This window comes from Buttiauxella cochleicola, from assembly GCF_021282435.1.
GTDB lineage: Bacteria > Pseudomonadota > Gammaproteobacteria > Enterobacterales > Enterobacteriaceae > Buttiauxella > Buttiauxella massiliensis.
The window spans coordinates 346,030-402,585 of sequence record NZ_JAJSOT010000003.1 but is presented as its reverse complement, the minus strand read 5'-3'; the positions used below and the strand labels follow the sequence as shown (position 1 = coordinate 402,585).

At 51.1% G+C, this 56,556-nt stretch carries 56 protein-coding genes (2 of these 56 cut by a window edge); 45 read left to right on the top strand and 11 right to left on the bottom strand.

What is annotated here, in order from left to right; translation table 11 throughout:
- Positions 1-468, top strand: the 3' portion of a protein-coding gene (gene sixA / locus LVQ77_RS10775) for a phosphohistidine phosphatase SixA (RefSeq protein ID WP_064512773.1). Its footprint begins 21 nt before the window's first position; 468 of the gene's 489 nt are visible here — the last part of the coding sequence; the start codon falls outside the window, past its left edge; it ends in the stop codon at positions 466-468.
- A 77-nt stretch (positions 469-545) separates the two neighbouring features.
- Here sixA and smrB read toward each other — a convergent pair whose 3' ends face one another.
- On the bottom strand, positions 546-1,097 hold the full coding sequence (gene smrB / locus LVQ77_RS10770; protein ID WP_232865946.1) for an endonuclease SmrB: 552 nt from the start codon (positions 1,095-1,097) through the stop codon (positions 546-548).
- Between the two features lie 171 nt (positions 1,098-1,268).
- Here smrB and prmB point away from each other — a divergent pair, with 171 nt between their 5' ends.
- From prmB to LVQ77_RS10740, 6 genes are all read left to right on the top strand, one after another.
- The gene (gene prmB / locus LVQ77_RS10765; RefSeq protein WP_232904421.1) at positions 1,269-2,201 is read left to right on the top strand and encodes a 50S ribosomal protein L3 N(5)-glutamine methyltransferase; all 933 of its coding nucleotides are present in this window, start codon (positions 1,269-1,271) and stop codon (positions 2,199-2,201) included.
- A 78-nt stretch (positions 2,202-2,279) separates the two neighbouring features.
- Entirely contained in the window at positions 2,280-3,365 is a 1,086-nt protein-coding gene (gene aroC / locus LVQ77_RS10760) for a chorismate synthase (RefSeq protein ID WP_232904420.1), read from the top strand.
- 4 nt (positions 3,366-3,369) lie between these two features.
- Positions 3,370-4,194 (top strand): penicillin-insensitive murein endopeptidase, encoded by an 825-nt coding sequence (gene mepA / locus LVQ77_RS10755; protein ID WP_232865948.1) that lies wholly within the window; start codon positions 3,370-3,372, stop codon positions 4,192-4,194.
- Positions 4,195-4,205: 11 nt separating this feature from the next.
- Positions 4,206-5,003 carry a sulfite exporter TauE/SafE family protein gene (locus tag LVQ77_RS10750; RefSeq protein ID WP_172893554.1) on the top strand — a complete coding sequence of 266 codons (798 nt, stop codon included), beginning with the start codon at positions 4,206-4,208 and terminating at the stop codon, positions 5,001-5,003.
- 22 nt (positions 5,004-5,025) lie between these two features.
- A complete protein-coding gene (locus LVQ77_RS10745; RefSeq protein ID WP_232865971.1) occupies positions 5,026-5,571 on the top strand; it encodes an elongation factor P hydroxylase in 546 nt (181 codons plus the stop codon).
- 90 nt (positions 5,572-5,661) lie between these two features.
- The gene (locus tag LVQ77_RS10740; RefSeq protein ID WP_064512761.1) at positions 5,662-5,937 is read left to right on the top strand and encodes a YfcL family protein; all 276 of its coding nucleotides are present in this window, start codon (positions 5,662-5,664) and stop codon (positions 5,935-5,937) included.
- Between the two features lie 41 nt (positions 5,938-5,978).
- On the opposite strand, the gene mnmC is transcribed toward LVQ77_RS10740, so the two are convergent.
- Positions 5,979-7,979 (bottom strand): bifunctional tRNA (5-methylaminomethyl-2-thiouridine)(34)-methyltransferase MnmC2/FAD-dependent 5-carboxymethylaminomethyl-2-thiouridine(34) oxidoreductase MnmC1, encoded by a 2,001-nt coding sequence (gene mnmC, locus LVQ77_RS10735; RefSeq protein ID WP_232904419.1) that lies wholly within the window; start codon positions 7,977-7,979, stop codon positions 5,979-5,981.
- Positions 7,980-8,135: 156 nt separating this feature from the next.
- Between mnmC and fabB the strand changes: the two genes are divergently transcribed.
- On the top strand, positions 8,136-9,353 hold the full coding sequence (fabB, locus tag LVQ77_RS10730) for a beta-ketoacyl-ACP synthase I (protein WP_232904418.1): 1,218 nt from the start codon (positions 8,136-8,138) through the stop codon (positions 9,351-9,353).
- 80 nt (positions 9,354-9,433) lie between these two features.
- A complete protein-coding gene (locus LVQ77_RS10725; protein WP_232904417.1) occupies positions 9,434-10,612 on the top strand; it encodes an MFS transporter in 1,179 nt (392 codons plus the stop codon).
- A 31-nt stretch (positions 10,613-10,643) separates the two neighbouring features.
- Here LVQ77_RS10725 and flk read toward each other — a convergent pair whose 3' ends face one another.
- Positions 10,644-11,648, bottom strand: a complete 1,005-nt coding sequence (flk, locus tag LVQ77_RS10720; protein WP_232904416.1) for a flagella biosynthesis regulator Flk — start codon at positions 11,646-11,648, stop codon at positions 10,644-10,646.
- Positions 11,649-11,751: 103 nt separating this feature from the next.
- On the opposite strand from flk, the gene pdxB reads away from it, so the two are divergent.
- The 15 genes from pdxB (at position 11,752) to hisP (ending at position 25,940) form a co-directional block, all read left to right on the top strand.
- Positions 11,752-12,888: a 4-phosphoerythronate dehydrogenase PdxB gene (gene pdxB, locus LVQ77_RS10715; RefSeq protein ID WP_232865972.1), complete on the top strand. Its 1,137-nt coding sequence runs from the start codon at positions 11,752-11,754 to the stop codon at positions 12,886-12,888.
- Between the two features lie 68 nt (positions 12,889-12,956).
- The gene (locus LVQ77_RS10710) at positions 12,957-13,970 is read left to right on the top strand and encodes an aspartate-semialdehyde dehydrogenase (RefSeq protein ID WP_232904415.1); all 1,014 of its coding nucleotides are present in this window, start codon (positions 12,957-12,959) and stop codon (positions 13,968-13,970) included.
- Positions 13,970-14,785 carry a tRNA pseudouridine(38-40) synthase TruA gene (truA, locus tag LVQ77_RS10705; RefSeq protein WP_232904414.1) on the top strand — a complete coding sequence of 272 codons (816 nt, stop codon included), beginning with the start codon at positions 13,970-13,972 and terminating at the stop codon, positions 14,783-14,785. Before LVQ77_RS10710 ends, truA begins: the two co-directional genes overlap by 1 nt.
- Before the next feature lie 25 nt (positions 14,786-14,810).
- Complete coding sequence (locus LVQ77_RS10700) at positions 14,811-15,470, top strand: DedA family protein (RefSeq protein ID WP_034458864.1); 660 nt, start codon at positions 14,811-14,813, stop codon at positions 15,468-15,470.
- A 138-nt stretch (positions 15,471-15,608) separates the two neighbouring features.
- The gene (gene accD / locus LVQ77_RS10695) at positions 15,609-16,529 is read left to right on the top strand and encodes an acetyl-CoA carboxylase, carboxyltransferase subunit beta (protein ID WP_064512747.1); all 921 of its coding nucleotides are present in this window, start codon (positions 15,609-15,611) and stop codon (positions 16,527-16,529) included.
- Between the two features lie 65 nt (positions 16,530-16,594).
- Positions 16,595-17,863, top strand: a complete 1,269-nt coding sequence (folC, locus tag LVQ77_RS10690) for a bifunctional tetrahydrofolate synthase/dihydrofolate synthase (RefSeq protein ID WP_232904413.1) — start codon at positions 16,595-16,597, stop codon at positions 17,861-17,863.
- Positions 17,853-18,581: a cell division protein DedD gene (dedD, locus tag LVQ77_RS10685; protein WP_151995297.1), complete on the top strand. Its 729-nt coding sequence runs from the start codon at positions 17,853-17,855 to the stop codon at positions 18,579-18,581. The genes folC and dedD overlap by 11 nt, the downstream gene beginning before the upstream one ends.
- Before the next feature lie 165 nt (positions 18,582-18,746).
- Positions 18,747-19,235 (top strand): colicin V production protein, encoded by a 489-nt coding sequence (gene cvpA / locus LVQ77_RS10680; protein ID WP_034458856.1) that lies wholly within the window; start codon positions 18,747-18,749, stop codon positions 19,233-19,235.
- Between the two features lie 91 nt (positions 19,236-19,326).
- Positions 19,327-20,844: an amidophosphoribosyltransferase gene (gene purF, locus LVQ77_RS10675; RefSeq protein WP_064512741.1), complete on the top strand. Its 1,518-nt coding sequence runs from the start codon at positions 19,327-19,329 to the stop codon at positions 20,842-20,844.
- A 110-nt stretch (positions 20,845-20,954) separates the two neighbouring features.
- Positions 20,955-21,524, top strand: a complete 570-nt coding sequence (locus tag LVQ77_RS10670; protein WP_034458851.1) for a UbiX family flavin prenyltransferase — start codon at positions 20,955-20,957, stop codon at positions 21,522-21,524.
- A gap of 295 nt (positions 21,525-21,819) precedes the next feature.
- Complete coding sequence (argT, locus tag LVQ77_RS10665; protein WP_232865955.1) at positions 21,820-22,602, top strand: lysine/arginine/ornithine ABC transporter substrate-binding protein ArgT; 783 nt, start codon at positions 21,820-21,822, stop codon at positions 22,600-22,602.
- Between the two features lie 297 nt (positions 22,603-22,899).
- Positions 22,900-23,682 (top strand): histidine ABC transporter substrate-binding protein HisJ, encoded by a 783-nt coding sequence (gene hisJ / locus LVQ77_RS10660; protein WP_034458847.1) that lies wholly within the window; start codon positions 22,900-22,902, stop codon positions 23,680-23,682.
- Positions 23,683-23,756: 74 nt separating this feature from the next.
- Positions 23,757-24,443, top strand: coding sequence for a histidine ABC transporter permease HisQ (locus LVQ77_RS10655; protein WP_134185133.1), 687 nt, complete (start codon positions 23,757-23,759; stop codon positions 24,441-24,443).
- Positions 24,440-25,156, top strand: coding sequence for an ABC transporter permease (locus tag LVQ77_RS10650; RefSeq protein WP_151995300.1), 717 nt, complete (start codon positions 24,440-24,442; stop codon positions 25,154-25,156). Before LVQ77_RS10655 ends, LVQ77_RS10650 begins: the two co-directional genes overlap by 4 nt.
- A gap of 10 nt (positions 25,157-25,166) precedes the next feature.
- Positions 25,167-25,940 (top strand): histidine ABC transporter ATP-binding protein HisP, encoded by a 774-nt coding sequence (hisP, locus tag LVQ77_RS10645; protein ID WP_151995301.1) that lies wholly within the window; start codon positions 25,167-25,169, stop codon positions 25,938-25,940.
- A 476-nt stretch (positions 25,941-26,416) separates the two neighbouring features.
- On the opposite strand, the gene LVQ77_RS10640 is transcribed toward hisP, so the two are convergent.
- Positions 26,417-26,701, bottom strand: coding sequence for a helix-turn-helix domain-containing protein (locus LVQ77_RS10640; RefSeq protein WP_232865956.1), 285 nt, complete (start codon positions 26,699-26,701; stop codon positions 26,417-26,419).
- A 105-nt stretch (positions 26,702-26,806) separates the two neighbouring features.
- Here LVQ77_RS10640 and LVQ77_RS10635 point away from each other — a divergent pair, with 105 nt between their 5' ends.
- Positions 26,807-27,073, top strand: a complete 267-nt coding sequence (locus LVQ77_RS10635; protein ID WP_232865957.1) for a helix-turn-helix domain-containing protein — start codon at positions 26,807-26,809, stop codon at positions 27,071-27,073.
- Positions 27,074-27,165: 92 nt separating this feature from the next.
- Here the strand turns inward: LVQ77_RS10635 and LVQ77_RS10630 are convergent, their stop codons facing one another.
- The 3 genes from LVQ77_RS10630 to yfcG form a co-directional block, all read right to left on the bottom strand.
- The gene (locus LVQ77_RS10630) at positions 27,166-28,059 is read right to left on the bottom strand and encodes a TIGR01777 family oxidoreductase (protein ID WP_232904412.1); all 894 of its coding nucleotides are present in this window, start codon (positions 28,057-28,059) and stop codon (positions 27,166-27,168) included.
- Between the two features lie 22 nt (positions 28,060-28,081).
- The gene (folX, locus tag LVQ77_RS10625) at positions 28,082-28,447 is read right to left on the bottom strand and encodes a dihydroneopterin triphosphate 2'-epimerase (RefSeq protein ID WP_151995303.1); all 366 of its coding nucleotides are present in this window, start codon (positions 28,445-28,447) and stop codon (positions 28,082-28,084) included.
- A gap of 92 nt (positions 28,448-28,539) precedes the next feature.
- Positions 28,540-29,169: a GSH-dependent disulfide bond oxidoreductase gene (gene yfcG, locus LVQ77_RS10620; protein WP_151995304.1), complete on the bottom strand. Its 630-nt coding sequence runs from the start codon at positions 29,167-29,169 to the stop codon at positions 28,540-28,542.
- 151 nt (positions 29,170-29,320) lie between these two features.
- Here yfcG and yfcF point away from each other — a divergent pair, with 151 nt between their 5' ends.
- From yfcF to yfcD, 3 genes are read left to right on the top strand one after another with little or no spacing between them, the layout of a single operon-like run.
- Entirely contained in the window at positions 29,321-29,965 is a 645-nt protein-coding gene (yfcF, locus tag LVQ77_RS10615; RefSeq protein WP_232904411.1) for a glutathione transferase, read from the top strand.
- Between the two features lie 56 nt (positions 29,966-30,021).
- Positions 30,022-30,573 (top strand): phosphodiesterase, encoded by a 552-nt coding sequence (gene yfcE, locus LVQ77_RS10610; RefSeq protein WP_232865961.1) that lies wholly within the window; start codon positions 30,022-30,024, stop codon positions 30,571-30,573.
- Positions 30,574-30,628: 55 nt separating this feature from the next.
- Complete coding sequence (gene yfcD, locus LVQ77_RS10605; RefSeq protein ID WP_255666872.1) at positions 30,629-31,174, top strand: NUDIX hydrolase YfcD; 546 nt, start codon at positions 30,629-30,631, stop codon at positions 31,172-31,174.
- Between the two features lie 75 nt (positions 31,175-31,249).
- Here the strand turns inward: yfcD and pta are convergent, their stop codons facing one another.
- Positions 31,250-33,391 (bottom strand): phosphate acetyltransferase, encoded by a 2,142-nt coding sequence (pta, locus tag LVQ77_RS10600; protein WP_151995307.1) that lies wholly within the window; start codon positions 33,389-33,391, stop codon positions 31,250-31,252.
- A gap of 132 nt (positions 33,392-33,523) precedes the next feature.
- On the bottom strand, positions 33,524-34,726 hold the full coding sequence (gene ackA, locus LVQ77_RS10595; protein ID WP_064512697.1) for an acetate kinase: 1,203 nt from the start codon (positions 34,724-34,726) through the stop codon (positions 33,524-33,526).
- Between the two features lie 336 nt (positions 34,727-35,062).
- Between ackA and yfbV the strand changes: the two genes are divergently transcribed.
- The 4 genes from yfbV (at position 35,063) to LVQ77_RS10575 (ending at position 38,794) form a co-directional block, all read left to right on the top strand.
- Positions 35,063-35,518, top strand: a complete 456-nt coding sequence (gene yfbV / locus LVQ77_RS10590; RefSeq protein WP_151995308.1) for a terminus macrodomain insulation protein YfbV — start codon at positions 35,063-35,065, stop codon at positions 35,516-35,518.
- Between the two features lie 72 nt (positions 35,519-35,590).
- A complete protein-coding gene (locus LVQ77_RS10585; protein WP_034458818.1) occupies positions 35,591-36,085 on the top strand; it encodes a YfbU family protein in 495 nt (164 codons plus the stop codon).
- Positions 36,078-36,758 carry a sugar phosphatase gene (locus LVQ77_RS10580; protein WP_232904410.1) on the top strand — a complete coding sequence of 227 codons (681 nt, stop codon included), beginning with the start codon at positions 36,078-36,080 and terminating at the stop codon, positions 36,756-36,758. Before LVQ77_RS10585 ends, LVQ77_RS10580 begins: the two co-directional genes overlap by 8 nt.
- A gap of 203 nt (positions 36,759-36,961) precedes the next feature.
- Positions 36,962-38,794, top strand: a complete 1,833-nt coding sequence (locus LVQ77_RS10575; protein ID WP_232904409.1) for an SLC13 family permease — start codon at positions 36,962-36,964, stop codon at positions 38,792-38,794.
- A 127-nt stretch (positions 38,795-38,921) separates the two neighbouring features.
- Here LVQ77_RS10575 and yfbR read toward each other — a convergent pair whose 3' ends face one another.
- Together yfbR and alaA are read right to left on the bottom strand one after the other, a co-directional pair.
- Positions 38,922-39,521, bottom strand: a complete 600-nt coding sequence (yfbR, locus tag LVQ77_RS10570) for a 5'-deoxynucleotidase (protein WP_232904408.1) — start codon at positions 39,519-39,521, stop codon at positions 38,922-38,924.
- Between the two features lie 80 nt (positions 39,522-39,601).
- A complete protein-coding gene (gene alaA, locus LVQ77_RS10565) occupies positions 39,602-40,816 on the bottom strand; it encodes an alanine transaminase AlaA (protein ID WP_064554960.1) in 1,215 nt (404 codons plus the stop codon).
- A gap of 1,013 nt (positions 40,817-41,829) precedes the next feature.
- Here alaA and lrhA point away from each other — a divergent pair.
- The 13 genes from lrhA to nuoM all read left to right on the top strand — a co-directional run.
- Entirely contained in the window at positions 41,830-42,765 is a 936-nt protein-coding gene (lrhA, locus tag LVQ77_RS10560; protein ID WP_232904407.1) for a transcriptional regulator LrhA, read from the top strand.
- A 628-nt stretch (positions 42,766-43,393) separates the two neighbouring features.
- A complete protein-coding gene (gene nuoA / locus LVQ77_RS10555) occupies positions 43,394-43,882 on the top strand; it encodes an NADH-quinone oxidoreductase subunit NuoA (RefSeq protein WP_064559903.1) in 489 nt (162 codons plus the stop codon).
- 96 nt (positions 43,883-43,978) lie between these two features.
- Positions 43,979-44,653, top strand: coding sequence for a NuoB/complex I 20 kDa subunit family protein (locus LVQ77_RS10550; RefSeq protein WP_064512680.1), 675 nt, complete (start codon positions 43,979-43,981; stop codon positions 44,651-44,653).
- A 90-nt stretch (positions 44,654-44,743) separates the two neighbouring features.
- The gene (nuoC, locus tag LVQ77_RS10545; protein ID WP_232904406.1) at positions 44,744-46,555 is read left to right on the top strand and encodes an NADH-quinone oxidoreductase subunit C/D; all 1,812 of its coding nucleotides are present in this window, start codon (positions 44,744-44,746) and stop codon (positions 46,553-46,555) included.
- Positions 46,556-46,557: 2 nt separating this feature from the next.
- Positions 46,558-47,058: an NADH-quinone oxidoreductase subunit NuoE gene (gene nuoE, locus LVQ77_RS10540; RefSeq protein WP_232904405.1), complete on the top strand. Its 501-nt coding sequence runs from the start codon at positions 46,558-46,560 to the stop codon at positions 47,056-47,058.
- Positions 47,055-48,395, top strand: coding sequence for an NADH-quinone oxidoreductase subunit NuoF (gene nuoF, locus LVQ77_RS10535; protein ID WP_232904404.1), 1,341 nt, complete (start codon positions 47,055-47,057; stop codon positions 48,393-48,395). The genes nuoE and nuoF overlap by 4 nt, the downstream gene beginning before the upstream one ends.
- A gap of 59 nt (positions 48,396-48,454) precedes the next feature.
- The gene (gene nuoG / locus LVQ77_RS10530) at positions 48,455-51,178 is read left to right on the top strand and encodes an NADH-quinone oxidoreductase subunit NuoG (protein ID WP_232904403.1); all 2,724 of its coding nucleotides are present in this window, start codon (positions 48,455-48,457) and stop codon (positions 51,176-51,178) included.
- Complete coding sequence (nuoH, locus tag LVQ77_RS10525) at positions 51,175-52,152, top strand: NADH-quinone oxidoreductase subunit NuoH (protein WP_183270005.1); 978 nt, start codon at positions 51,175-51,177, stop codon at positions 52,150-52,152. The genes nuoG and nuoH overlap by 4 nt, the downstream gene beginning before the upstream one ends.
- Positions 52,153-52,166: 14 nt before the next feature.
- Positions 52,167-52,709, top strand: coding sequence for an NADH-quinone oxidoreductase subunit NuoI (nuoI, locus tag LVQ77_RS10520; protein WP_034458795.1), 543 nt, complete (start codon positions 52,167-52,169; stop codon positions 52,707-52,709).
- Positions 52,710-52,721: 12 nt separating this feature from the next.
- Positions 52,722-53,279, top strand: coding sequence for an NADH-quinone oxidoreductase subunit J (gene nuoJ, locus LVQ77_RS10515; protein ID WP_232865968.1), 558 nt, complete (start codon positions 52,722-52,724; stop codon positions 53,277-53,279).
- Positions 53,276-53,578 carry an NADH-quinone oxidoreductase subunit NuoK gene (gene nuoK / locus LVQ77_RS10510; RefSeq protein ID WP_034458791.1) on the top strand — a complete coding sequence of 101 codons (303 nt, stop codon included), beginning with the start codon at positions 53,276-53,278 and terminating at the stop codon, positions 53,576-53,578. Before nuoJ ends, nuoK begins: the two co-directional genes overlap by 4 nt.
- Positions 53,575-55,416 carry an NADH-quinone oxidoreductase subunit L gene (gene nuoL / locus LVQ77_RS10505; protein ID WP_232904402.1) on the top strand — a complete coding sequence of 614 codons (1,842 nt, stop codon included), beginning with the start codon at positions 53,575-53,577 and terminating at the stop codon, positions 55,414-55,416. The genes nuoK and nuoL overlap by 4 nt, the downstream gene beginning before the upstream one ends.
- A gap of 217 nt (positions 55,417-55,633) precedes the next feature.
- On the top strand, positions 55,634-56,556 hold the 5' portion of the coding sequence (gene nuoM, locus LVQ77_RS10500) for an NADH-quinone oxidoreductase subunit M (protein ID WP_064512657.1). 607 nt of this gene lie beyond the right edge of the window; only the first 923 of its 1,530 coding nucleotides appear in the window; its start codon is at positions 55,634-55,636; its stop codon lies beyond the right edge, outside the window.

Sequence of the window (56,556 nt, the reverse complement as noted above, 5' to 3'; positions counted from 1 at the left end):
CACGGCGACGCAGCTCTCGATGCCGCCAGTGACTCGGTACGTCCTCTCACCCAGTGTGGTTGTGATGAATCCCGAGTAATGGCGACCTGGTTGAAAGGTCAGGTTGTGGATATCGAACGTGTTCTGGTGAGCCCTTATCTGCGAGCCGAACAAACCCTGGATGTTGTGCGGGAAGCACTGACTCTTCCAGGTAAAGAAGACATTCTGCCGGAATTGACACCGTGCGGCGATGTAGGTCTGGTGAGCTGCTATTTGCAAGCCCTGGCCAATGAAGGGGTTGAGTCGGCGCTGGTGATTTCTCACCTACCGTTAGTCGGTTATTTGGTCTCTGAGCTGTGCCCAGAGGAAACACCACCGATGTTCAGTACCTCGGCCATTGCTAATGTCACTCTTGATCCAGAAACAGGGAAAGGGGTGTTCAACTGGCAGATGAGTCCGTGTAATTTGAAGGTAGCTAAAGCTATCTGATAGCCGTAAGCATGAAAAAAGAGCCGCTATAATAGCGGCTCTTTGTATTTCTGGGGCCGCGGGGTGCGGACTCAGGATTACGGCAACTCCGGCGGTAGCCACTCTTCGATTTCAATCAACACCAGCAATGCGGCATCACCACCGTACTCTTTTGGTGCCTGATGAAATGCCATTATGTGTGGGTGTTGAGCCAGCCACAGTGGCGTTTGCTGCTTCAACACATGCTTACCATGGCCATGCATCACACAGGCACAAAAAACATGCTCACGCCGACAGGCCGCAATCAACGCGCCTAATTCCTGCTTTGCCTGCATCTGTGTCAGGCCATGCAAATCCAGGAACAACTCTGGCGAATAATCACCCCGGCGAATTTTTTTCAGCTCAAAATGGCTGACGTCTTCGCGCACGTAACGGGTGGGGCCTTCTGTTGCCAGACGCGGCTGGAATTCATCAGAAAAATAGTGGCTGGCATCAACCTGCTCCTGCAACAGTCGCTTCACCGGAACTTCCTGCACTTTTTTGCGTATTGGGCGATGAACAATCGTGTCCTGAGTTAATTTTTTTGTGCCGCTCATCAGATCACGGAAAAGGTTCTGATCGTCAGCGCTGAGCGGAGTTTTCTTCTTCATTGGTATCTCGTCTCGCATCTGCTATTGCGTCAGTTTACCTGGTTTGCCGTTCATCGCTAAATAAAACGTCATTTTCCCCACGCTGAGCGCGATTGAAATGCTGATTTGTCGCGGCCTTCATGGCAAACTAATCGATTATTGAATTAACGCGAACGGCCTGCGGAGGGCAACGTGGATAAAATTTTCGTCGATGAGGCAGTTAATGAGCTGCACACCATTCAGGATATGCTGCGCTGGGCAGTCAGTCGTTTTAGCGCCGCCAATGTCTGGTATGGCCACGGCACGGATAATCCGTGGGACGAAGCCGTTCAGTTAGTGCTGCCAAGTCTCTATCTGCCGCTGGATATTCCTGAAGATATGCGCACCGCACGTCTGACACCAAGCGAGCGTCATCGCATCGTTGAGCGTGTAATTCGTCGCGTTAATGAGCGTATTCCGGTGGCCTATCTGACAAACAAAGCCTGGTTCTGCGGCCATGAGTTTTATGTTGATGAGCGTGTGCTGGTGCCGCGTTCCCCGATTGGTGAACTGATCACCAACCGTTTCGCGGGTCTTTTCGACCAGGAACCACACCATATTCTTGATATGTGTACTGGCAGCGGCTGTATCGCTATCGCCTGTGCTTACGAATTCCAGAATGCGGAAGTGGATGCGGTCGATATTTCTCTTGATGCGCTGGCAGTTGCTGAGCAAAACATCGCTGAGCACGGCCTGGAAAGCCAGGTAACGCCAATGCGTTCCGACCTGTTCCGTGACCTGCCAAAAGTGCAGTACGACATTATCGTCACTAATCCACCATATGTGGATGCGGAAGATATGTCTGACCTGCCGGGTGAGTTCAAATTCGAGCCGGAATTAGGTCTGGCTGCGGGGACAGATGGCCTGAAACTGGCGCGTCGTATTCTGGCATGTGCACCGGACTACCTCACCGATGGCGGTATCCTGATTTGTGAAGTCGGGAACAGCATGGTGCATTTGATGGATCAGTATCCTGATGTGCCGTTCACCTGGCTTGAGTTCGATAACGGCGGTGATGGCGTATTTATGCTGACTAAATCGCAGCTTATCGATGCGCGTGAACATTTCAGTATCTACAAAGACTAATCGTGTAGACGGGCCTTATGGCCCGTCTTCTTTTGCTGACAACACAACAAAAATGACAACGGTAAGGAGCCGTGAAAAATGGCAGGAAACTCTATCGGACAAGTATTTCGCGTAACGACATTTGGTGAATCCCATGGTGTCGCGCTGGGTTGTATCGTTGATGGTGTGCCGCCAGGCATCCCGCTTACCGAAGCCGATTTACAACACGATCTCGACCGTCGCCGCCCGGGGACTTCACGCTACACCACGCAACGCCGCGAACCCGATCAGGTGAAGATCCTTTCCGGTGTATTTGAAGGCGTCACCACTGGCACCAGCATCGGCCTATTGATTGAAAATACCGATCAGCGCTCGCAAGATTACAGCGCTATCAAAGACGTGTTCCGTCCGGGCCACGCAGATTACACCTACGAACAAAAATACGGCCTGCGCGATTATCGTGGCGGTGGCCGTTCTTCAGCACGTGAAACCGCGATGCGTGTGGCGGCTGGGGCGATTGCTAAAAAATATCTGGCGCATAAATACGGCATCATTATTCGTGGTTGCCTGACGCAAATGGGCGACGTGCCGTTAGAAATCAAAGACTGGGATCAGGTTGAACAGAACCCGTTCTTCTGCCCGGATCCGGACAAAATCGAAACGCTCGACGAACTGATGCGCGCGTTGAAAAAAGAGGGTGACTCCATCGGCGCGAAAGTCACTGTCGTTGCCGACAACGTGCCGCCAGGCCTTGGCGAACCTGTATTTGACCGCTTAGATGCTGATATCGCCCATGCGCTGATGAGCATTAACGCCGTGAAAGGCGTGGAAATTGGCGAAGGTTTTGGCGTGGTAAGTATGCGTGGAAGCCAGAACCGTGACGAAATCACCAAAGAAGGTTTCCAGAGCAACCACGCTGGCGGCATTCTGGGTGGCATCAGCAGCGGCCAGCAGATTGTGGCCAATATGGCGCTGAAACCGACTTCCAGCATTATGGTCCCAGGGCGCACTATTAACCGCGAAGGCGAAGAAGTGGAAATGGTCACTCGTGGCCGTCACGATCCTTGCGTGGGTATTCGTGCGGTTCCGATTGCCGAAGCCATGGTAGCGATTGTATTGATGGATCATATGCTGCGTCAGCGTGCTCAAAACGGTGACGTGACTTTCCCTTTGCCGCGCTGGTAATGCGATGAAAAAAACACTCGTGGGGCTGCTGGCATTGCTTGCCAGTACCGCTACTTTCGCTGCGACGCCGTGGCAGAAAATTAGTCATCCGATTGCGGGAAGCCCGCAATCTATTGGTGCATTCTCTAACGGCTGCATTGTGGGTGCCCACGAGTTGCCGCTTAACGATCCTCGCTATCAGGTGATGAGACAGGACCAACGTCGCTATTTCGGTCATCCCGATTTAGTGATGTTTATTCAACGTCTCAGTAACCAGTCGACGCAACTTGGCCTTGGCACGTTATTGATTGGTGATATGGGAATGGCTGCTGGCGGGCGTTTTAGCTCTGGCCATGCCAGCCACCAAAGCGGCCTGGATGTTGATATTTTTTTGCAACTCCCGAAAGCACGCTGGACGTCAGCTCAACTCCTCAAGCCGCAAGCGCTGGACTTAGTCGCCAGTGATAATCAGCATGTGGTGCCGCGTTTGTGGCAGCCAGAGATCAGCAGCCTGATTAAGCTTGCGGCGAAAGATAATGACGTCACGCGGATCTTTGTCAATCCGGCTATCAAGCAGCAACTTTGTCTGGATGCGGGTGCCGATCGCGACTGGCTGCGTAAAGTGCGCCCGTGGTTTGCTCACCGTGCGCATATGCATGTTCGCCTGCGTTGCCCGGCAGATAGCCTCGAGTGTGAAGATCAGCCATTACCGCCGCCAGGTGACGGTTGTGGTGCCGAGCTGCAAAGCTGGTTTGCGCCGCCGCCTCCGGGCAGCATACCGCCGAAAAAGAAAACTCCGCCCCCTTTACCCGCCTCTTGTCAGGCCTTGCTGGATGAGCACGTTCTCTAACGGATAAGTTCATGGAATGGTTTATGGTTTCCCCCCTGATGCTGGTGATGTTGTTTTTTGTCGCCATGCTTGCAGGGTTTATTGATTCACTGGCAGGCGGCGGCGGTTTGATTACCGTCCCTGTGTTGTTGGCAACGGGAATGTCACCTGCACATGCTTTGGCGACCAACAAACTCCAGGCCTGTGGGGGTTCGGTTTCTTCCTCGCTCTATTTTATTCGCCGCAAAGTGGTCGATCTTAAAGAGCAGAAACTGAATATTCTGATGACGTTTATCGGCTCAACAACTGGGGCATTGCTGGTTCAATACGTAAAATCAGACGTGTTGCGTCAAATCTTGCCGCTGCTGGTGATCTGTATTGGTCTGTACTTTTTACTGATGCCAAAACTTGGTGAAGAAGACCGACAGCGCCGTTTATACGGCCTGCCATTTGCGCTGGTTGCAGGTGGTTGCGTCGGTTTCTATGATGGTTTCTTTGGCCCAGGTGCTGGCTCTTTTTACGCACTAGCGTTCGTCACGCTGTGCGGTTTTAACCTCGCAAAATCTACGGCTCACGCCAAAGTATTAAACGCTACATCAAACCTCGGCGGCCTGCTTTTGTTTATCATTGGCGGGAAAGTGATTTGGGGAACCGGTTTTGTAATGATGGCCGGGCAGTTCTTAGGGGCGCGAATGGGATCACGCCTCGTGTTGAGTAAAGGGCAAAAACTGATCCGTCCGATGATAGTTATCGTGTCAGCGGTGATGAGCGCCAAACTCTTATTTGATAGCCACGGACCGGAGATTCTCCATTGGTTGGGGATAGTTTGAGATGACAACAGCAAATATGACAATAACGACAGAACACCATTATCAGGAACTTATCGACATTTTCGATAACTGCTTTAAAGACGAATTTAATACACGTCTGATTAAAGGCGACGACGAACCAATATATCTTCCTGCTGATGAGGAAATTCCTTATCACCGCGTGGTGTTTGCCCACGGCTATTACGCCAGCGGAATGCATGAAATTTCTCACTGGCTTATTGCGGGCAAAGCGCGCCGTGAACTGGTGGATTTCGGTTATTGGTATTGCCCGGATGGGCGTGATGCCGAAACACAAAGCAAATTCGAAGACGTGGAAGTGAAGCCGCAAGCGCAAGAATGGTTGCTGTGTGTGGCAGCAAACTTCCCGTTCAATGTGAGCTGCGACAACCTGAGCGGGGATGTTGACCCGGACAGAATCGCGTTCCAGCGTCGTGTGCATGCGCAGGTGATGATTTACCTGCAAGAAGGCATCCCGGCTCGTACGGCAAAACTGATTGAAGCGCTGCGGGACTATTACAAAACCCCGCCGCTGGCAGCGGAGCATTTTCCGTGGCCGGAAGACCTTTAGACATACCCTAAATAATTCGAGTTGCAGTCAACGCGCCTGCGGCTTGAAGTATGACGGGGATAAAAACCTGCAAAATGATGAGGAAGTACGATGATCGCTGAATTTGAAACACGCATTCTGGCGCTAATTGATGAAATGGTTGAGACGGCCAGTGATGATGAACTGTTTGCCAGCGGTTATCTGCGTGGCCATCTGACTCTGGCGGTAGCTGATCTGGAGCATGGTGAAGACCACAGCCCTGAAGCGCTTAATACTGCGGTATCAGGTAGCCTGGAAAAAGCGATTCAGGCAGGCGAACTGTCGCCGCGCGATCAGTCTTTAGTGCTGAGTATGTGGGACAATTTGTACCAGAAGGCTAAGTTCTAAGTCATTTGCCCTCTCCTTTGGGAGAGGGCTTAATCTCAAATCTATTTAACTTCTCTTCCTTTCAGTAACTTCCGCACCCAAAATCGATTTGGATTGAGCGCCGCAAGCGTTTCAGCATCCATCGGAACCGGTTCATCGCTCATTTGAGCCGCCAGAATTTCTGCCGCCAGTGGCGCACTGCATAATCCCCTTGAACCCAGAGCCGCCAACATAAAAAGATTCTCATAAACCGGAGCGGTTTCGGCGTTGTCATGGTTTTCAACAAGTGTTGCGTAGGTTTCAAGCGTGTCATCGTAGCGAGGGACACTTCCTACAAGCGGCATATGGTCGCGCGTCGCACAGCGCACGCCACAGCGTGCTTCAGTGGCGCTAACATCCACTTCGCACGGCCAGTCCACATCCGGCAAACAGTTCAGTAAACGCTGGCGATTATGCTGCTGATCTTCTTCGTTGTACTGCATCTCTTCTACGCCACGGTGGTAGCTGGCACCGATACAATGCTGCTGATTGTTCGGATTTTGCGGCGTTAAATAGCCGTCGTAGCACAACACCTGGCGCAATTCTGAAAGTGCCGGGGTCGTTGGGATGTGGCTGACCTGGCCGCCTACCGCTGAGAACGGCAGTTTTTCAGTTTGCGCGAATTTACTGACCCTGAAGCCGTTTGCCAGCACTACAGCCGCATGTTGTTTTGCGTCCTGTTCGGCTAAAGATAATTGCCATCCATCTGATGTTTGAGTCAGTTCCTCAACCTGATGTTGATAATGGGTTTTTAGCCCCAGGGTTTCTGCCAGCGCCAGCGCACCGGCTGTCAGTTGTGCCGGGCATAACCAACCACCAAGAGGGTAGGTTGCACCACCATGGCCGGTTTCTAAGCCGCAAAGTTTTGTCGCCGTTTCTGCATCGACGGCATGAACGAGGGCATCGGGAAATTCGAGGCTCAGCATCTGGTCGATTTTATGCTGACTTTTTTCGTCCCAGCCCAGTTGCGTGACCCCACACCAGTCGTGATCAAATTCGACGGGCAGTGAGTCGTACACGCGACGAGCAAAAGTAAATGCGGCACTGAAAAAGTTTGTCAGCGTGGCGCTATGGGTATTGAGCAATGGGTAAAGCGCACCCTGGCGGTTGCCGGAAGCACCCAGCGCTGGCGCAGCATCTTCACAGTAGAGCGTGACCTGCCATCCACGACGCAGCAAAGCGAGTGAAAGCAGGGCGCTGGCAATGCCGCCGCCCACAATCGCGACTTCTTTTCCTTGCGCGGCAGGGTGCGCATACCACGGCGTGCGTGCTGGCGTTTCAATTGCACGTTCCATTACGCCAACCAGCATTTCGCGTTTGCGGCCAAAACCCTTAGTTTTGGTCATCGCGAAACCGGCATCAATTAAGCCACGGCGTACAAACCCGGCGCAGGTAAATGTCGCCAGCGTGCTGCCCGTGCGTGCCAATTTCGCCATCGCATTGAACAACTGTGGTGTCCACATATCCGGATTTTTTGATGGTGCGAAACCGTCAAGGAACCAGGCATCTACCTGATTATTTAAAGTGTCATCTAATTGCGGTATCAGTTCGTTGATATCACCGAACCAAAGGTCGAGAGTAATGCGGCCTTCCGCCAACAAAATACGGTGGCAGCCTGCAATTGGCAGCGGCCATTGTTGCTGTAATTGCTGCGCGAACTCGGCAAGTTCAGGCCAATGGGCATGAGCGGCATGTAAATCTTTTACGGTCAGCGGGAATTTTTCAAAACTAATAAAGTGCAGACGTTTGAGGGTGGCTTGAGGCTGATTTTTGCAAAAATCTTCAAAAGCTTGCCATAAAGTCAAAAAGTTAAGACCGGTGCCGAAACCACTTTCACCGACTACAAACAGCGAACGTTCATGGGCAGCAAAACGCTCATTTAGACGGTTTCCTCCCAGAAATACATAACGAGTTTCCTCCAGTCCATTATCATTAGAGAAGTACACGTCGTCGAACTCTCGGGATACAGGTGTACCCTCTTCATTAAAGTCCAGGTTGGCAGATTGTATTGGGGAGTGTTTCACGTAAGTTACTCGTCTGGCAGGCAGTGTAACGATCATAACGATGTGTGCGAAGCGGCGCAAATTTCAGACTGATTTGGCTGATCGGACTTGTTCGGCGTACAAGTGTACGCTATTGTGCCTGTCGAAATCCTAATAGTGCAGTAGAAGAGGTATTGAATGAAACGTGCAGTGATTACTGGTCTGGGCATTGTTTCCAGCATCGGTAACAACCAGCAGGAAGTCCTGGCATCTCTGCGTGAAGGTCGCCCGGGGATCACTTTCTCTCAAGAATTCAAAGATTCTGGAATGCGCAGCCACGTGTGGGGTAACGTTAAACTGGACACCACCGGCCTGATTGACCGTAAAGTCGTCCGTTTCATGAACGATGCCTCTGTCTATGCTTACCTTTCAATGCAGCAAGCTATTGAAGATGCTGGTTTGAAAGAAGAAGTTTATCAAAGCAACCCTCGTGTGGGCCTGATTGCAGGTTCCGGTGGTTCTTCTAAATCTCAGGTGTTCGGTGCAGACGCAATGCGTAGCCCGCGCGGCCTGAAAGCGGTTGGTCCTTATGTTGTGACCAAAGCGATGGGCTCTGCGGTTTCCGCATGTCTCGCTACTCCGTTCAAAATTCACGGTGTGAACTACTCAATCAGCTCCGCATGTGCGACTTCTGCGCACTGTATCGGTAATGCTGTTGAGCAAATTCAACTGGGCAAACAGGACATCGTATTTGCTGGTGGCGGCGAAGAGCTGTGCTGGGAAATGGCCTGTGAGTTCGATGCAATGGGCGCACTGTCTACCAAATATAACGAAACGCCGGAAAAAGCATCCCGTACCTATGATGCGAGCCGTGACGGTTTCGTTATCGCAGGCGGCGGCGGTATGGTTGTGGTTGAAGAACTGGAGCACGCTCTGGCTCGTGGTGCACACATCTACGCTGAAATCGTTGGCTACGGCGCAACGTCTGATGGCGCGGATATGGTTGCTCCATCTGGTGAAGGTGCGGTGCGTTGCATGAAGATGGCAATGCACGGTGTTGATACCCCGATTGACTATCTGAACACCCACGGGACTTCTACGCCGGTTGGCGATGTGAAAGAACTGGGCGCAATCAAAGAAGTCTTCGGTAACAACTCGCCGGCAATGTCTGCGACCAAAGCGATGACCGGTCACTCTCTGGGTGCCGCAGGCGTTCAGGAAGCTATCTACTCTCTGCTGATGCTGGAGCACGGTTTCATCGCGCCAAGCATCAACATTGAACAGCTCGATGAGCAGGCTGCTGGCCTGAACATCGTGACCGAAACGACCGAGCGTCAACTGAACACTGTTATGTCTAACAGCTTCGGTTTCGGTGGTACGAATGCCACGCTGGTTATGCGTAAAGTTAACGCTTAATCCCAGGTGATGTTAATAAGCGGGGTGCCTTGTGCACCCCGTTTTTTTTTGCATAATGGCTGCTGCCAAGGAGCCGTGAAATGTCCTCAATAAAAAATTCTCAGCTAAACAACAAATCCGAAAATAAGTCCTTATTCAGCATTACCTTCGCGGTGTTTCTCACCTATATGACGGTTGGCTTGCCGTTGCCTGTTATCCCGCTTTTTGTTCACCATGAGCTTGGGTTTGGCAACACCATGGTAGGGATTGCCGTAGGTATTCAGTTCCTGGCAACGGTTTTAACCCGCGGTTATGCCGGACGTCTTGCCGATCAGCAAGGAGCGAAGCGTTCGACGTTACAGGGGATGTGCGCATGTGCATTTGCTGGCGTCGCTTATCTGCTGGCGGCGCTATTGCCTGTTGAGCCGATGGCGAAATTCGGTCTATTGATCATTGGCCGTTTGATTCTCGGTTTTGGTGAAAGCCAGTTGCTGACCGGAAACCTTACCTGGGGTCTGGGTCTGGTTGGCCCGGCTCGTTCCGGCAAAGTGATGTCCTGGACCGGTATGGCGATTTATGGCGCATTGGCGGCGGGTGCACCTATTGGCCTGCTGTTAAACAGCCATTGGGGATTTGTGGCACTAGGTGTTTCGACTATCGCCTTGCCATTGGTAGCACTGGCGTTTAATGGCCGCATTCGTGCCGTACCTGCGCATAAAGGCGAGCGTCCTTCTATGTTTGCGGTGATTGGTCTTATCTGGAAACCTGGGTTAGGACTTGCGTTACAGGGCGTAGGTTTTGCTGTGATCGGCACTTTTGTCTCACTTTATTTTGCGTCGAATGGCTGGGCCTGGGCAGGCTTTACGCTGACCGCTTTTGGTGGCGCTTTTGTGCTGATGCGTGTGCTGTTTGGTTGGATGCCAGACAGATTTGGTGGTGTTAGAGTGGCACTGGTCTCGTTGGCGATTGAAACCGCCGGGTTGGTTTTACTCTGGCAGGCACCGGGAGCAGGCGTTGCGCTAATCGGTGCTGCGTTAACGGGCTGTGGCTGCTCGTTAATCTTCCCGGCACTGGGTGTTGAAGTGGTGAAACGTGTACCGGCTCAGGTACGCGGTACGGCGCTTGGTGGCTATGCGGCGTTTCAGGATATCTCGTACGGTGTCGCAGGGCCATTGACCGGATTGTTGGCAACCTCGATGGGTTATCCGTCAGTGTTTTTAGCTGGAGCAATTTCTGCGGTAGTCGGGATTGTGGTTACACTCATCGCCTTTCGCAAGTAACTATAGCCACCCAAGGCTGGGTGGCTAACGTTTAAATCACTATCCAGAACAAAACCATCACCACAATCAGTGCGATAAGTGCCAGGCCTGGGCGGGCACTTATTACCTTCATCGGTTCAATAAATGGCGCCCAAATTGGGCTGGCGATCGGCTGAATGTTATGCACTTCTAGCGCTGATGGCTGGCGTTCGGCGCGTTTTAAAAACACCTGATTCAAAATATCCTGCACCTGCGCGGCGGTCAGTAACGTTTGCGGTGTAGCCTGAAAACGTTGCTGCGTATAGTCCGTTATCTCTTTCCATTCAGCGGGTTCGAGCGGCTGCTTCAACGCCGCCTGAATGGTGTGCAATGTCGGCGTGTTTTGCTGGCTTAATGTCTGGCGTGCTTGTAACCAGGTAGTCAGCAGCGCGAAATGTTTGGCCGGGATCAGCTCGCCCGTTTTCACACCGCTTAACTCAAGCATTGACTGCCAGATTAACTTACTGGACTCGCCCGTTGCGGCAGCGAGTTTAGCGACCTGTTTATTTAATGAATTGTGTTCAGCGGGCAATAGCGGGCGATCTGTCGCCGGGCGTTGCTGTGGCTGCGGGATAGCCAACTGGTTATTTTGCAATAACGTCAGTACGCTTTTTAATTGTTCTGGCGTGAGCTGGCTAAGGGCTGTCTGCCCAAACTGTTGGCGAATGTAATCACTCACCGCCTGGCGATTATTGCCCTGCGATAGCAATTCGCTGAGCTGTTGTACAACCTGACGTGTGGCATGGGTTGTTTGAGCATTACTGAGACGCTGATTCAGATTTTGTTCAGCCGCGGGGAAGTGACGCGATAACAATGGCGTTTCACCTTTTAGCCCGAGGTCATGTTTTAATCCCGCCCACACTTCGGCACTTTGTTGCTGGTTAAGCGCAACAATACGTGTAATCAAACGTTCCAGAACGGTACGTTGCTGTGTAGAAAGCGGAAACTCACCTACCGCTGAAGTTGGGGAGGGTGGTTCCCCCGGAGGACGTGCTGTCGCCCCCTGAATGGGTTGCATAGGCTTAAATCCTTTGTCATTCCCTGGCTCAAGTATGCCAGGACGCCAGATTATGGCACACTATCGGGCTTATTCTCGACGATTAACCGAACAGGTAGCTAACGTGAAAATCCTCGTTGACGAAAACATGCCCTATGCACGTGAATTGTTTAGTCGCTTAGGCGACGTAACCGCCGTCCCAGGCCGCCCAATTCCCGTATCCGAACTGGCTGATGCCGATGCGTTAATGGTGCGTTCAGTCACCAAAGTGAATGCTGATTTACTCGATAACAAAGGGATAAAGTTTGTCGGTACGGCAACGGCTGGCACTGACCATGTTGACGAAAACTACCTTGAGCACGCGGGTATCGCATTTTCGGCCGCTCCCGGTTGTAACGCCATTGCCGTAGTTGAATATGTCTTCTCCTCACTGCTAATGCTTGCCGAACGCGACGGTTTCCAGCTTACCGACCGAACCGTGGGTATTGTTGGTGTCGGTAATGTCGGCTCGCGTTTGCAGGCGCGTCTTGAAGCTTTTGGCGTTCGTACGCTGCTTTGCGATCCACCTCGTGCCGACCGCGGTGATAAAGGCGATTTTGTTTCACTAGAACAACTGGTGCATGAAGCCGATGTGCTGACGTTCCACACGCCGCTGTTTAAAGACGGTGCGTATAAATCGCTGCATCTGGCCGATGAAAAACTGATCTCAAGCCTCAAAGCCGGTTCGATTCTGATTAACGCCTGCCGTGGCCCGGTCGTCGATAACGCCGCCTTGCTGAAATGCCTCGAGAACGGGCAGGATCTCAGCGTGGTGCTGGACGTCTGGGAGCCGGAGCCGGAACTCAATGTATCTTTGCTCGAGAAAGTTGATATTGGTACCGCCCACATCGCGGGCTACACGCTCGAAGGTAAAGCGCGTGGCACCACGCAAGTGTTTGAAGCATTTAGCGAGTTTATTGGTCAGAAACAACAAGTGGCTTTAGATACTCTGCTTCCTGCCCCAGAATTTGGTCGTATTACCCTTCATGGCCCGCTTGATCAGGCAACACTCAAAAGACTGGTTCATCTGGTGTATGATGTGCGCCGCGATGATGCTCCGCTGCGTAAAGTGGCGGGAATTCCTGGTGAGTTTGACAAGTTGCGCAAAAATTATCAGGAACGCCGTGAATGGTCATCGCTATATATCCAGTGTGATGATGAAGCGGCAGCGACAATGCTGCAAAAGCTAGGCTTTAGCGCCACCTATCACACTGCGCGTTAAACAATCCTTCTCATTTCCCCGGCGTTACACCGGGGAAATACTGCTATTTAAGTCTGGAGTAAACCAACATGTCTGAAGGCTGGAATATTGCCGTTTTAGGTGCCACGGGTGCCGTAGGCGCAGCTGTGATTGAACTGCTTGCCGAACGCCAGTTCCCGGTTGGTGAATTGTATGCCCTGGCGCGCAATGAAAGCGCCGGTGAAAATATCCGTTACGAAGGTAAAACCGTGATGGTTCAGGATGCTGAATCATTTGACTGGACTCAGGTTCAATTGGCGTTCTTCGTTGCGGGTGTTGAAGCCTCTGCGCGTTACGTTGAAGAAGCCACGAATGCCGGTTGCCTGGTTATCGACTCTAGCGGCCTGTTCGCCATGGAACACGATGTCCCGCTGGTAGTACCTGACGTGAATCCTTTTGTGCTGGGTGAATACCGCAATCGCAATCTGGTGGCCGTGGCTGATAGCCTGACCAGCCAACTCCTGACAGCCCTGAAACCGCTTATCGAACAAGGTGGTTTATCACGCATTCAGGTCACTAATTTACTGGCAGCTTCTGGGCGTGGCAAAAGTGCGGTAGACGCACTGGCCGGACAGAGTGCGCGTTTGCTTAATGGTTTACCAATTGAAGAAGCGGATCTGTTTGGTCGCCAGCTGGCATTCAACATGCTGCCCCTGGTACCGGATGCTGAAGGTAGCGTTCCGGTAGAACGCCGCTTAGTGAACGAAGTGCGCAAAGTCTTGCAGGACGAAGGTGTGTTGATTTCTTCGAGCTTCGTTCAGGCTCCGGTATTTTACGGGCATGCGCAGATGGTCAACTTTGAAGCGATGCGACCGCTGGCTGCTGAAGAAGCGCGTGATGCGTTTGGCCAATTTGAAGATATCGAGCTTTCCGAAGAAGGGGATTTCCCGACTCAGGTTGCTGATGCCTCCGGTAGTGCACATATTTCAATCGGTTGTATCCACAACGATTATGGTATGCCTGAGCAGATTCAATTCTGGTCTGTTGCCGATAACGTTCGTTTCGGTGGTGCATTGATGGCGGTGAAAACGGCTGAGAAATTAGTGCAGGAGTATATGTACTAATGTCCGACGAGTTGCACCAAACACCACTCAACAAGATTGCACTCGGCATTGAATACGACGGCAGCAAATATTACGGCTGGCAGCGCCAGAATGAAGTGCGCAGCGTGCAAGAGAAGCTTGAAAAAGCGCTCTCTAAAGTGGCTGATGAGCCAATAAATGTATTCTGTGCTGGACGTACCGACGCTGGCGTTCACGCCACCGGCCAGGTGGTGCACTTTGAAACGCGTGTGCAGCGTAAAGATGCGGCATGGACGCTTGGTGCAAATGCGAATTTACCTGGTGACATTGCGGTGCGTTGGGTTAAAGCTGTGCCCGATGATTTTCACGCGCGCTTCAGCGCCACGGCGCGCCGTTATCGTTATGTCATCTATAACGAGCGGCTACGTCCTGCAGTGATGGGGCAGGGGGTGACGCATTTTTATCATCCGCTGGATGCTGAACGTATGCATCGTGCAGCGCAATGTTTGCTGGGTGAGAACGATTTTACTTCGTTCCGTGCCGTGCAATGCCAGTCGCGTACACCCTGGCGCAATCTGATGCACATCAACGTCACGCGTTATGGTTCATACGTGGTGGTGGATATCAAAGCCAATGCGTTTGTGCATCACATGGTGCGAAACATTGTCGGCAGCCTGATGGAAATTGGTTGTGGCAATCAAGAAGAGAACTGGATGGCCGAATTGCTGGCGGCGAAAGATCGTAAGCTTGCAGCGGCGACCGGAAAAGCAGAAGGCTTGTACTTAGTTTCTGTTGATTACCCTGACCACTTTGCATTACCTAAACCCCCGATGGGGCCTCTTTTTTTGGCAGACTGACGCCAGTCGAGAAAGGTAGATAACGATGGAATTTATCCGCTTTATTATTGATTTTATTTTGCACATTGATGTGCACTTAGCGGAATTGGTTGCACAGTATGGTGTCTGGGTTTATGCCATTCTGTTTTTGATTCTGTTTTGCGAGACAGGTCTGGTGGTGACGCCGTTCCTGCCCGGTGATTCTCTGCTGTTTGTTGCCGGAGCGCTGGCGGCATTGCCGACCAACGATCTGAACGTTCATACCATGGTGATTTTAATGATCATCGCAGCTATTGTTGGGGATGCGGTGAACTACACTATTGGGCGGCTGTTTGGTGAAAAGCTGTTCAGTAATCCGAATTCAAAAATCTTCCGCCGTAGTTATCTTGATAAAACACACGCTTTTTACGAGCGTCATGGTGGAAAAACGATTATCCTCGCGCGCTTCGTACCGATTGTGCGAACTTTTGCACCGTTTGTCGCCGGGATGGGGCATATGTCCTATCGCCATTTTGCGATGTATAACGTTGCCGGTGCGTTGCTGTGGGTATTGTTATTCACCTACGCAGGCTACCTGTTCGGCGATTTGCCAATTGTGCAGGAAAACCTGAAATTACTGATTGTGGCGATTATCGTGTTGTCGGTCCTGCCTGGTGTGGTTGAAATTATTCGCCACAAACGCGCGGCCAAACGCCTGCAAAAGTAACCCCATCGCGCGGTTCGACCACTTTTTTATCCAAAGTCGCGGGCCGTTATGTTTTAATGAGCACCATTTATGGTCTGGGGCAGCTAGTTCTGCCACAGAAAAACTGGCATCGACCAGGTTCAAGCAGAAAGGTCATCAATGAGCTGGATTGAACGAATTCTCAATAAGAGCAATATCACCCCTACCCGTAAGGCAAGTATCCCTGAAGGGGTGTGGACGAAGTGCGACAGCTGTGGCCAGGTTTTGTACCGTGCCGAACTGGAACGCAATCTCGAAGTCTGCCCAAAATGCGATCACCACATGCGTATGTCTGCGCGCGATCGCTTGCACAGCCTGTTAGATGAAGGCTCGATGTTTGAATTGGGTAGTGAACTTGAGCCAAAAGATATCCTCAAGTTTAAAGACTCTAAAAAATACAAAGACCGTCTGGCATCTGCCCAGAAAGAAACCGGTGAGAAAGACGCGCTGGTGGTCATGAAAGGCACGCTCTATAACATGCCAGTTGTCGCTGTGGCGTTTGAGTTTGCTTTCATGGGCGGTTCTATGGGTTCTGTTGTCGGCGCGCGTTTTGTTCGTGCCGTAGAACAAGCTCTGGAAGATAACTGCCCGATGATCTGCTTCTCTGCTTCCGGTGGCGCACGTATGCAAGAAGCGCTGATGTCGCTGATGCAGATGGCGAAAACCAGTGCAGCGTTGGCCAAAATGCAGGAACGCGGTCTGCCGTATATTTCGGTTCTGACTGACCCAACAATGGGCGGCGTCTCTGCAAGCTTCGCGATGCTGGGCGATCTGAACATTGCTGAACCAAAAGCACTGATCGGCTTTGCGGGTCCTCGTGTTATCGAGCAGACCGTTCGCGAAAAACTGCCGCCGGGCTTCCAGCGCAGTGAGTTCCTGATCGAAAAAGGGGCGATCGACATGATCGTTCGCCGTCCAGAAATGCGCCTCAAGCTGGCAAGCGTTCTGGCAAAGCTGACCAATCAGCCCGCGCCAAATCCGGAAGCGCCGCGCGAACCGATTGTGGTTCCGGCAGCACCGGAAGAAGGTCACGAGGCCTGATAGTTAATAAGGGCAGGCCAAATAGGTTCTGCCCTTTTTCTTGAACCGTAGACAGAGCGGGCATCATGGAAAAAATTCAAACTCCTCAAGCCACGTCGCCTCTGGCCACGTGGCTTTGTTATCTGGAAAACCTCCATTCTAAAACCATCGAGCTTGGCCTTGATCGAGTAAAAAAAGTCGCCGCCACGCTCGATGTGCTGAAACCTGCGCCGACGGTATTTACCGTGGCGGGAACCAATGGCAAAGGCACGACTTGTCGCACCCTGGAAAAGGTGTTGATGGCGGCGGGATATCGTGTTGGTGTCTACAGCTCACCGCATCTGGTGCGTTACACCGAGCGCGTGCGCGTGCAAAGTGAAGAGCTTGACGAGGCGTACCACACGGCGGCCTTTGCACAAATTGAAGCCATGCGTGGCGAAACATCACTGACCTATTTTGAGTACAGCACGTTGTCAGCGCTATTGTTGTTTAAGCAACTGGCAGTGGACGTGGTGATTCTTGAAGTCGGCCTGGGTGGTCGCCTGGATGCGACCAATATTGTCGATGCCGATGTAGCTGTCGTCACCAGTATTGCCCTTGATCACACAGACTGGCTGGGGCCAGACCGCGAAAGCATTGGGCGTGAAAAAGCCGGGGTCTTCCGTGGTGGTAAACCTGCTGTGGTGGGCGAGCCAGATATGCCACACACTATTGCTGATGTGGCGGCTGAAAAGGGCGCTCATCTGCTGCGCCGTGATGTTGACTGGTCTTATGAGGTTGGTGAGAACAGTTGGATCTTTAAAGATGCTCGGGGTGAACTCAACGGCTTACCGTTGCCACTGGTCCCGCAGCCGAATGCCGCAACCGCGCTGGCCGCATTGCGTGCAAGCCAGCTAAATGTCAGTAATGAAGCTATTATTCAAGGGATTAAAGAGGCGACGTTACCGGGCCGTTTCCAGATTATTTCGCAGGCACCGTTGGTTATTCTCGATGTGGCGCATAACCCCCACGCGGCGGCCTATCTTGCCGGGCGCCTGGCACAGCTACCAAAGCGTGGGCGCGTGCTGGCGGTAATTGGTATGCTGCACGACAAAGACATCGCCGGTACGCTGGCAAATTTGTCGCCTCAAGTTGATAGCTGGTATTGTGCTCCGTTGGACGGCCCGCGAGGTGCGAGTGCTGAACAGTTGATTGAGCATCTGGGCCAGGGTGAAGTCTATGGCACAGTGGCGCAAGCCTGGAATGCTGCGATGAGCGTAGCAACAGGGGATGATACCGTGCTGGTGTGTGGTTCATTTCATACAGTAGCCCACGTAATGGAAGCGCTGGACGCGGAGAAAACAGGTGGCGAGTAAGTTTCAAAATCGATTAGTAGGGACCATCATTTTGGTCGCACTGGGGGTCATTATCCTGCCAGGGCTACTCGATGGTCAGAAAAAACATTATCAGGATGAATTTGCAGCCATTCCTCTGGTTCCAAAACCTGGGGATACCGCTGAGCCGGATATGTTGCCTGTTGCAACTCAGGCACTCCCTTCTCAGCCACCTGAAGGTGCCGCCGAAGAGGTGAGAGCGGGTACGGCAGCAGCACCAGGATTAGATATCGCCTCACTGCCGAGTGATGGTGGTGCGGGTATTGATGAAGTTCCGGTCGCCCGTGCTCAACCAAAACCGCAACCTGTCGTTGAGAAACCGAAACCTAAGCAGGTCGAAAAACCGCAGAGTAGGGCTGAGATTGATCAAACGGCAGAACGTCTGGCGATGATGAACGAAGAACCACCTGCGCCTGCAAAACCTGTGAAGCAAGAAGCGACCGAACAAGCGCCAACCGGCAAAGCTTACGTCGTGCAACTAGGTGCATTAAAGAATGCCGACAAAGTGAATGAAATTGTTGGTAAACTACGCGGCGCTGGGTTCCGTGCTTACACGTCACCGTCTACACCAGTGCAGGGGAAAGTTACCCGTATTTTGGTGGGGCCGGACGCTTCGAAAGACAAACTTAAGTCGTCTTTGGGCGAGCTGAATTCGCTTTCCGGGCTGAACGGTGTGGTGATGACTTACACGGCCAGGTAAACCCGCAGAGGCGGGATTTAGGGCAAATTTTTAATGGCGTTGAGCATTTTTTCAACGCCATTATTTATTTACGCGAGGGAAGGAAATCCCTACGCAAACGTTTTCTTTTTCTGTTAGAATGCGCCCCGAACTGGACGTCAGGGCGATTTGTCGTGGGATTTGTTCATGGTTTGGATAGATTACGCCATTATTGCGGTCATCGGCTTTTCGGCTCTGATTAGTGTTATTCGTGGGTTTGTGCGTGAAGCGTTATCGCTGGTGACCTGGGGCTGTGCTTTCTTTGTCGCCAGTCATTACTACACTTACCTGTCAGTCTGGTTCACAGGCTTTGAAGACGAACTGGTACGTAATGGAATAGCTATCGCGATTCTATTTATCGCGACACTCATTGTCGGTGCGATAGTCAATTATGTGATTAGCGCGCTGGTTGAGAAAACCGGCCTGTCGGGTACAGACAGGGTGTTGGGGATCTGTTTCGGTGCTTTACGTGGAGCATTGATCGTCGCCGCCATTCTGTTCTTTCTTGATACGTTTACTGGTTTTTCGAAGAGTGACGACTGGCAAAAGTCGCAGCTTATCCCGCAATTCAGTTTCATCATCAGATGGTTCTTTGACTATCTGCAAAGCTCGTCAAGTTTCTTGCCTCGGCCTTAGGGCGGGGGTTATGGCTTAGAGTCTGATTTTTCTGGCTATTTTATTTTCAAATAACGCCAGAAAAACAGACTCACGATGAGGAAAAGACAACATGTGCGGTATTGTCGGTATCGCCGGTTTCATGCCGGTAAACCAGTCTATCTATGATGCGTTAACGGTGCTTCAGCATCGTGGACAAGATGCCGCAGGCATCGTCACCATTGATGCTTTAAACTGTTTTCGTCTACGCAAAGCTAATGGACTGGTGAGTGATGTATTTGGTGCCATTCACATGCAACGCTTACAAGGAAACATGGGCATTGGTCATGTGCGATACCCTACTGCGGGTAGTTCCAGCGCTTCTGAAGCCCAGCCTTTCTATGTGAACTCTCCGTACGGCATTACCCTTGCACACAACGGTAACCTGACTAACGCCCACGAACTGCGCCAGAAGCTGTTCGAAGAAAAGCGTCGTCACATTAACACCACTTCCGATTCTGAAATCCTGCTGAATATTTTCGCCAGTGAGCTGGATAACTTCCGCAACTATCCGCTGGAAGCAGACAATATTTTTGCCGCTATCGCTGCAACTAACCGTCAGATTCGTGGCGCTTACGCATGTGTGGCAATGATTATCGGCCACGGTATGGTTGCGTTCCGCGATCCAAACGGCATCCGCCCACTCGTAATGGGCAAGCGTGATTTGAACGATGGTCGCACTGAATATATGGTGGCTTCCGAGAGCGTTGCGCTTGATACCCTGGGCTTCGAATTCCTGCGTGATATCGCACCGGGCGAAGCGGTGTATATCACCGAAAAAGGTCAACTGTTTACCCGTCAGTGTGCCGACAACCCAACCAGCAACCCTTGCTTGTTCGAATATGTCTACTTTGCACGCCCGGACTCTTTCATCGACAAAATTTCCGTTTACAGCGCACGCGTTGAGATGGGCAAAAAACTCGGTGAGAAAATTGCCCGCGAGTGGGAAGATCTGGATATCGATGTGGTTATCCCGATTCCAGAAACATCCTGCGATATCGCATTGGAAATCGCCCGTATTCTCGACAAGCCATATCGCCAGGGCTTCGTGAAGAACCGCTACGTTGGCCGTACCTTTATCATGCCTGGCCAGCAGCTGCGTCGTAAATCTGTACGCCGCAAACTCAACGCCAACCGTGCTGAGTTCCGCGATAAGAACGTTCTGCTGGTGGATGACTCTATCGTTCGTGGCACCACTTCTGAGCAGATTATCGAGATGGCACGTGAAGCTGGTGCGAAGAAAGTTTACCTCGCGTCAGCGGCTCCAGAGATTCGCTTCCCGAACGTATACGGCATTGATATGCCAAGCGCTAACGAACTGATTGCTCACGGCCGTGAAGTTGACGAGATCCGTCAGCTGATTGGTGCCGATGGTCTGATTTTCCAGGATCTGAACGATCTGATTGAGGCTGTTCGTGTTGAGAATCCGGATATCACGCAGTTTGAATGCTCGGTTTTCAACGGTATCTACGTGACCAAAGATGTGGATCACGAATACCTTGAGTATCTTGAGTCCCTGCGTAATGACGATTCACAAGCGATTGCCCGTCAGAACGAAGTGGAAAACTTAGAGATGCATAACGAGGGTTAAAGCCATCCTCACCTTAACCCTCTCCCAGAAGGAGAGGGTTACCATTTCTTGCATCCCTGCCCATCTTGCGGCAAAGTCAGCCCAGATAAACTCCTCGGGCGAACTAAAATATGAAACGGTTAATTGTTGGGATTTCAGGTGCCAGTGGTGCAATCTACGGTGTGCGACTACTTCAGGTTCTGCAACAATTACCCGATATCGAAACTCATCTCATTCTGAGTAACGCAGCTCGCCAGACCCTTGCCTTAGAAACCGATATTTCCCTGCGCGAAGTTCAGGCTCTGGCTGATGTGGTTCACGACGCCCGTGATATCGCCGCCAGCCTCTCTTCAGGCTCTTTTAAGACGCACGGCATGGTGATATTGCCTTGTTCAATTAAAACCCTTTCTGGCATTGTCCACAGCTATACCGATGGCCTGCTGACGCGTGCGGCAGATGTAGTGCTAAAAGAGCGTCGTCCGCTAGTGCTTTGCGTGCGCGAAACGCCGCTGCATCTTGGCCATTTGCGTTTAATGACCCAGGCCGCCGAACTAGGTGCGGTGATTATGCCGCCAATGCCGGCGTTTTATCATCGTCCGCAAAGCGTGCAGGACATTATCGACCAGACGGTCAACCGGGTACTCGATCAGTTTGATATTGAGCTACCACAGGACTTGTTCACCCGCTGGAACGGGGCATAAATATTGCGCCAGTGTGGTGCATCACAAAACGCTTCGCCTCAAATTGGGGCGATTTTGTAACCCCGATCACTTCCAGAACATTTATCCGCTATTTTCCACCGTTAATGCTTTTCCCTCATACCAGACCTGCTATCTTTCATTCTCGTGACAGAGTTGTAACTTTTATTTAACACAAAACCACGCACTTTCTTTCACGCAAGAAAAAGTGGCATGGGAACTGCAACTCTGGTCTGCAACACAAAACAAACACAACACGACGTTACACATAATAAGATCAGCCACCTGAGGGTTATGTATGAAAAAGCAAGTTCTCGCTCTGTCATTACTGCTTGGCCTGAGTGCCACCGCAAGCGTCTTCGCAGCCATTCCGCAGAGCATTCGTCTTGGTACGGACACCACATATGCACCGTTCTCATCTAAAGACGCGAAAGGGGATTTTGTTGGTTTCGATATCGATCTAGGCAATGAGCTGTGTAAACGCATCAATACTAAATGTACGTGGGTAGGAAGCGACTTTGATGCGCTGATCCCATCGCTTAAAGCGAAGAAAATCGACGGTATCATCTCCTCGCTTTCCATTACTGAAAAACGCCAGAAAGAGATTGCCTTCTCAGACAAACTTTATGCTGCTGATTCACGCCTGATTGCTGTTAAAGGCTCTCCGGTTCAGCCAACTCTTGATTCACTCAAAGGCAAGCACATCGGTGTGTTGCAAGGCTCTACCCAAGAAGCATATGCCAACGCTGAATGGCGTAGCAAAGGTATCGATGTGGTGCCTTACGCTAACCAGGATCTGATCTATTCTGACCTGGCTGCTGGCCGCCTTGATGCGGCATTCCAGGATGAAACCGCTGCAAGCGAAGGCTTCCTGAAATTGCCTGCGGGTAAAGGCTATCAGTTTGCTGGCCCATCTGTGAAAAACAAACAGTACTTTGGTGACGGCACCGGTATTGGCTTGCGCAAAGACGACGTAGAGCTGAAAGCTGCCTTCGATAAAGCGCTGGCAGAAATGCGTAAAGACGGTACTTACGACAAATTTGCTAAAAAGTACTTCGATTTTAATGTTTACGGTGAATAACCTCATCCCGTAGTCTGTAGCCCGGTTATGGCTTTCATGGCCGGGCTGAATAGAATTGCAATCTAACCTGATTCTACTTGCACTCCGTTAGTGCAAATTATTGCTGATGCACCAAAATGGTGTTTTACTTGCATCCTGTTGGTGCGACATGCTTTTCAAGTGAAAGTGCTCCTGAAACAGGGCGCGCCATCCGCTTGAAAAAACACTATATTGGTATGCATAAATTGGCATGAAACATGCAATTTTATCCGGTTAAAAAGCAATCGCGCAAAATATACGGTCTACTCGAGGATAATTATGAACAAGCAGATCATCGCTCTTTCTTTGGTACTGGCATTTTCCAGTGTTTCCACAGCTTTCGCCGCAATTCCTAAAAATGTACGTATTGGTACTGACCCAACTTACGCACCGTTTGAGTCGAAAAACGCTCAAGGGGAACTAGTCGGTTTTGATATCGATTTGGCAAAAGAACTCTGCAAACGCATCGAAACTAATTGTACCTTCGTGGAAAACCCCCTGGATGCGTTGATCCCCTCGTTGAAAGCGAAAAAAATCGACGCGATTATGTCGTCGCTTTCTATTACTGAAAAACGCCAGCAAGAAATTGCCTTCACCGACAAACTGTACGCTGCAGACTCGCGTTTAGTGGTCGCGAAAGGTTCGCCGATTCAACCCACTCTTCAGTCTCTGAAAGGTAAGCGTGTCGGTGTGCTGCAAGGCACTACGCAAGAAACCTACGGTAATGAGCACTGGGCACCGAAAGGCATCGAAATTGTCTCTTACCAAGGCCAGGACTCTATTTACGCTGACCTGACGGCAGGCCGTATTGACGCCGCGTTCCAGGACGAAGTGGCTGCGAGCGAAGGCTTCCTGAAACAACCTGTTGGCGCAAATTACCAGTTCGGTGGGCCATCAGTTAAAGACGACAAACTGTTTGGTGTTGGCACCGGTATGGGTCTGCGTAAAGACGATACCGAGTTACGCGAAGCACTGAACAAAGCATTTGCTGAAATGCGCAAAGACGGAACTTACGAGAAGTTAGCGAAGAAATACTTCGACTTCGATGTTTACGGTGGTTAACAGTCACCAGTGGTTCAACCTGCCCGCTGCGGGCAGGTTAGGTTTGTGCAAACACTGACGACAGGATACGCACCATGTTGTACGGTTTTTCAGAAGTCATTTTTAAAGGGGCTGTCGTCACGCTGGAACTGGCGCTAAGCTCCGTTATCCTCGCCGTTATTATTGGCCTGGCGGGAGCTGGTGCTAAGTTATCCAAAAATCGCCCGTTAGCCATGCTGTTCGAAGGTTACACCACGCTGATTCGTGGCGTGCCCGATCTGGTACTGATGCTGCTGATTTTCTATGGCCTGCAAATGGCGCTCAATGTGTTAACCGACTCGCTTGGCGTTGCCCAGTTTGATATCGACCCAATGGTTGCCGGTATCATTACGCTTGGTTTTATCTACGGTGCCTATTTTACCGAAACGTTCCGTGGTGCTTTTATGGCTGTTCCGAGAGGGCACATTGAAGCGGCAACCGCCTTTGGTTTTACCGGTTCGCAAACTTTCCGCCGCATTCTCTTCCCAGCCATGATGCGCTATGCGCTGCCTGGCATTGGTAATAACTGGCAGGTTATTTTAAAAGCCACCGCGCTGGTCTCGTTGTTGGGTCTGGAAGATGTGGTGAAAGCGACTCAGCTTGCCGGGAAAAGCACCTGGCAGCCATTCTACTTTGCGATTGTCGCCGGGATCATTTACCTGTTCTTTACCACGGTATCGAATGGTGTACTGCTCTGGCTTGAACGCCGTTACTCGGTTGGCGTGAAGAGGGCTGAGCTATGATGGATATTTTCCACGAATACTGGAAGGCGCTGCTGTGGACTGATGGCTATCGGTTTACCGGGGTTGCCATTACGCTGTGGTTGCTGATTTCATCGGTGGTGATGGGCGGGATTCTGGCACTGTTTTTGGCCATCGGCCGCGTATCCAGCAACAAATTTATCGCGTTCCCTATCTGGCTGTTTACCTACATTTTCCGTGGCACACCGCTGTATGTGCAGTTGCTGGTGTTTTACTCCGGCATGTATACGCTGGAAGTGGTGAAAGGCACGGTACTGCTCAATGAGTTTTTCCGCAGTGGCCTGAACTGTACGGTCCTCGCGCTGACACTCAATACTTGTGCGTACACCACCGAAATCTTTGCCGGGGCTATCCGTGCTGTACCGCATGGTGAAATTGAAGCCGGGCGCGCATATGGTTTCTCGCCATTCAAAATGTATCGCTGCATTATTCTGCCTTCAGCGCTGCGTATCGCACTGCCTGCGTACAGCAACGAAGTGATTTTGATGCTGCACTCCACCGCACTGGCGTTTACTGCCACGGTGCCGGATCTCCTGAAGATCGCCCGCGATATCAACTCCGCAACTTACCAGCCGTTTACCGCTTTTGGGATTGCTGCGGTTCTGTACCTGTGCATTTCTTATGTGCTGATTAGATTGTTCCGCAAGGCGGAGCAACGCTGGTTGCAGCATATTAAACCAAGCTCAACACATTGAGTGTTCAACGATGACTGATAAAAAATTAAGCGTTACCGACCTGCACAAGCGCTACGGCCAACATGAAGTGCTCAAAGGTGTCTCTTTACAAGCCAATGCGGGCGATGTGATAAGCATCATTGGCTCATCGGGCTCTGGCAAAAGTACCTTTTTACGCTGCATTAACTTCCTCGAAAAACCGAGTGAAGGGACGATTGTTGTCAATAACCAGAACATTAATCTGGTGCGTGATACCGACGGACAGTTAAAAGTTGCCGATAAAAATCAGCTTCGTTTACTACGCACGCGTCTGACGATGGTATTCCAGCATTTCAACTTGTGGAGCCACATGACGGTGCTGGAAAACGTCATGGAAGCGCCGATTCAGGTGCTTGGCCTGAGCAAGCAAGAAGCGAAAGAGCGTGCAGTGAAGTATCTGGCGAAAGTTGGCATTGACGAGCGCCAGCAGATTAAGTACCCGGTACATCTTTCCGGCGGCCAGCAGCAGCGTGTCTCTATCGCCCGTGCACTGGCGATGGAACCTGAAGTGTTGCTGTTCGATGAACCGACCTCCGCGCTTGATCCTGAACTGGTAGGCGAAGTGTTGCGTATCATGCAGAAACTGGCCGAAGAGGGGAAAACGATGGTAGTGGTAACGCATGAGATGGATTTTGCGCGCCACGTTTCAAACCATGTGATTTTCCTGCATCAGGGTTTAATCGAAGAAGAGGGGACACCAGAAGAGTTGTTTGGTAACCCGAAAAGCGCCCGTTTGCAGCAGTTCTTGTCGGGATCGTTGAAGTAATCCCCTCACCCTTTCCCTCGGGGCTGTCTCTTATACACAACTCACCTTGGCAATCTTGTCAGGGTGAGATCTTTAAGCCTCGCTGATTTTCCGTTCACCCGTGCGTTCAGTTATCTCTTTCATTCCTGCAAACGGTGAACGTATCAAGGAGAGCACGCCCTCTCCTTGATAATCCAGGCGCCCGGCCATTAAATTGCCGCTGCGCGGTAAACCCCAGCTTATCCCCAACATCAGGGTCGTTCGCGATTCGTTCCCGACGATCGCTCTCTTTCGCTGCTCCCGGCAGCTCAACCCTGACTTATGGGGAGCACTGGGGGCAATTTATACCGGGAACAAAGTCAAAACCGACTCGGTGTGGTTTTTATCCTTTGATGTTCACCGGTACAGTGGCTAAATAAAACGCTTAATATCAGGTGAATGGAACTGTCTCCCGAATCACAGAGATGTGACTAAGAGACAGCCCCCAGGAGACGGAACTATTCGGTTTTCCCCTTCTCCAAGGGGAGAAGGTGGGGATGAGGGTGTTTAATATCACCGATAACTTCCCGAATGAGCATTTCTGGATCCAAACTCACCATCCTCGCCAAGTGCACAAACTCCACCATATCTAACCTTCGTTCACCGCTTTCAACTTTAGCGATAAATGACTGAGGCTTGCCCAGTGCCTCTGCAAGTTGTGTCTGCGTTATGTTGTTTTCTTTTCTAGCTTTCTTGAGTGCGTTGATGACGCGCTGATATTCATCTGAGTAAACAGAAGCCATTTGTTCGATTCCGTAAAATATCCCGAAATCGAATATCCTCTCGTTGTGTTTTTATCCCAAAACAGGATAATTGAGTAATTAACAACCTCACATAGAGAAATTAAGATGCAATATCAGGATTGGCACTCAGCCGACATTATTGCGGCATTACGTAAAAAGGGCACTTCTCTGGCTGCGGTTTCACGCGAAGCGGGGCTGAGTTCTTCCACTCTGGCAAACGCGCTTTCTCGCCCGTGGGCAAAAGGGGAAATGCTGATAAGCCTTGCGATTGGTATACCGGCAACGGAGATCTGGCCGAGCCGTTATTTTGATCCGGAGACTCACCAGCCTGTTGAAAGGTTGATGCGTAATCGGGGGAGTAGGCGGGTTTAGTTTTTGGTTGAACTAGCCCCCTCTCCGAACGGAGAGGGGATTATTCGGTTTTCCCCTTCTCCTGGGGGAGAAGGTCGGGATGAGGGCGTTTCCTACCGCACCACATCCCCAAGAGCTTCCTCAAGATCATACCAACGGAAGCCAAACCCGGACTCTTCAAGCCGCTTTGGCAACGCGCGTTGCCCGCCCAATACCAACACCGAAGATTCACCCATCATCATCCTGACTGCGGTTGCCGGTGCACGTATAAATGCCGGGCGATTCAGTACATGGCCGAGAGCATGAGAGAACTGTTCATTGCGCACCGGATAGGGTGAAACCATGTTAAATGGCCCACGCAGGTCGTTATCCAACAGCCACAAAATACCGTTCACCATATCGTCGATATGAATCCACGCCAGATATTGCCGCCCATCACCCATTGGCCCACCCAGACCTAAACGGAATATCGGCAGCAGTTTTGCCAGAATCCCGCCTTTGGGGGCTAACACTACGCCGGTACGTAGCAGGCAGACGCGCGTGTGCTCGCTCTGTGCGCCACAAGCAATTTGCTCCCAACGGGCGCACAGCTTATGGGTAAATTCATTGTGGGGCGGTTCATCTTCGTTGACGACCACTTCACCGAGGTCACCATAATATCCGGCGGCAGAACCAGAGATAAACACTGCAGGCGGCGTCTGGCTTGCTTTAAACATCTCAACCAGGCGTTCGGTGATTTGCCAGCGGCTTTGGCACAAGCGCTGTTTTTGCGGCTCGGTCCAGCGTTTGTCGGCAATGGGTTCACCTGCAAGATTGATCACCGCATCGAACCCATCAAGATTCTGATGGTCGTTCAACCCTTTCCAGAATGTGACTTTGGGGTCAAAAAGCGTACGCGCTTTGTCGGGGTTTCTGGTGACGACCGTGACATCGTGCCCTAATTCCAGCAAGCGCGGTACCAGATGGCTGCCAATCAGGCCGGTTCCTCCGGTAATCAGTATCTGCATGCTCGTCTCCAGTTGTTTGCGCTTACTTGCGCCAACTCATGGTCATTGATACCGAGTCGGCATAGCGCAGCGCGTGAAGTTTATCGATCTCTACTTCAGCATAAGATACCCACGGATGATCGCATGCGATGTCGAGCACATCCTGAGTTAATTTTTCCAATAATGAGAAGCGATGGTTCTCTACCAACTGAATGATTTGTTTAGTGATAGTGCGGTAATTCAGCGCGTCGTTGATATCTTCGCTGGCGCGGGCTTTGTCCGCCGGGTAATGAATGGCGACGTTAATGACTATATCCTGGCGATTGGCAATTTCTTCTTCCTTGATACCAATGAAGGTGCGCAGGCGTAAATTTTTGATTCGAATAATTGCGTCTGGTTGTGGGGACATTGCAGGTGTGCTCCATGTAGTTATTTTCCATCGCAGACTATACCCAAATTAGATGAGGAAAAAAATTGCGCGCCTTGTCGGGCGCGCAGGGTTTAGTTTTGCTGCGCTTTCTCATAAGCACGTTCGGTTGCCGGGCGTGAGCGGATTCGCTCAAACCAGTTTTGAACGGCAGGGAAGTGCGCCAGATTGATGCGCTGGCGCTCATGGGAAACCGTCCACGGATAAGTAGCAATATCAGCAATGCTGTATTCGTTACCGCCCAGCCATGGAGTTTTCTCAAGCTGCTTATTCAGAACGCCGTACAAGCGTTGGGTTTCAACCTGGTAACGCTCAATGGCATAGGGTACGGGCTGTGGGGCGAAGTGGTTAAAATGATGATTCTGACCGAGCATTGGGCCAAAGCCACCCACTTGCCAGAATAGCCACTGCAATGTGTGGGTGCGTTCGCGCAAGTCTTTGCTTAATAGTTCGTTGGTTTTTTCTGCTAAATACAGCAGGATTTCACCGGATTCAAACAAGCTCAGTGGGCCGCCGCCGTCCAAAGGGTGGTTGTCGATAATCGCCGGAATTTTATTGTTCGGAGAAATCGCTAAAAAGGCAGGCTGAAACTGATCTCCTTTGCCAATATCAATACGATGAATGGCGTAGTCCAGGCCCGTCTCTTCCAGAAACAGCGTGATTTTGTGGCCGTTTGGTGTCGGTGCGTAGTAGAGGTCAATCATGTCATTCCCATCCTGATATCAGTATTTTTCTTAAACCTATGGAGTATAGACTTTTTGAAAAAAGTGCTTCGTAGATGATTTTTGCTCAAGTGACAGTTGCCATTTTCCGCTATATGTTCAATAGCCTGGGAAACGAAATCATGGGGATATTATGAGCCAGCCGACAATAACACTTTGGTCCGATGCGAATTTTTTTAGCCCGTACGTGATGTCTGTCTACGTTGCACTCAAAGAAAAAGGCCTGAACTTTAACCTGCAAACGATTGATCTGAATAGCGGGCAAAACCTGAAACCTGGCTGGAAAGGCTATGATTTGACGCGCCGCGTTCCCACTTTAGAAGTCGATGATTTTCTACTGAGTGAATCCTCCGCCATTACTGAATATCTTGAAGAGCGTTTTGCTCCGCCAACCTGGGAGCGTATTTATCCGCATGACCTGGAAAAACGCGCCCGGGCTAGACAAATCCAGGCCTGGATCCGCAGCGATTTAATGCCAATTCGTGAAGAGCGTTCAACCGACGTGGTTTTCGCAGGCGTGAAGAAACCACCGCTGACGGAGAAAGGACAAATTGCGGCTCAAAAGCTTATAACGACGGTTGAAAATTTGTTGCCTGTCGGCCAACACAATATTTTTGGCGAGTGGTCGATTGCTGATACCGACCTGGCACTGATGCTTAATCGTTTGATTCTCAATGGCGATGAAGTCCCTGAGCGGCTGGAAGAATATGCAGCCTTCCAGTGGCAGCGGGCTTCGGTGCAGCGTTTTCTGGCACTTTCCGCAAAGCATTCTGGCTGATTAGCCCCATAATTCGCTATGATAATTCCGCTTACCATTAACAGGAATAGGGCTTTATGAAGCTGATGTTTGCCTCGGATATTCACGGATCGTTACCCGCAACAGAGCAGGTGCTGGCACATTTTGAGCGCAGTGGTGCTAAATGGTTAATATTGCTGGGTGATGTGCTGAATCATGGGCCGCGAAATGCGCTACCGGTGGGCTACAATCCTGGCGCTGTTGCTGAGCGCTTCAACAGCATTGCAGACAGAATTATCGCGGTTCGTGGTAACTGCGACAGTGAAGTTGACCAGATGCTGCTTCATTTTCCGATTACTGCACCCTGGCAACAAATATTGATGGAGGACCAGCGTTTATTTGTGACGCATGGTCATCTGTATAACCCTGATAAATTGCCACCACTGGCAGAAAACGATGTTTTGGTTTTTGGTCATACTCATCTTCCACTGGCTGAGAAGCAAGACACGGTCTATCTCTTTAATCCGGGCTCGGTGAGTATCCCTAAAGGCGGCTTTGAAGCGAGTTATGGCATGCTAAACGACGGTGTTCTGAGCGTTCACGCACTGAATAACGCTGGGGTTATTGCACAGGTCGAGATTACCCCGTAACTTACCGCTTGTTGAACATAACGCGCCAAAGAGCGCCCTGAATAAGGTTTCCCCAATGGCGGAACAGAGTCATTTTGTTGGCATGGAATGGGTAGATATTGTCAATGAAGACAATGAAGTAATCGCGCAAGCAAGCCGCGAGCAAATGCGCGCGCAGCGTTTGCGCCATCGCGCGACTTATATCGTTGTGCATGATGGTATGGGGAAGATTTTGGTGCAGCGTCGTACCGAAACCAAAGATTTTATGCCGGGCATGCTGGATGCTACCGCTGGTGGCGTAGTGCAGGCTGATGAACAACTGCTGGACTCAGCACGTCGTGAAGCGGAAGAGGAGTTGGGTATTGCCGGTGTGCCATTTGCCGAGCATGGTCAGTTCTACTTTGAGGACACCAACTGCCGCGTATGGGGAAGCCTGTTTAGCTGTGTTTCTCATGGCCCGTTTGCGTTGCAGGAAGAAGAAGTCAGCGAAGTATGCTGGATGTCGCCGGAAGAAATTACAGCCCGCTGTGACGACTTTACGCCGGACTCTCTTAAAGCACTGGCGTTGTGGATGACACGCAACGCAAAAAATGAATCCCAGCACACTGCTGCTGCGGAGTAATTCATTTAGTTTTACCGGATCACGCCAATAAAAAAGGCCGCATATAAATGCGGCCTTGTTGCTTCTCAGAAGAACTTAGTCTTGTTGAGAAGACTGAATCGCAGTCAGAGCGATGGTGTAAACGATATCGTCTACCAGTGCGCCACGAGACAGGTCGTTGACTGGTTTACGCATACCTTGCAGCATTGGCCCGATGGAGATCAGGTCTGCTGAGCGCTGTACCGCTTTATAGGTGGTGTTACCGGTGTTCAGGTCTGGGAAGATGAACACGGTAGCGCGACCTGCAACCGGTGAGTTTGGCGCTTTGGATTTAGCAACGTCAGCCATAACTGCGGCGTCGTACTGCAACGGACCGTCGATGACCAGGTCAGGACGTTTTTCTTGAGCAATACGTGTAGCTTCACGTACTTTCTCAACGTCGCTACCTGCACCAGAAGTGCCGGTGGAGTAGGACAGCATTGCAACGCGTGGATCGATACCGAATGCAGCAGCGGAATCCGCAGACTGAATAGCGATTTCTGCCAGTTGCTCAGCAGTTGGGTCCGGGTTGATCGCGCAGTCGCCGTAAACGTAAACCTGTTCTGGCAGCAGCATGAAGAACACAGAAGAAACCAAAGAGCTGCCTGGTGCAGTTTTGATCAGCTGCAACGGTGGACGAATGGTGTTCGCGGTAGTGTGAACAGCACCGGAAACCAGACCGTCAACTTCGTCTTGCTCAAGCATCAAAGTACCCAGCACAACGTTGTCTTCCAGTTGCTCACGCGCAACGGCTTCGGTCATGCCTTTGCTCTTACGCAGCTCAACCAGACGTGCAACGTAGCTCTCGCGAACCACTTCTGGATCCACGATTTCGATACCAGCACTCAGTTCAACGCCTTGCGCAGCAGCAACACGGGTGATTTCATCCGGGTTACCCAACAGCACGCAAGTTGCGATACCACGTTCAGCACAGATAGATGCCGCTTTCACGGTACGTGGCTCTTCGCCTTCTGGCAGAACAACACGTTTGCCGGCTTTACGCGCCAGCTCAGTCAGCTGATAACGGAATGCTGGAGGTGACAGACGACGGCTACGCTCAGACGTTGCAGTCAGAGATTCGATCCAGTTTGCATCGATGTGGCTGGCCACATATTCCTGCACTTTCTCGATACGCTGATGGTCGTCAGTTGGGACTTCCAGGTTGAAGCTTTGCAGGCTCAGGGAAGTCTGCCAGGTGTTAGTGTCAACCATGAACAGCGGCAGGCCGGTAGCAAATGCACGCTCACACAGTTTGGTGACGCGTGGGTCCATTTCGTAACCGCCGGTCAGCAGAACTGCACCGATGTCTACACCGTTCATTGCAGCCAGGCATGCTGCAACCAGCACGTCTGGACGGTCTGCTGAAGTCACCAGCAAAGAACCTGGACGGAAGTGTTCCAGCATGTGCGGAATGCTACGCGCACAGAAGGTCACAGACTTCACGCGACGAGTTTTGATGTCGCCTTCGTTGATGATGGTTGCGTTCAGGTGACGCGCCATATCAATTGCACGAGTAGCGATCAGATCAAAGCTCCATGGCACACAGCCCAGAACTGGCAGCGGGCTGTCAGCGAACAGCGCTTTAGGATCGATGTTAGCGATGCTCGCTTTAGTGGAGTCATCAAAAATTTCGGACAGATCAGGACGGGTACGACCCTGCTCATCAACTGGGGCATTCAGTTTGTTAATGATAACGCCAGTGATGTTGGTGTTTTTGCTGCCGCCGAAGCTGCTACGAGCCAGTTCAATACGCTCTTTCATCTGCTCTGGGGAGTTGTTACCCAAAGACATAACGAAGACGATTTCAGCGTTCAGCGTTTTTGCGATTTCGTAGTTCAGAGATTGCGCAAACTGATGTTTACGAGTTGGAACCAGACCTTCAACCAGAACCACTTCAGCATCTTTGCTGCTGGCGTGGAAGTTGGCGATGATCTCTTCCATCAGCACGTCTTGTTGGTTGCTGGACAGCAGCGACTCAACGTGATTCATGTGCAGCGGTTCAGCCGTTGGGATGCTGGAGTTAGCACGCACAATGCTGGTGGTTTGATCTGGAGTATCGTCACCGGTACGCGGTTGGGCGATAGGTTTGAAAACGCTAAGGCGAACGCCTTTTTGTTCCATAGCACGGATAACACCAAGGCTGACGCTGGTCAGGCCGACGCTGGTTCCGGTAGGGATCAACATAATAGTACGGGACACGGTATAACCTCTTTGTATATACCCGGCATATTTCGGGTCGCAGAGGATTGCAGCAACTCGAATTATTTTGGGTATTGTCCTTTACAGGACTCAGAAAACAACACCGCCAGCGAAGGCTGGCGGTAAGGAGAATCAAGCGGTCAGGCGAGATGCATCCTGAGCGATAACCAGTTCTTCGTTGGTCGGAATGACCATCGCAGGAACGGTACCCTCTTTGTTGATGTAGCCTGATTTGCCGAAACGAGCAGCCAGGTTGCGTTCGTGGTCAACTTCAAAGCCCAGAACACCCAGTTTGCCCAGAGACAGCTCACGTACCATTGCAGCGTTTTCACCGATACCACCAGTGAACACAACGCCGTCCAGACGACCTTCCATCAGTGCAGTGTAAGAACCGATGTATTTCGCCAGACGATGGCAGAACACGTCCATTGCACGTTTAGCATCTTCTTTAGTGGTGTAGTTGTCTTCAACATAACGGCAGTCGCTGGTGACTTCAGTCAGACCCAACAGGCCAGACTCTTTAGTCAGCATTTTGTTGATATCGTCAACGCTCATGCCCAAGGAATCGTGCAGGTGGAAGATGATAGCTGGATCGATGTCACCAGAACGGGTGCCCATTACCAGACCTTCCAGCGGAGTCAGACCCATAGAGGTGTCAACACACTTGCCGTTACGGATAGCAGAAACAGAACCGCCGTTGCCCAGGTGGCAAGTGATCAGGTTCACTTCTTCCACTGGCTTGTTCAGCATTTTCGCGGCTTCTTGAGTCACATAGAAGTGGCTGGTGCCGTGTGCGCCGTAACGACGAACGCCATGCTCTCTGTACAGGTTGTACGGCAGAGCATAGAGGTAAGATTCTTCTGGCATGGTCTGATGGAACGCGGTGTCAAACACAGCAACGTTTTTATCAGCCAGTTTAGGGAAAGATTTCAGTGCTTCAGCAATACCGATCAGGTGTGCCGGGTTATGCAGTGGTGCAAAAGAAGCAGTATCTTTGATACCCTGAATCACGGTCTCGTCGATAACGACGGAGCTGGTGTACTTCTCGCCGCCGTGAACAACACGGTGGCCGATAGCAGTCAGCTGCTCGGACAATTCAGGTTTTTGTGCCAGAATGGTATTAACCATAAAGTTAAGAGCTTCGCTGTGAGCGGCGCCTGCACCCAAAGCCGCTTCTTGTTTACCGCCATCCATTTTCCACTTGATACGTGCTTCAGGAAGATGGAAACATTCGGCTAAACCAGAAAGGTACTCGTCACCGTTTACTGCATCAATGATTGCAAATTTCAGTGAAGAGCTACCGCAGTTCAGAACCAGTACTAACTTACTCGACATGGAAGTACCTACTATTAATATGTGGCTAAAAAAACGTCAGTTAGTCTCTCAGCGTAGCGCATGATGAGCCTGACATTTATGATTAACGTCATGCCAGAAGCGTTTTTTTGGCATGAAGATTAAATACTCTAGAGTTTACGCCATGTTGCGCGATTTTTCGGCAACGGCTGACTGAGCAAAAAATTGACAACCTGCGGTTTCCCTTCTACGGCCATCAAGGCCGGCACAGGATACCCGATTGCAGCAGCTAAAGACAAAAGATTTTGAACCATGTAATTTAGAGTTGTTGTTTTGCACAAAAATTTTATTTTTTATATGTGAAGTTGAGGTAAAGCCATGTCGACACCCCTAAATAGCCACGCCAGCTGGTTTAGCATGTTCAGTCGTGGGCAACACTATTCTAAGACCTGGCCTGTCGATAAACGCCTCGCGCCAGTCTTTGTAGAAAATCGTGTTATCCGCGCCACACGTTTTGCCATCCGCTTTATGCCCCCACTTGCTGTGTTTACGCTGACTTGGCAGATTGCCCTTGGCGGCCAACTTGGCCCCGCAGTCGCAACCGCATTATTCGCCTGTAGCTTACCAATGCAGGGTTTATGGTGGCTAGGTAAGCGCTCAGTTACGCCACTGCCGCCGACCATTTTGAGCTGGTTCTACGAAGTGCGTGGCAAATTACAGGAAGCAGGGCAGGCGCTAACACCGATTGAAGGCAAGCCAGATTACCAGGCGCTCGCTGAAGTACTGAAACGTGCGTTTAAGCAGTTGGATAAAACTTTTCTTGATGATTTGTAAAATCCCTGCCGTTACGCATATATAGAAGGATATTTTTTCGCAGGAGTGATTCTGCGCAACAGGAGCTAAGAAATGGAAATGACTAACGCCCAGCGTCTGATTTTATCTAATCAGTACAAAATGATGACCATGCTCGATCCAGACAACGCCGAGCGTTATCGTCGCCTGCAAACGATCATTGAGCGCGGTTACGGCCTGCAAATGCGCGAGCTGGATCGTGAATTCGGTGAGTTGACGGAAGAAACTTGCCGTACTGTCATCGACATTATGGAGATGTACCACGCGCTGCACGTCTCCTGGACGAACCTGAAGGATAACCAGGAAATTGACGAACGCCGTGTCACCTTCCTCGGCTTCGATGCAGCAACTGAAGCTCGGTTCCTGGGATATGTTCGATTCATGGTCAATATTGAAGGCCGTTACGCGCACTTTGACGCGGGTACTCATGGCTTTAACGCGCAGACCCCAATGTGGGAAAAATATCAGCGTATGTTGAAAGTGTGGCAGTCCTGCCCACGTCAGTATCATTTAAGTGTGAATGAGATCGCGCAGATTATTAATGCCTGAGGGGAGACGCGTCGTGAAGTGCAAAGGTTTCTTGTTTGATTTGGATGGGACTCTGGTTGACTCCCTGCCAGCGGTTGAGCGTGCATGGATTAACTGGGCTAAGCGTTTCGATATTTCGCCGCAAGAAGTATTAGGCTTCATTCATGGTAAGCAGGCGATAACTTCACTGCGTCATTTTATGGCGGGTGCGTCTGAAGAAGAGATCCAGCAGGAGTTTTTCCGTCTTGAGAAAATCGAGTCTGAAGATACCGACGGTATTGTGGCATTGCCAGGAGCTGTTGAGTTATTGACTCATCTGAGCGAAGCGGGCATTCCATGGGCTATCGTGACCTCTGGTTCATTACCTGTGGCTTCAGCTCGTCGTGCGGCTGGTGGAATGCCAGAGCCTGAAGTGCTTGTTACTGCTGAACGTGTTGCTCGAGGCAAACCTGAGCCGGATGCCTACTTACTCGGTGCGCAATTATTAGGTTTAGAGCCTGAAGAATGCGCTGTAGTAGAAGATGCGCCAGCAGGTGTACTTTCTGGCCTGGCTGCAGGTTGCCATGTTATTGCGGTCAATGCACCGGCCGATACGCCACGGCTTGAGCATGTCGACTATGCTCTGCATTCGTTGACTGAGCTTCTGGTTCAGAAGCTGCCAGATGGCACAGTCGAAGTGTTGAGAAAACACTAAACACATGATTTAGCCCCGCGATAGCGGGGCTTTTTTATGGCATGATTTTTACCCTTTCAATCAGCTATCACCCTAATTAATTGGAGTCACAGCAAGGCAGCAAGGGAGCTTATCCCGGGGAACTTACATGAGTAAGTGACTCGGGTAAGTGAGCGTAGCTAACGCGGCTGTGGCTTCAAGTAAGACGGGAAAAAGGAATTGTTTTGAACTCAGAACTGATTTGGGTTTTATCGCTGTTAGCGATAGCGGTGGTGCTGTTTGCCACTGGCAAAGTACGTATGGATGCGGTTGCACTTCTTGTCATTATTGCATTTGTCCTCAGCGGCACACTCACTCTCAGCGAGGCCTTCTCAGGCTTTAGCGATCCCAACGTTATCCTGATTGCAGCACTCTTTATCATTGGCGACGGCCTGGTACGAACCGGCGTTGCTACCAAAATGGGGGCCTGGCTTGTGGATGTTGCAGGCAGTAGTGAAACCAAAATGCTGGTTTTGCTGATGCTCACCGTTGCGGGGCTTGGCGCATTTATGAGTTCAACGGGTGTGGTCGCAATATTTATCCCCGTGGTACTCAGTGTTTCAATGCGCATGAAAACCTCGCCATCGCGCTTAATGATGCCGCTCAGTTTTGCAGGGTTGATTAGCGGCATGATGACGCTGGTCGCAACACCACCCAATCTGGTCGTAAACAGCGAATTGCTGCGCGAAGGGTTGCAGGGGTTCCATTTCTTTAGCGTTACGCCTATTGGCCTGGTCATTTTATTGCTGGGTATCGGCTATATGCTGATTGCGCGTTTTGCACTGAAAGGGCAGAACAAAGACGATGGCAAGCAGGACTGGCGTCGTCGTACTTTTCGTGACCTGATTAAAGATTACCGCCTGGCTGGCCGTGCGCGTCGTCTCGCAATTCGCCCGGGTTCACCGATGGTGGGCCGACGTTTGGATGATTTAAAACTGCGTGAGCGTTATGGCGCCAATGTCATCGGCCTTGAGCGCTGGCGCAAATTCCGCCGGGTTATCGTCAATGTCACTGGCGTCACTGAATTTCGCGCGCGCGATGTGCTGTTGATTGATATGTCTGCTTCTGAAGTCGATCTGCGTGAGTTTTGTAGCGAGCAGATGCTTGAGCCAATGGTTCTGCGCGGCGAGTATTTTTCGGACCAGGCGCTGGATGTTGGCATGGCCGAAGTTTCGTTGATCCCTGAGTCCGAACTGATAGGGCAGACACTGCGCGAGATAGGCTTCCGTACTCGCTACGGCCTGAACGTTGTTGGGTTACGTCGCAATGGCGAGGCAATGGAAGGGCTGTTGGTCGATGAGGCGTTACAGCTTGGTGATATCTTGCTGGTTGTCGGTGACTGGAAACTGATTAGTCAGTTGCAGCAAAAAGGCCGCGATTTCCTGGTACTCAATTTGCCGGTGGAAGAGGGCGAGGCGTCACCAGCGCATAGCCAGGCACCCCATGCGATTTTCTGCCTGGCGTTGATGGTCGCCTTGATGTTGACGGACGAAATTCCTAACACCATCGCGGCCATTATTGCCTGTTTGTTGATGGGCAAGTTCCGTTGTATCGATATGGAAAGTGCTTATAAAGCGGTGCACTGGCCAAGTATTATTTTGATTGTCGGTATGATGCCATTCGCGCTTGCACTGCAAAAAACGGGTGGTGTGGATTTGATTGTAAACGGGTTGATGAGTCTCGGCGGTGGCTATGGTCCACACATGATGTTGATTTGCCTGTTCGTGATGTGTGCCGCGATTGGCTTGTTTATCTCAAATACGGCGACTGCGGTGTTAATGGCACCTATTGCGTTAGCTGCGGCAAAATCGATGGGTGTTTCCCCTTATCCATTTGCGATGATCGTTGCACTCGCCGCATCGGCTGCATTCATGACACCGGTATCATCACCGGTTAATACCCTGGTTCTGGGGCCTGGAAATTATAAGTTCAGCGATTTTGTGAAGATGGGCGTGCCGTTTACGGTGATTGTGATGGTGGTAAGCGTGGTGATGGTGCCGATGTTATTCCCGTTTTAATACCCTTCATACTTGAAGCCGCATCTTTGTTGGCTGGGTTTACAAACCCCAGTCACTTACTTTTGTAAGCCCCTGGGGATTTTCTCTCTTGCCGCCTTGATGTAGCTCCAATTATTTTGGGTATAGGTTAAAGCGGCGAGTCCTGGCTAATCTCATCGAGCGACAGCTGGAAGCTCGGTACAAAGACATTCATAAAATAGTCCATCTCTTCGCTGTGGCGGTCAGCCAGCGTTTTCTCGAGCCTGCTTTTTGCCAGTAAAAATTCATTGTTACCGGCAGAGAGCTCTTCCAGACATTTTAGATAGGCACATAACGCATCGGCTTGCTTGACGATGGCTCGCTCCTCATCGCTACTGCGATGTTCATCAATCAGTGGTGCCCAAATATCACGTAACTCTTCTGGCACCATATCAATCAATTTCTGTTGGGCGATTTTCTCGATAGCTTTGTATTCATGAGCAATTTGCGTGTTGAAATACTTCACCGGCGTTGGTAAATCCCCCGTAAGCACCTCACTGACATCGTGATACATCGCAAGCAGGGCGACATGTTCGGCGTTAATTTGGCCGTTGAATTTACGATTTTTAATCACGGCTAATGCATGAGCGACCATTGCAACTTGCAGGCTATGCTCCGAAACATTTTCGGTACGCACATTACGCATCAGCGGCCAACGATTAATTAATTTCAGACGTGAAAGGTGGGCGAAGAAATGGCTTTGGCTCATAGGTACACTCGGTGTCTACGACAAAGAAAACCATTGTGCAGGGGGGCAGGGGAAGATGCAAACATCTCCCCCCTCAAGGTTTACTGGTGGTAGTGTCCCAGGAAACGACCAAATTTGTTGATCGCCATTTCCAGTTCGTCAACGCGCGGTAAAGTCACAATACGTACGTGATCCGGCCACGGCCAGTTAAATGCCGTTCCTTGAACCAAAAGCACTTTTTCTTGTAATAAGAAATCCAGCACCATTTTTTGGTCGTCGTGGATATTAAAGCGTTTAGCGTCGATTTTCGGGAACATATAGAGCGCGCCCTGCGGTTTCACACAGGAAACACCAGGAATATCGTTAATCAGTTCCCACGCACGGTTACGCTGTTCATACAGACGCCCGCCTGGTGCAATAAATTCGCTAATACTCTGATAACCGCCTAAAGCCGTCTGAATCGCATGCTGAGCAGGTACGTTAGCGCACAAACGCATCGACGCGAGCATCTCCAGCCCTTCGATATAACCTTTTGCGTGCTTCTTCGGCCCATTCAGAACCATCCAACCCTGGCGGAACCCGGCAACACGATAAGTTTTGGACAGCCCATTAAAGGTCACTGTCAGCAGGTCCGGAGCCAGTGCCGCAATTGAATGGTGCTGTGCCGCGTCGTACAGAATCTTGTCGTAGATTTCATCAGCAAAAATAATCAAATTATGCTGACGCGCAATTTCTACAACTTCCAGCAACAGCTCTTTAGAGTAAACCGCACCGGTTGGGTTGTTCGGGTTAATAATTACGATGCCGCGAGTACGTGGTGTGATTTTAGCCCGAATATCGTCAAGGTCCGGGAACCAGCCTGCCGACTCATCACATAAATAGTGAACGGCTTTGCCACTAGAAAGCGAAACTGCTGCAGTCCACAAAGGGTAATCAGGCGCTGGTACCAGCATCTCATCACCACTGTTCAGCAATGCTTGCATCGATTGAACAATCAGCTCAGAAACACCGTTGCCGATGTAAATATCTTCAACTGTCACGTCCCGCATTTCACGAGCCTGATAATGCTGCATGATGGCTTTACGTGCGGAGTAGAGTCCTTTCGAGTCGCAGTAACCCTGAGCAGTAGGCATATTACGAATCACATCGACAAGAATTTCATCCGGGGCATCAAAGCCAAATGGCGCAGGGTTGCCAATATTCAACTTGAGGACTTTATTCCCTTCTTCTTCAAGACGCTTAGCCTCCTTGAGCACTGGGCCACGGATGTCATAACAGACGTTATCAAGTTTGCTGGATTTTTCGATAGGGGACATGAACCTGACCTTTAATGTTAGCGCCACTTCCTGCCGTGGAAGCGACCAGGCAACAAATGTACTCCTGCCACGCCCAGATTTGAAGGCAGTCGAGGCGCCAGACTGCAATTTATCTTTCAAGTTAGGCACAAGCAGAAAAACCAATTGAATATCTAATGATTGGTATAAAATACTGATTATTTTACATAAAATAGATGTATATATAAATATTAGGCCATTTTGTGATTTCATCAACTGATGTGGCGCTGGTGTTGTAGTGGGTAATGCTGAGTGGTTTGAAAATTAAATTGAGTGATAGTTAAGGAAAATTGAATGTTTATGCTTGAGGTTAAAAGAAGTTCACTAATGTGAGTTAATAATATGTATATAAAAATAACTCTGAGTGTCATTAATATAACCGAAGAATAGAGTTAAGTTACTTCTCTTTTGCCTCGTATAGCTTCAGGGATTTTTATGAATAACCTGTTGAAGAGTGAAATGAAAAAGGAGAATGAGATCAGATAATTCGCAACAAAACTTATGGAATGGCATGATTTGCGGTAAGATATGTCACGGAAAATGACGAGTGTCTATTTTTGGACATACTGAAACTCTATGTTTTACCTCGGGTTAGTATATAACCATTGTTCTTTGGTAATTGTCCGTGCAGCAAAAATGACATAGAGAAAACTTTCATTGCACTTATCCTCGTAGCCACAAAATGTTGAATAAATAAAACTCAGTACTGAAGTAGGCTTACAATAATTACTCAGTTTTAATTTAAGTGACTAGAACAATAAGACGAATGTTTGTATGTTGGTTACGGCGGTATAATATTTCCTGGAATATGTGATCTACATTATTGGCTCGCATGTACTGGGATGCATGAAAAATAAAAAGTCAGAACGACTGTCAGGATGACGGTATGGCCCCTCGGGAGACGTTCTGTAAAAGGGAATTGCTTTATCTTTTTGATAAATCACAGCAATAAAACTAAGGCAGACTCGTAAGAGCAACCTACTAGTGAAAAAATTATGATTAACGCAAATCGTCCGATACTAAATCTCGACCTCGATCTGCTAAGGACTTTTGTTGCCGTAGCGGATTTGAATACTTTTGCTGCGGCGGCAGTTGCGGTTTGCCGTACGCAATCGGCTGTAAGCCAGCAGATGCAGCGTCTTGAACAGTTAGTAGGAAAAGAGCTCTTTGCCCGTCATGGTCGTAATAAGCTGCTGACCGAGCATGGTATTCAGCTTCTGGGTTATGCGCGAAAAATTCTACGTTTTAATGATGAAGCATGTACGTCACTGATGTTTAGTAATTTGCAGGGTGTGCTCACGATTGGCGCATCTGATGAAACTGCGGATACCATTCTGCCTTTCTTGCTTAACCGAATAAGTTCGGTTTATCCAAAGCTGGCGTTGGATGTCCGGGTTAAACGTAATCCATTTATGGTTGAAATGCTTAATCAGCAGGAAGTTGATTTGGTTGTCACCACATCAAAACCCGCGCATTTTGAATCCATTGTGTTACGTACCTCGCCAACTTTATGGTATTGCGCATCGGATTACGTCTTCCAGAAAGGTGAAACCGTACCTTTAGTCATGCTCGACGATCCGAGTCCTTACCGGGATATGATGCTTGAGCATTTGAATGCAGCGCGCATTCCCTGGCGTATTGCGTATGTTGCTTCCACTCTTTCGGCTGTGCGTGCCGCGGTGAAAGCCGGCCTGGGTGTGACTGCACGACCTGTTGAAATGATGAGCCCTGAATTACGTGTACTGGGTAATGCTGATGGCTTACCAGTTATGCCAGATACTCAATATTTGTTGTGCCGTAATGTGCAAACCAGTAATGAGTTGGCTCAGGCTATCTTTAGTGCTCTGGAATCAAACCCTAACCCATACCGCTACATGGCTTCGTCAGACGAAGATGATGATACCGTGCTGATGGAACGTGATTTCGAGTAATGCCTTCGGTTTGTTAGTAACAAAATATGAAATTCGAAAACAGGTCATTGAGGTCATTTATTGACTCAGTGGCCTGTTTTTTAATCACTGCAAGATGTCTTTATTACTAATTTGTAAAAACATGTTTTAAAACAATCTGCTTCATAGCGCCCTAGATACCTACCTTCTACATACTTCCTTCGACTCAACACTCGTTTAAATGTTAAAAAACACGCTGCAATGTTGTTGGTTTCTGAGATGGATTAACAGAAGCGTGTCTCAGATCAAGAAAATACTCCCTCTTAGGGGGATGAATAGTTGAGATTTCCTGCCAAAATAGAGCAGTAGATATTTTTTTCCTCGTTAACGGACACGATTCACCTTCATTAAAGTAGGGTTAATGATTCGGCATTACTGATTTTTAACGCACTAAATGTTAATGAAGTTGGGCTCATGTAAATTAATGTGTGGATACTTTTGTTAAAGTTGACAAAAGGTTATAGAAAGGAGTAAAAAACCCCATCAATTTGCTGGTAAAGTTTTGATTCCGGCAGTTATTGTAAGGTTTATTGTTCCTCCCCATGAATCGATGTGGTGTTCATCTGCCAGCAAGAGCAGAGACTTTGGCGCCACTTTTGATGAGTAAGCAATGAGTATGTCAACATCCACTGAAGTTATCGCTCACCATTGGGCGTTCGCAGTCTTTCTTATTGTAGCCATAGGCCTGTGTTGCGTAATGCTTCTCGGGGCCTGGTTCCTTGGCGGGAGAGCTAAGGGTCGGCACAAAAACACTCCCTTCGAGTCAGGTATCGACTCAGTTGGTACAGCGCGCTTACGTCTATCCGCCAAGTTTTACCTGGTTGCCATGTTCTTCGTTATCTTCGACGTGGAAGCCTTGTATCTCTATGCGTGGTCAGTGTCCATCCGTGAAAGTGGATGGGTAGGCTTCGTCGAGGCCGCAATTTTCATTTTAGTGCTACTGGCAGGCCTGGTGTATCTGGTGCGCATTGGCGCGCTTGACTGGACACCTGCGCGTTCGCGCCGTGCCCAAATCAACCCGGAAACCGACAGTATCACTAACCGTCATACGCAAGATGCTCTAAAGAATTCGGATTACAGCAAGGCGGCAAGCGAGTAAATCCCATGAGCTTACTTAGGTAAGTGATTGGGGTTTATGAACGCAGCCAACACCGCTGTAAATTGAATTATAACGAGCATAAAATGAGGCAATAAGATGGACTATACGCTCACCCGCATAGACCCCGACGGTGAGAACGACCGTTACCCCCTGCAAAAACAGGAGATCGTGACCGATCCTCTTGACCAAGAAATCAACCGTAGCGTGTACATGGGCAAGCTCGAACATGCCATGCACGATATGGTGAACTGGGGTCGTAAAAACTCAATTTGGCCTTATAACTTTGGCCTTTCTTGCTGCTACGTTGAGATGGTGACCTCGTTTACCGCCGTGCATGACGTGGCACGTTTTGGTGCCGAAGTATTGCGTGCTTCTCCGCGTCAGGCTGACCTGATGGTGATTGCAGGAACCTGCTTTACCAAAATGGCTCCGGTCATTCAGCGTCTGTATGACCAAATGCTCGAACCAAAATGGGTTATTTCGATGGGTGCTTGCGCCAACTCCGGCGGCATGTACGACATCTATTCCGTGGTGCAGGGCGTGGATAAATTCCTGCCGGTTGATGTTTACATCCCAGGCTGCCCACCGCGTCCGGAAGCTTACATGCAGGCTCTGATGCTGCTGCAAGAGTCTATCGGTAAAGAACGTCGTCCGCTGTCGTGGGTGGTTGGCGATCAGGGTGTGTATCGCGCCAATATGCAATCAGAGCGCGAGCGTAAACGTGGCGAGCGTATTGCTGTCACCAATTTGCGGTCACCTGACGAGATTTAATTTGCGCCTGTGGTCGGCGTGAGTTTACTTCGCATATCAATAATATTAGCGCGAAGCCGCTGACCAACAGTCACCACAGTACCATTTGCAATGGTGAGAATTATGACCGATTTAACCGCGCATGATGCCAACCAGCAAGCCTGGCAAACCCGTGACCATCTTGATGATCCGGTTATTGGCGAACTGCGTAACCGTTTTGGGCCGGATGCCTTTACCGTTCAGCCAACCCGTACCGGTGTTCCGGTAGCCTGGGTTAAGCGTGAACAATTACTGGAAGTTGTCGATTTCCTGAAAAGACTGCCAAAACCTTACGTCATGCTGTTTGACTTGCATGGTATGGACGAGCGTCTTCGTACCCACCGCGACGGTTTACCGGCCGCGGATTTTTCCGTTTTCTACCACCTGATTTCTATCGACCGTAACCGTGACATCATGCTCAAGGTTGCGCTGTCTGAAAACGATCTCAACGTGCCAACGGTCACCAAACTTTTCCCGAACGCCAACTGGTACGAGCGTGAAACCTGGGAAATGTTTGGCATCACCTTTAATGGTCACCCGCATCTGACGCGCATCATGATGCCGCCAACGTGGGAAGGCCATCCGCTGCGTAAAGATTACCCGGCGCGCGCCACCGAGTTCGATCCGTTTGAATTGACCAAACAGAAAGAAGACCTCGAGATGGAAGCGCTAACCTTCAAGCCTGAAGATTGGGGCATGAAGCGCAGCAGCGAGCATGAAGATTTCATGTTCCTGAACCTTGGTCCTAACCACCCATCAGCGCACGGTGCATTCCGTATCGTTCTGCAACTCGACGGTGAAGAAATTGTCGATTGCGTACCGGACATCGGTTACCACCACCGTGGCGCTGAGAAAATGGGCGAGCGTCAGTCCTGGCACAGCTACATTCCGTATACCGACCGTATCGAGTACCTCGGCGGCTGCGTCAACGAAATGCCATACGTGCTGGCGGTTGAAAAACTGGCGGGTATCAAGGTTCCTGAACGCGTTGACGTGATTCGCGTCATGCTCTCTGAACTGTTCCGTATCAACAGCCACTTGCTGTACATCTCCACGTTTATTCAGGACGTGGGCGCGATGACTCCGGTGTTCTTCGCCTTTACCGACCGTCAGAAAATCTATGACCTCGTCGAAGCGATTACTGGTTTCCGTATGCACCCGGCCTGGTTCCGTATCGGCGGTGTGGCGCACGACCTGCCAAACGGTTGGGAACGCTTGCTTAAAGAGTTCCTCGACTGGATGCCGAAACGTCTGGATTCTTACGAGAAAGCCGCACTGCGCAACACCATCCTGAAAGGTCGTTCTCAGGGCGTTGCCGCTTACGGTAAAAAAGAAGCGCTGGAGTGGGGCACCACCGGTGCTGGCCTGCGTGCTACCGGCGTTGACTTCGATATCCGTAAAGCCCGCCCTTACTCAGGCTACGAAAACTTCGACTTCGAAATCCCGGTTGGCGGTGGCATCAGCGACTGCTACACCCGCGTGATGCTGAAAGTTGAAGAGCTTCGCCAGAGCTTGCGCATTCTTGACCAGTGTCTGAAAAACATGCCTGCTGGCCCGTTCAAAGCTGACCATCCGCTGACAACGCCGCCGCCGAAAGAGCGCACGCTGCAACATATCGAAACCCTGATCACTCACTTCCTGCAAGTTTCGTGGGGCCCGGTCATGCCGGCTAACGAATCCTTCCAGATGATTGAGGCGACGAAAGGGATTAACAGTTACTACCTGACCAGCGACGGCAGCACCATGAGCTACCGTACCCGTATTCGTACCCCGAGTTTTGCGCACCTGCAGCAAATCCCGTCGGCGATTCGCGGCAGTCTGGTTTCTGACCTGATTGTCTATCTGGGTAGTATCGATTTTGTAATGTCTGATGTGGATCGCTAACTATGCACGATAAACAACAACCCCAGGCAGAAGCCTTTGAGCTGAGTCAATTCGAGCGTGATGCGATTGAGCACGAAAAACATCATTACGAAGATGCTCGCGCAGCCTCTATCGAAGCGCTGAAGATTGTTCAGAAGCAGCGTGGCTGGGTGCCAGACGGTGCTATTTACGCCATCGCTGAAGTTCTGGGCATTCCAGCCAGTGACGTAGAAGGTGTTGCGACTTTCTATAGCCAGATTTTCCGCCAGCCGGTGGGCCGCCACGTTATTCGCTATTGCGATAGCGTGGTTTGCCATATTACGGGCTACCAGGGCATTCAGTCGGCTATCGAAGCAAAACTGAGCATCAAACCGGGTCAAACCACGTTTGATGGTCGCTTTACCCTGCTGCCAACTTGCTGTCTGGGCAACTGCGACAAAGGGCCGACTATGATGATTGATGAGGACACTCACAGTTATCTGACGCCGGAAGCAATCCCTGATTTGCTGGAGCAGTATAAATGAAGACGATTATTCGTACTGCCGAGACCCATCCGCTGACCTGGCGGTTGCGTGATGACAAACAGCCCGTCTGGCTGGATGAATATCGCAGCAAAAATGGCTACGAAGGTGCGCGTCTTGCTCTGACTGGCCTCGCACCAGATGAAGTCGTTACCCGCGTTAAAGACTCAGGTCTGAAAGGGCGTGGCGGCGCAGGTTTCTCCACCGGTCTGAAGTGGAGCCTGATGCCGAAAGACGAGTCCATGAATATCCGTTACCTGCTGTGTAACGCCGATGAAATGGAGCCAGGCACCTATAAAGACCGTTTGCTGATGGAGCAACTGCCACACCTGTTGGTGGAAGGCATGCTGATTTCTGCGTTCGCGCTCAAAGCTTATCGCGGCTACATCTTCCTGCGTGGCGAGTACATCGAAGCGGCTGTGCATCTGCGCCGTGCTATTGCAGAAGCGACCGAAGCGGGCCTGCTTGGCAAAAACATTCTCGGTTCAGGTTTCGATTTTGAACTGATCGTGCACACCGGTGCCGGGCGTTATATCTGCGGTGAAGAAACCGCGCTGATTAACTCCCTGGAAGGCCGCCGCGCGAACCCACGTTCAAAACCACCATTCCCTGCATCAAGCGGCGTGTGGGGTAAACCAACGTGTGTAAACAACGTTGAAACCCTGTGCAACGTGCCAGCAATTCTGGCCAATGGCGTGGAGTGGTACCAGGGCATTTCTGCCAGCAAAGATGCTGGCACTAAGCTAATGGGCTTCTCTGGTCGCGTGAAAAACCCAGGCGTCTGGGAATTACCGTTCGGTACCACCGCACGTGAAATTCTCGAAGATTACGCCGGTGGCATGCGCGATGGCCTGAAATTCAAAGCCTGGCAGCCGGGTGGGGCAGGGACCGACTTCCTGACCGAATCACACCTGGATTTACCGATGGAATTCGAAAGCATCGGCAAAGCAGGCAGCCGTTTAGGTACCGCACTGGCGATGGCTGTTGACCATGAAATTGGTATGGTCCCGTTGGTGCGCAATCTGGAAGAGTTCTTTTCCCGCGAATCTTGCGGCTGGTGTACACCGTGCCGTGACGGCCTGCCGTGGAGTGTGAAAATTCTGCGTGCGCTGGAGCGTGGCGAAGGCCAGCCTGGGGATATCGAGACACTTGAGCAACTGTGTCGTTTCCTCGGTCCAGGTAAAACCTTCTGCGCGCATGCGCCAGGTGCGGTTGAGCCATTGCAGAGTGCCATTAAATATTTCCGCGAAGAATTCGAAGCAGGCATTGCCAAACAAGATTTCGGTAATACCCGCGCGATTAGCGGTATTCAGCCTAACTTGTTAAAAGCGCGCTGGTAACACCTGACAACAAGTTTGCAGGTTATGAAATTTTATAATTAATTGGAAGCATGCTGACTATGGCTACGATACATGTAGACGGCAAAGAATATGAGGTAAACGGGTCAGACAACCTGCTGCAAGCATGTCTGTCGCTCGGCCTCGATATTCCTTATTTTTGCTGGCACCCGGCGCTAGGCAGCGTCGGTGCTTGCCGCCAGTGCGCGGTGAAGCAATATCAGAACGCAGAAGACAATCGTGGGCGCCTGGTGATGTCATGTATGACACCAGCCTCAGACGGTACGTTTATCTCTATTGACGATAGCGAAGCAAAAGAATTCCGCGAAAGCGTTGTGGAATGGTTAATGACTAACCACCCGCACGACTGCCCGGTTTGTGAAGAAGGCGGCAACTGCCACCTGCAGGATATGACGGTCATGACCGGTCATAGCTTCCGCCGTTACCGCTTCACAAAACGAACCCACCGTAATCAGGATCTCGGCCCGTTCATCTCTCACGAAATGAACCGCTGTATCGCCTGTTACCGCTGTGTGCGTTATTACAAAGATTACGCTGACGGCACCGACCTGGGTGTCTACGGTGCGCACGATAACGTCTACTTCGGTCGCCCGGAAGACGGCACGCTTGAGAGCGAATTCTCCGGTAACCTGGTAGAAATCTGCCCGACCGGCGTGTTCACCGACAAAACTCACTCCGAGCGCTACAACCGTAAGTGGGACATGCAGTTCGCACCAAGCATTTGCCAGCAGTGCAGCATCGGCTGTAACACCAGTCCTGGCGAGCGCTACGGCGAATTGCGTCGTATCGAAAACCGCTACAACGGGACCGTAAACCATTACTTCCTGTGTGACCGTGGCCGCTTCGGCTATGGCTACGTCAACCTGAAGGATCGTCCACGTCAGCCGATCCAGCGTCGTGGCGACGATCTGATCACGCTGAACGCCGATCAGGCGATGCAGGGTGCGGCAGATATTCTCCGCCAGTCGAAGAAAGTGATCGGTATCGGTTCTCCACGCGCCAGCGTTGAAAGCAACTTCGCGCTGCGTGAACTGGTGGGTGCGGACAACTTCTACACCGGTATCGCAACGGGTGAGCAAGCGCGTCTGCAACTGATGCTCAAAGTGCTGCAAGAAAGTGGCATTCACACTCCGGCACTGCGTGAAATCGAAACCTACGATGCGGTTCTGGTGCTCGGCGAAGACATTACTCAGACCGGCGCACGTGTTGCACTGGCTGTGCGTCAGGCTGTGAAAGGCAAATCACGTGAAATGGCAGCAGCACAGAAAGTCGCTGACTGGCAAATCGCGGCGATCATGAACATTGGCCAGCACGCTAAACATCCGCTGTTTGTGACTAACATCGACAGCACTCGTCTGGACGACATCGCCGCATGGACTTACCGTGCGCCGGTTGAAGATCAGGCGCGTCTGGGCTTCGCGATTGCTAACGCGCTGGACAGCAACTCCCCAGCCGTTGAATTAGATCGCGACCTGAAAAACAAAGTCGACGTGATTGTTCAAGCCCTGGCGGGTGCGAAAAAACCATTGATCGTATCCGGTACTAACGCCGGAAGCGAAGCGGTGATTCAGGCGGCAGCCAACGTGGCGAAAGCGCTGAAAGGCCGTGGTGCCGATGTTGGTATCACTATGGTGGCTCGCGCGGTTAACAGCGTTGGCCTCGGCCTGATTGGCGGCGGCTCGCTGGAAGAAGCGTTAAGTGAACTGGAAAGCGGTGCTGCCGATGCGGTAGTGGTGCTGGAAAACGATCTGCATCGCCATGCTTCCGCGGCTCGCGTTGACGCAGCACTCAGTAAAGCTCCGCTGGTGATGGTTATCGACCATCAGCGCACTGCGATTATGGATAAAGCCCATCTGGTGCTCTCCACCGCAAGCTTCGCTGAAAGCGACGGTACGGTTATCAACAACGAAGGCCGCGCACAGCGTTTCTTCCAGGTTTATGACCCGGCGTATTACGACCATTCCGTTGTGATGCTGGAAAGCTGGCGCTGGTTGCACTCCCTGCACAGCACGGTTCAAAGCCGTGAAGTGGACTGGACGCAGCTTGACCATGTTATCGATGCGTGTGTGAAAGCGTTGCCACAACTGGCCGGAATTAAAGAGGCGGCACCTGATGCCAGCTTCCGTATTCGTGGTCAGAAACTGTCACGTTCTCCAATCCGCTCCAGTGGTCGTACGGCTATGCGTGCCAACATTAGCGTGCACGAACCGCGTCAGCCGCAGGATAAAGACACCATGTTCGCCTTCTCCATGGAAGGGAACAACAGCCCGTCTGCAAATCGTCAGCAAATCCCATTCGCATGGGCGCCAGGCTGGAACTCACCTCAGGCATGGAACAAATTCCAGGCTGAAGTGGGTGGCAAACTGCGTCACGGCGATCCGGGTGTGCGTCTGATTGAAGCGTCCGACACGGGTATTGATTATTTCACCGATGTGCCGGAAATCTTCCAGGCAGAAGAAGGGAAATGGCGTATCGCGCCTTACTACCATCTGTTTGGCAGTGATGAAATGTCCCAGCGTTCACCAATCTTCCAGAGCCGTATGGCGGAACCGTATATCAAGCTCAATCCGGCTGACGCTGCAAAACTGGGCGTGAATGCAGGAAGCCTGATTTCGTTTAGTTACGAAGGCCAGACGTTGAGTCTGCCGTTGCAGCTTTCCGAAGGTCTGGCAGCAGGGCAGGTCGGTTTACCGATGGGTATGCCTGGCATCGCTCCGGTGCTGGCGGGTGCGCGTCTTGAAAATCTCCAGGAGGCTGGCCAATGAGTTGGTTAACACCGGATGTTATCGACATTCTGCTGAGCATTCTCAAAGCGGTGGTGATCCTGCTGGTCGTGGTGACCTGTGGCGCGTTCATGAGTTTTGGCGAGCGTCGTTTGCTGGGCCTGTTCCAGAACCGTTACGGGCCTAACCGTGTTGGCTGGGGCGGATCGCTCCAGCTCGTCGCGGATATGATCAAGATGTTCTTTAAAGAAGACTGGACTCCGCGTTTTGCGGACCGCGTCATCTTTACCCTGGCTCCGATGATTGCTTTTACCTCGCTGCTGTTGGCCTTTGCCATTGTGCCGGTCAGCCCAAGCTGGGTCGTTGCCGACCTGAACATTGGTATTTTGTTCTTCCTGATGCTGGCAGGCCTCGCGGTTTACGCGGTGCTGTTCGCTGGCTGGTCAAGTAACAACAAATACTCACTGTTGGGCGCAATGCGTGCTTCGGCACAAACGCTGAGCTACGAAGTGTTCCTTGGTTTGTCGCTGATGGGCGTTGTTGCGCAGGCAGGTTCGTTCAATATGGGCGATATCGTTGATAATCAGGCCAACCTGTGGAACGTGATTCCGCAATTCTTCGGCTTTGTTACCTTCGCAATTGCTGGTGTTGCAGTTTGTCACCGTCACCCGTTTGACCAACCAGAAGCAGAGCAAGAACTGGCAGATGGTTACCACATCGAATACTCAGGCATGAAGTTCGGCCTGTTCTTCGTTGGTGAGTACATCGGCATCGTTACGGTTTCAGCCCTGATTGTCACCCTGTTCTTTGGTGGCTGGCATGGCCCGTGGTTACCACCTTTCATCTGGTTTGCGCTGAAAACCGCATTCTTCATGATGATGTTCATTTTGATCCGTGCTTCATTGCCTCGTCCGCGTTATGACCAGGTGATGTCCTTCGGCTGGAAAATTTGCCTGCCGTTGACACTGGTTAATCTGCTGGTGACCGCCGCGGTCATTCTGTATCAGGCACCATAAGGGGTGAAAAAACCATGACATTGAAAGAGTTAGCGGTTGGTTTCGGCACCCAGGTACGCAGTATCTGGATGATCGGTCTGCACGCGTTCGCCAAACGCGAAACGCAGATGTATCCGGAAGAGCCAGTCTATTTACCGCCGCGCTACCGTGGCCGCATCGTGCTGACGCGCGATCCGGACGGCTCCGAGCGTTGCGTAGCCTGTAACCTGTGCGCGGTCGCCTGCCCGGTAGCCTGTATCTCTTTGCAAAAAGCAGAAACAAAAGATGGCCGCTGGTATCCAGAATTCTTCCGCATTAACTTCTCGCGCTGCATCTTCTGTGGCCTGTGCGAAGAAGCGTGCCCAACCACGGCCATTCAGCTCACCCCAGATTTCGAACTGGGTGAGTTTAAGCGCCAGGATTTGGTGTACGAAAAAGAGGACCTGTTGATCTCCGGTCCGGGCAAATACCCGGAATATAACTTCTACCGGATGGCAGGTATGGCAATCGACGGCAAAGATAAGGGCGAAGCGGAAAACGAAGCCAAGCCTATCGACGTCAAAGGCCTATTACCTTAAAGGAGCAAGGCAATGGAATTCGCTTTTTATATTTGCGCAATCATCGCGGTCGGGACCACTCTTCGAGTGATCACCCATACCAACCCGGTGCATGCCTTGCTGTATCTGATCATCTCGCTGCTGGCTATTTCCGGGGTGTTCTTCTCCCTGGGAGCGTACTTCGCCGCAGCGCTTGAGATTATCGTCTACGCCGGTGCCATCATGGTGCTGTTCGTCTTTGTGGTAATGATGCTCAACCTCGGCGGTGCGGTCGTTGAACAAGAGCGTAACTGGCTGAAACCGCAGTTGTGGATTGGCCCTGGCATTTTGTCAGCCGTCCTGCTTTCGGTGCTGGTTTACGCAATCCTGGGTCTGAATGACCAGGGGATTGACGGTACGCCAGTGAGTGCAAAAGCGGTAGGTATTGCGCTGTTCGGACCGTATGTTCTGGCAGTGGAATTAGCCTCAATGCTGCTGCTGGCGGGTCTGGTTGTTGCATTCCACCTGGGTCGTGAAGACCGTCCGGGTGAAGTGCTGAGCAATCGCCAGGCTGACGCAGCCGCGAAAAGAAAAACGGAGGAGCACGTATGATTCCGCTGCAACATGGACTAATCCTCGCTGCCATTTTGTTCGTCCTCGGGCTGACCGGGCTGGTGATTCGTCGCAACCTGCTTTTCATGCTGATTAGTCTGGAAGTGATGATCAACGCCGCGGCGCTCGCGTTCGTGGTCGCCGGGAGTTACTGGGGCCAGGCTGACGGCCAGGTGATGTATATTCTCGCGATTAGCTTAGCTGCCGCCGAAGCCAGTATTGGCCTCGCGCTGTTATTGCAGCTCCATCGTCGTCGCCAGAGCCTGAATATCGATTCAGTAAGTGAGATGCGTGGATGAACCTTCTCTGGTTAACCATTCTTTTGCCTTTTATTGGCTTTTTATTGTTGGCGTTCTCCCGTGGCCGTTGGTCGGAAAACCTTTCTGCCACCGTTGGCGTGGGTTCGATTGGTCTTACTGCGTTAGTGACCGCGATTGTCGGTGTTGATTTCTTCAACAACGGGCAACAGGCATTCACTCAACCGCTGTGGACGTGGATGTCGGTTGGCGATTTTAACATCGGCTTCAACCTGATCCTCGACGGTTTGTCACTGACCATGCTGTCTGTGGTGACCGGCGTTGGCTTCTTGATCCACATGTACGCTTCCTGGTATATGCGTGGGGAAGAGGGCTATTCGCGCTTCTTCGCCTACACCAACCTGTTTATCGCCAGCATGGTGGTTCTGGTTCTCGGCGACAACTTGTTGCTGATGTACCTTGGTTGGGAAGGCGTGGGCCTGTGCTCGTATCTGCTGATTGGTTTCTACTACACCGATCCGAAGAACGGCGCGGCAGCCATGAAAGCCTTCGTGGTAACCCGTGTCGGCGACGTGTTCCTCGCGTTTGCGCTGTTCATTCTTTACAACGAACTGGGCACGCTGAACTTCCGCGAAATGGTTGAACTGGCTCCGCAGCACTTTGCAGCTGGCAACCAGATGCTGATGTGGGCAACCCTGATGCTGTTGGGCGGTGCGGTGGGTAAATCTGCACAGTTGCCATTGCAGACCTGGCTTGCGGATGCGATGGCTGGCCCAACGCCAGTTTCAGCACTGATCCACGCAGCGACCATGGTTACCGCGGGTGTCTACCTGATTGCTCGTACTCACGGCCTGTTCCTGTTAACGCCGGAAGTGCTGCATTTAGTTGGCATCGTGGGTGCAGTAACATTGGTGATGGCAGGCTTTGCGGCGCTGGTGCAAACCGATATCAAACGCGTACTCGCGTACTCGACCATGAGCCAGATTGGCTATATGTTCCTGGCACTCGGTGTGCAAGCGTGGGATGCTGCAATCTTCCACCTGATGACTCACGCGTTTTTCAAAGCGCTGCTGTTCCTGTCGTCCGGTTCGGTGATTCTTGCCTGCCACCACGAACAAAACATCTTCAAAATGGGTGGCCTGCGTAAGTCCATTCCGCTGGTGTATATCTGCTTCCTGGTCGGCGGTGCCGCGTTGTCCGCGTTGCCACTCATTACTGCGGGCTTCTTCAGTAAAGATGAGATTCTGGCCGGTGCGATGGCGAATGGTCATGTGAACCTGATGGTTGCTGGTCTGGTCGGTGCGTTTATGACCTCACTGTATACCTTCCGTATGATCTTCATCGTCTTCCACGGTAAAGAGCAGATTCACGCGCATCCACTTAAAGGCATCACTCACAACTTGCCGCTGATTGTGCTGCTGGTGTTGTCCACCTTCGTTGGTGCAATGATTGTTCCGCCGCTTGCAGGTGTTCTGCCAGCGACTACAGAACTTGCGCACGGTAGCGTGTTGGCACTTGAGATTACCTCTGGTGTTGTCGCCATCGCCGGTATCCTGATTGCCGCATGGCTGTGGCTGGGTAAACGTACTCTGGTAACAGCGATTGCCAACAGCGCACCGGGTCGCTTCTTCGGTACCTGGTGGTTCCATGCCTGGGGCTTCGATTGGCTTTACGACAAAGTCTTCGTTAAGCCATTCCTGGGTATCGCCTGGCTTATCAAGAGCGATCCACTGAATTCACTGATGAACATTCCGGCAGTTCTTTCACGCTTTGCAGGTCGCGGCCTGTTGGTGAGTGAAAACGGTTATCTGCGCTGGTATGTGGCATCAATGAGTATCGGTGCGGTGGTCGTATTGGGCCTGCTGCTGGTCTTGCGTTGAGTATTGTGATTTTTGAGTGAAGATCGTTTCACAAGAAAAATGAATTTTAAGTAACTGTTCCTGAAGGACAGGCGTCATCGGCGAAACCAGACTGGACACCGCCTGCGCGTAGCAACCGGAGCGTACTCAAGTACGTGAGGATTGCGAGCACAGCCGGGGTTCAGTATGGCGAGCAAGATAGCCTGAGCAGGAGCAAAGATAAGGAACATACTGAGCTATGTTATTACCCTGGCTGATATTGATTCCCTTCATTGGCGGCTTCTTCTGCTGGCAGACTGAACGCTTCGGCGTAAAAGTGCCACGTTGGATTGCGCTGGTAACGATGGGACTGACACTGGCTCTCTCGCTGCAACTGTGGTTAGCCGGTGGCTATTCACTGACGCAATCCGCCGGTTTGCCGCAGTGGCAGTCTGAATTTATCCTGCCGTGGATCCCACGCTTTGGGATAACCATCCACCTTGCGCTGGACGGCTTATCTTTACTGATGGTAGTGCTCACCGGTCTGCTCGGTGTGCTGGCGGTACTCTGTTCCTGGAATGAAATCGAAAAATATCAGGGCTTCTTCCACCTCAACCTGATGTGGATCCTCGGTGGCGTTATCGGCGTGTTCCTTGCCATCGACATGTTCCTGTTCTTCTTCTTCTGGGAAATGATGTTGGTGCCGATGTACTTCCTGATCGCACTGTGGGGCCACAAAGCCTCCGACGGGAAGACGCGTATCACCGCTGCAACCAAATTCTTCATCTATACCCAGGCAAGCGGCCTGGTGATGTTGATTGCGATTCTTGGCTTGGTGTTCGTGCATTACAACTCAACCGGTGTGTGGACGTTTAACTACGAGCAATTGCTGCACACTGAAATGTCCAGCAGCGTTCAATGGTTGCTGATGTTGGGCTTCTTCATTGCGTTTGCGGTGAAAATGCCAGTGGTTCCATTGCACGGTTGGCTGCCGGATGCGCACTCCCAGGCACCAACGGCAGGTTCTGTTGACCTCGCAGGTATCTTGCTGAAAACCGCAGCCTACGGTCTGTTGCGTTTTGCACTGCCACTGTTCCCGGAAGCGTCTGCTGAATTTGCACCGATTGCCATGTGGCTGGGTGTCATTGGTATCTTCTACGGCGCGTGGATGGCCTTCGCACA

What these genes read in the sequence shown, in the direction of transcription:
- smrB (WP_232865946.1), bottom strand. Translation starts at nt 1,097, where the DNA reads ATGAAGAAGAAAACTCCGCTCAGCGCTGACGATCAGAACCTTTTCCGT.
- aroC (WP_232904420.1), top strand. Translation starts at nt 2,280, where the DNA reads ATGGCAGGAAACTCTATCGGACAAGTATTTCGCGTAACGACATTTGGT.
- mepA (WP_232865948.1), top strand. Translation starts at nt 3,370, where the DNA reads ATGAAAAAAACACTCGTGGGGCTGCTGGCATTGCTTGCCAGTACCGCT.
- LVQ77_RS10750 (WP_172893554.1), top strand. Translation starts at nt 4,206, where the DNA reads ATGGAATGGTTTATGGTTTCCCCCCTGATGCTGGTGATGTTGTTTTTT.
- LVQ77_RS10740 (WP_064512761.1), top strand. Translation starts at nt 5,662, where the DNA reads ATGATCGCTGAATTTGAAACACGCATTCTGGCGCTAATTGATGAAATG.
- fabB (WP_232904418.1), top strand. Translation starts at nt 8,136, where the DNA reads ATGAAACGTGCAGTGATTACTGGTCTGGGCATTGTTTCCAGCATCGGT.
- LVQ77_RS10725 (WP_232904417.1), top strand. Translation starts at nt 9,434, where the DNA reads ATGTCCTCAATAAAAAATTCTCAGCTAAACAACAAATCCGAAAATAAG.
- flk (WP_232904416.1), bottom strand. Translation starts at nt 11,648, where the DNA reads ATGCAACCCATTCAGGGGGCGACAGCACGTCCTCCGGGGGAACCACCC.
- LVQ77_RS10710 (WP_232904415.1), top strand. Translation starts at nt 12,957, where the DNA reads ATGTCTGAAGGCTGGAATATTGCCGTTTTAGGTGCCACGGGTGCCGTA.
- truA (WP_232904414.1), top strand. Translation starts at nt 13,970, where the DNA reads ATGTCCGACGAGTTGCACCAAACACCACTCAACAAGATTGCACTCGGC.
- LVQ77_RS10700 (WP_034458864.1), top strand. Translation starts at nt 14,811, where the DNA reads ATGGAATTTATCCGCTTTATTATTGATTTTATTTTGCACATTGATGTG.
- accD (WP_064512747.1), top strand. Translation starts at nt 15,609, where the DNA reads ATGAGCTGGATTGAACGAATTCTCAATAAGAGCAATATCACCCCTACC.
- folC (WP_232904413.1), top strand. Translation starts at nt 16,595, where the DNA reads ATGGAAAAAATTCAAACTCCTCAAGCCACGTCGCCTCTGGCCACGTGG.
- cvpA (WP_034458856.1), top strand. Translation starts at nt 18,747, where the DNA reads ATGGTTTGGATAGATTACGCCATTATTGCGGTCATCGGCTTTTCGGCT.
- purF (WP_064512741.1), top strand. Translation starts at nt 19,327, where the DNA reads ATGTGCGGTATTGTCGGTATCGCCGGTTTCATGCCGGTAAACCAGTCT.
- LVQ77_RS10670 (WP_034458851.1), top strand. Translation starts at nt 20,955, where the DNA reads ATGAAACGGTTAATTGTTGGGATTTCAGGTGCCAGTGGTGCAATCTAC.
- argT (WP_232865955.1), top strand. Translation starts at nt 21,820, where the DNA reads ATGAAAAAGCAAGTTCTCGCTCTGTCATTACTGCTTGGCCTGAGTGCC.
- hisJ (WP_034458847.1), top strand. Translation starts at nt 22,900, where the DNA reads ATGAACAAGCAGATCATCGCTCTTTCTTTGGTACTGGCATTTTCCAGT.
- LVQ77_RS10655 (WP_134185133.1), top strand. Translation starts at nt 23,757, where the DNA reads ATGTTGTACGGTTTTTCAGAAGTCATTTTTAAAGGGGCTGTCGTCACG.
- LVQ77_RS10650 (WP_151995300.1), top strand. Translation starts at nt 24,440, where the DNA reads ATGATGGATATTTTCCACGAATACTGGAAGGCGCTGCTGTGGACTGAT.
- hisP (WP_151995301.1), top strand. Translation starts at nt 25,167, where the DNA reads ATGACTGATAAAAAATTAAGCGTTACCGACCTGCACAAGCGCTACGGC.
- LVQ77_RS10640 (WP_232865956.1), bottom strand. Translation starts at nt 26,701, where the DNA reads ATGGCTTCTGTTTACTCAGATGAATATCAGCGCGTCATCAACGCACTC.
- LVQ77_RS10635 (WP_232865957.1), top strand. Translation starts at nt 26,807, where the DNA reads ATGCAATATCAGGATTGGCACTCAGCCGACATTATTGCGGCATTACGT.
- LVQ77_RS10630 (WP_232904412.1), bottom strand. Translation starts at nt 28,059, where the DNA reads ATGCAGATACTGATTACCGGAGGAACCGGCCTGATTGGCAGCCATCTG.
- folX (WP_151995303.1), bottom strand. Translation starts at nt 28,447, where the DNA reads ATGTCCCCACAACCAGACGCAATTATTCGAATCAAAAATTTACGCCTG.
- yfcG (WP_151995304.1), bottom strand. Translation starts at nt 29,169, where the DNA reads ATGATTGACCTCTACTACGCACCGACACCAAACGGCCACAAAATCACG.
- yfcF (WP_232904411.1), top strand. Translation starts at nt 29,321, where the DNA reads ATGAGCCAGCCGACAATAACACTTTGGTCCGATGCGAATTTTTTTAGC.
- yfcE (WP_232865961.1), top strand. Translation starts at nt 30,022, where the DNA reads ATGAAGCTGATGTTTGCCTCGGATATTCACGGATCGTTACCCGCAACA.
- yfcD (WP_255666872.1), top strand. Translation starts at nt 30,629, where the DNA reads ATGGCGGAACAGAGTCATTTTGTTGGCATGGAATGGGTAGATATTGTC.
- ackA (WP_064512697.1), bottom strand. Translation starts at nt 34,726, where the DNA reads ATGTCGAGTAAGTTAGTACTGGTTCTGAACTGCGGTAGCTCTTCACTG.
- yfbV (WP_151995308.1), top strand. Translation starts at nt 35,063, where the DNA reads ATGTCGACACCCCTAAATAGCCACGCCAGCTGGTTTAGCATGTTCAGT.
- LVQ77_RS10585 (WP_034458818.1), top strand. Translation starts at nt 35,591, where the DNA reads ATGGAAATGACTAACGCCCAGCGTCTGATTTTATCTAATCAGTACAAA.
- LVQ77_RS10580 (WP_232904410.1), top strand. Translation starts at nt 36,078, where the DNA reads ATGCCTGAGGGGAGACGCGTCGTGAAGTGCAAAGGTTTCTTGTTTGAT.
- yfbR (WP_232904408.1), bottom strand. Translation starts at nt 39,521, where the DNA reads ATGAGCCAAAGCCATTTCTTCGCCCACCTTTCACGTCTGAAATTAATT.
- alaA (WP_064554960.1), bottom strand. Translation starts at nt 40,816, where the DNA reads ATGTCCCCTATCGAAAAATCCAGCAAACTTGATAACGTCTGTTATGAC.
- lrhA (WP_232904407.1), top strand. Translation starts at nt 41,830, where the DNA reads ATGATTAACGCAAATCGTCCGATACTAAATCTCGACCTCGATCTGCTA.
- nuoA (WP_064559903.1), top strand. Translation starts at nt 43,394, where the DNA reads ATGAGTATGTCAACATCCACTGAAGTTATCGCTCACCATTGGGCGTTC.
- LVQ77_RS10550 (WP_064512680.1), top strand. Translation starts at nt 43,979, where the DNA reads ATGGACTATACGCTCACCCGCATAGACCCCGACGGTGAGAACGACCGT.
- nuoC (WP_232904406.1), top strand. Translation starts at nt 44,744, where the DNA reads ATGGTGAGAATTATGACCGATTTAACCGCGCATGATGCCAACCAGCAA.
- nuoE (WP_232904405.1), top strand. Translation starts at nt 46,558, where the DNA reads ATGCACGATAAACAACAACCCCAGGCAGAAGCCTTTGAGCTGAGTCAA.
- nuoF (WP_232904404.1), top strand. Translation starts at nt 47,055, where the DNA reads ATGAAGACGATTATTCGTACTGCCGAGACCCATCCGCTGACCTGGCGG.
- nuoG (WP_232904403.1), top strand. Translation starts at nt 48,455, where the DNA reads ATGGCTACGATACATGTAGACGGCAAAGAATATGAGGTAAACGGGTCA.
- nuoH (WP_183270005.1), top strand. Translation starts at nt 51,175, where the DNA reads ATGAGTTGGTTAACACCGGATGTTATCGACATTCTGCTGAGCATTCTC.
- nuoI (WP_034458795.1), top strand. Translation starts at nt 52,167, where the DNA reads ATGACATTGAAAGAGTTAGCGGTTGGTTTCGGCACCCAGGTACGCAGT.
- nuoJ (WP_232865968.1), top strand. Translation starts at nt 52,722, where the DNA reads ATGGAATTCGCTTTTTATATTTGCGCAATCATCGCGGTCGGGACCACT.
- nuoK (WP_034458791.1), top strand. Translation starts at nt 53,276, where the DNA reads ATGATTCCGCTGCAACATGGACTAATCCTCGCTGCCATTTTGTTCGTC.
- nuoL (WP_232904402.1), top strand. Translation starts at nt 53,575, where the DNA reads ATGAACCTTCTCTGGTTAACCATTCTTTTGCCTTTTATTGGCTTTTTA.